The organism is Streptacidiphilus melanogenes, assembly GCF_000787835.1.
Taxonomy (GTDB): Bacteria; Actinomycetota; Actinomycetes; order Streptomycetales; family Streptomycetaceae; genus Streptacidiphilus; species Streptacidiphilus melanogenes.
Genome location: NZ_BBPP01000004.1, coordinates 209,486 through 257,931 on the forward strand (window position 1 = coordinate 209,486; position 48,446 = coordinate 257,931).

Here is a 48,446-nt window from a genome sequence, read left to right on the forward strand (position 1 = left end):
GCCCGGCCGTGGCCTCGCTCACCCCGGCCTCGCCGTTGACGACGCGGGAGACGGTTTTCAGGCCGACGCCCGCCGCTGCCGCGACGTCCTTCATGGTGGGCCTGATCGGGACTCCGGGACGATCCGTGCCGGCCGGCATCTGCTTGCCACCGTCCCTTCCGGGGAACGCCTTCGGGTGCACCCGACTGCGGCACAGCATAGACAACGTTGCCGATTTCGTGGAGAGAAGCGGCAGTCTTGCAGGGGGCATTGACGTGCCGTCAGCTTGCCTGTTCAATCCTGAGCCACGACGACAACGTTGTCCTCGACGCATCGCGGGGAGGTGTGCCGTGGCGGAGCCGTTGCTGGAAGCACGCGGCGTGGTCAAGCGGTTCGGGCATGTGCAGGCGCTGCAGGGAGCCGACTTCGCGGCCTACGCCGGCGAGGTGGTGGCCCTGATCGGCGACAACGGCGCGGGCAAGTCGACACTGGTCGGCGTCCTCTCGGGCGTCCTCGCCCCGGACGGCGGCGAGATCCTGCTCGACGGAGCGCCGGTGCGCTTCGGCGGACCGCAGGACGCGCGCCGCGCCGGGGTGGAGACGGTCTATCAGGACCTTTCGCTGGCCCAGGACCTGGACGCGCCGGCCAACCTCTACCTCGGCCGTGAGCTGCTGCGCAAAGGCGTGCTCGGCAGGCTCGGCGTGCTGGACCGCCCGGCGATGCGCCGCGACGCGGTGCGCGCCTTCGCCGAACTCGGCGTCACGCTCAAGGACCCGACGGCCCCGGTGGCGGCGCTCTCCGGCGGGCAGCGCCAGTCCGTGGCCGTGGCCCGCGCGGTGGCCTTCGCCAACCGGGTCGTCTTCCTCGACGAACCCACCGCCGCGCTCGGCGTGGTGCAGCGCGCACGCGTGCTGGAGACGGTGCGCAGGGTGGCGGACCGTGGCATCGGCGTCGTGCTGATCAGCCACAACATGCCCGAAGTGCTGTCGGTCGCGGACCGGGTGGAGGTGCTGCGGCTGGGACGCCGGGTCGCCTCGCTGCGTGCGGCGGACACCTCGATCGAGGAGCTGGTCGGCGCGATGACCGGCTCCCTGGACCGTGCCGACGGGTCCGCCGCGGCGCCCGAACCGTCGCTTCAGGCGTCCGGGCGGCAACCGGAACTGGAGCCGGAACAGCAGCCGGAGCCGGACGAGGTACCGGAGCAGCAGCCGTCCGACGAGGAGGTCCGATGACGACGACCGAGACCCGGCCGCGACCGCACGCGCAGACGCTCGTCGCCCGGACGCCGCCGCTGCTGCGCCGCGCCGCCGGCATCGGTGAGCTGTGGACCTTCCTGATCCTCGCCGCGCTCGTCGTGTTCTTCACGATCGCAGCCCCCGGCAAGTTCTTCACCGCCTACGACCTCACCCAGATCGCCGTCAACGCGGCCATCTACCTGGTGCTCGGCGTCGGCATGACCTACGTGGTCATCACCGCCGGCATCGACCTGTCCATCGGCTCGGTGCTCGTCCTGGCCGCGGTCGCGGCGGGGGAGTGGAACATCCACCACGGCGGCGCCGCAGCGGGCTGGGGAACGGTCGCGATCTGCGTCGCCATCGCGCTCGCGGTCGGCGCGGCCTGGGGAGCGCTCCAGGGAGCCGTCGTCGCCACGGAGAAGGTGCCACCGCTCATCGTCACCCTCGGCGGGCTCGGGGCCGCGCTCGGCATCGCCGAACTCGCCACCGGCGGCCAGGATCCGGCCGAAGCCGCGGCGAACAACCTGCAGAACACCCTCGGCTTCGGCAAGCTGCTCGGCATCCCGTGGCTGGTGATCCTCGCGGCCGGCGTCACCCTGGTCTTCGGTCTGGTGCTGGGCCTGACCCGGTTCGGCACCCACACCTTCGCCATCGGCTCCAACCCGGCCGCGAGCCGCCGTGCGGGCATCCGGGTCGGGGCGCACCTGGTCAAGGTCTACGCCCTGATGGGCCTGCTCGCCGGGCTCGGCGCGGTGATGTGGCTGGCCTCCTACGGCACCACCTCGATCGCCGGGCACTCGACCGACAACCTCAAGGTCATCACGGCGGTGGTCCTGGGCGGCACCAGCCTCTTCGGCGGGCGCGGCTCGGTGCTCGGGACCGTCATCGGCGTCTTCATCCCGGCCGTGCTGAACACCGGACTGATCGTCATCGGCGTCCAGCAGTACTGGCAGGACGTGGCGGTGGGCGTGGTCCTGGTCGCCGCCGTCTACATCGACCAGATGCGCCGCCGTACGCGCGAGCGCAGCTGAAGCGGAGCCCGCAGCGGAGCCCACAGCCGCAAGAGAGGACACCACCATGTCGAGCACCACATCGCCGACTTCTCGCAAGCGCGCACTTCTCGCGGCCACCACGGCCGTCCTCGCCCTGGCCGCCACGGCGTCCTGCAGTTCCTCGGGCAGCCCGGGCCCGGCGGCGGGAGCCGGAGGCAAGAAGATCGCCATGATCACCGGCGTGAAGAGCGACCCCTTCTACATCACCATGACCTGCGCCGCCCAGGCCGAGGCCAAGGCCAAGGGCATCGGCTTCACCGCCGACGGCTCGGCCCAGTGGGACGTCTCCGTGCAGCGCCCGCTGATCGACTCCGTCGGCGCCGCGCACCCGGACGGCCTGATGATCTCGCCGGTGGACACTGCGGCGCTGACCCCGTCGCTGAAGCAGATCCAGGCCTCGGGGACGAAGATCGCGCTGGTGGACACGTCCGTCACCGACACCTCCGTGGGGATCACCCGGATCTCCTCCGACAACGAGAAGGGCGGCCAGGTCGCCGCCGACGCGCTGGCGAAGCAGATGGGCGAGAAGGGCTCCGTCATCGTCATCAGCGTGAAGCCCGGCATCTCCACCACGGACGCCCGGATCAAGGGATTCAGCGAGGAGATGGCCAAGTATCCGGGCATCAAGGTGCTGCCGACCCTCTACGACAACGACCTGCCGGCCACGGCGGCCTCGCAGATCCAGTCCACCCTGGCCGCCCACCCCGACCTCGGCGGGGTCTTCGCGGGGAACACCAACACCGGGCAGGGCGTGGCCACCGGCCTGGCGCAGGCGGGCAAGCAGGGCGTCGTCAAGGTGGCCGCGTTCGACGCGGAGCCGGACGAGATCACCGCGCTCAAGAACGGCACCCTGCAGGTGCTCGTCGCCCAGGACCCGGCGGCGATCGGCGTCCAGGCGGTGGACGAGCTGGCCGCGGCGTTCGCGGGCAAGCCGGTGCAGGCGTCGATCGGGACGACCATGGTGGCCATCACCAAGGACAACCTGAACGATCCGCAGATCGCCAAGTACGTGTACAAGGCGGCCTGCTGAGCGCTCCGGCGTGCGGACACGGCGCGGCGCCCCGGCTCGTGGAGAGCCGGGGCGCCACGGCGCGTCGGGCCGCGGTCAGCCGAACATGCCGGGCTGGTAGTCGCCCGCGGGCTGACGGTTGATCACGTTGATGCGGTTGTAGGCGTTGATGATCGCGATGAGACCGATCAACGCGGCCAACTGCTCGTCGTCGTAGTGCTTCGCTGCGTTCCGCCACACCTCGTCGCTCACGCCGCCGGCCGCGTCCGCGATCCGGGTGCCCTCTTCCGCGAGCTCCAGCGCGGCGCGCTCGGCCTCGGTGAAGACCGTGGCCTCACGCCAGGTCGCCACCAGGTTGAGGCGCTGGGCCGTCTCCCCGGCGGCGGTGGCGTCCTTGGTGTGCATGTCGGTGCAGAAGCCGCAGCCGTTGATCTGGCTGGCTCGGATCTTGACCAGCTCCTGTGTGGCATGGGGCAGGGACGAGTCCGAGACGACCTTGCCGGCGGAGTTCACGTACTTGAACAGGGCGGGGCCGATGCCGCTGCCGAAGAGGTTCAGACGGGCTTCCATGACGATCTCCTCACCGCTTTCGATGCTTTCACACCTATGACAAGCGGCGGCCCGCACGTGTGACAGCCCGGCCCCGGAATCCTCCGGAGACTTCCGGAGTCCGCCGTTCAGCCGCGCGCGAGCTGCTCGGACAGCACCGACGGCAGGCCGGTCCAGTCGGAGGAGACGAAGGACGCGTGGGCGGCGGCCAGCTGGGCGACCCGGGCGTCGGCGTCGGCCTGGGAGGGGGCGGTGTCGGAGATGGCGGGGTCGACGTTCTGCGCGTCGGTCATCACCAGCAGGTAGTGGTTGGTGTCGTACCAGGAGGTGTCGATGCCGCCGTCCACGAAGGCGTGGGCGTCGCCGTCGAAGACCACGAACCAGGGGCGCAGGGTCGCGTCGGAGTAGCGGGTGCGCGGGTCGCCGGAGGCGGCGCCGAGCACGGAGGGGAAGATCTGGGCCTGGCCCAGGGTGCCCGCGGCCTGGAGGGCGGCGAGGTGCTGGGCGTACTCGGTGTCGGTCCACAGGTGGTCGAAGGGGTTGTCCTGCTCGAAGGTGCCCGGGATGGCCTCGAGGATCACCTTGCCCGCGAGCGCGGAGCGCTTGGGCCAGGCGTTCGCGCGGGCCGCGGCGTCCAGGGACGGGTAGCCGGCCATCAGGTCGGCGGGCCGGTAGACGTCGGTGCCGAGGTGGGCCTGGACCAGGGAGTCCAGCTGCGTGGGGCCGAGCCCGACGGTGGCGTCGAAGCCGGCCTTCATCTCCAGCTTGATCATGATCGGCGGGTGGCCGGGGTGCGCCGCCAGCCAGATCCGGATGTCGTCCAGACAGCTGCCCAGGTCCTTGTTGGCGCCGCCCCGGTAGAGGTCCGCGGCGCTGCTCGCGTCGACGCAGTTGTTGGAGTTGCCCAGCGGGTTGGCGTGGCTGACCTTCCACTCCTTGGTGAACGGGTCCACCCAGGTGTCGAGTTCGACCAGCGAGGTGCCCGCGTCCAGCGCCTGTGCGAGGAAGGGGAAGGCGGACGTGTCGTTGTAGGTGTTGTGCAGCCCGACCGAGGTGCCCGCGGCCAGGGACAGGCCACCGGTGTCCTGCGCGGCGGCGGAGCCGCCCGGCAGGACGAACGGGATCACGCAGGCGGCTGCGGTCAGCAGGCATGAGACGAGACGACGCTGGGCGGGGCGACGCGAGGCGACCATCGGTCCTCCGGGACGGCGGAAGGGGGCCGACGGCACGCGTCGGCCGCGTGCCCACTCTTGGCATGCACGCGGCGCGATGGTAACCCTGATGGGTGGCCCGCAGGTGACACTTCGTCAAAGATCTGGATCGGCGCCGTGCGCAGGACTCTCGAAGGGCCTGGCGACGTCAGGGATCGACCTGGACGTGATCCACGCGTGGTGGTCGTTGCGAAGCCTGCTGGCGGTTCGCTGGCTGATCGAGCACGGCTTCGACCCGTTCGCACCGGGCTGTGAGGTCGACGTGCTGATATCCCGGATGTGAGGCGGCGCGGGCGCGGCCGGGGGCTCGGCTCGGCGGCCGGACGGCGGGCCGCCCGGCCCAGGACCGCGGTTCGACCGGGCCGGGCGAGGGTGCCGGAGCACGGGGCCGTCGTCAGGGGAGGGCACGGGTGAGCCAGACCAGGTCGCCGATCTCCTCCGTGGAGACGTGGTCGCGCTCGAAGCCGAGCTTCTCCAGGACCCGGAAGGAGGGGGCGTTGTCCGGGCGGACCGTGGACCACAGCCGTGCCCGGCCCGTCGCCGCCGCGGCGTCGAGCACGGCACGTGCCGCCTCGGTGGCGTAGCCGAAGCCGTGGGCGCGCTGCAGCAGCTCGTAGGCGATCTCCGGTTCCTCGACGGTTGCGCGGCCGACCAGGAGGCCGCAGTAGCCGATGAAGTCGCCTCCGTCGAGGCGCGTGACGCGCATCAGGGCCAGGCCGGTCGTCGCCGCGGTCACGCGGCCTTCAGCAAGGATCTCGCGAGCGCGCTCCACGCGAGGGGTCACGGAGGCGCCGCGTTCGGCGGCCAGGCGGCACAGGTCCTCGGCGTCGGCGTCGGTCCAGGGCTGGAGCCGCAGCCTCTCGGTCGCGAGGTGGGTCGGCATCGGTGCGTACGCGGTCGACATGCGGACACTCTGCACCACCGCACGACGCTGCCGGAAGGGCGTCCTCAGATCGTGACCGGGCCCTTGGGAGTGGCGAACTCGACGGAGACCAGGCCGGGTTCCTCGTCCTCGACCCAGGTGACGTCGATCTGGTCCAGCGGATGGTCCGCCGGTTCGCCGAGGAACTCGGAGATGGCGGCGGGATCGCCCGCGATGGAGACGCCCTGGATCCGGGACGAGGTGCGCGGATCCGCGCTCGGGCGCTCCCCGGCGGGGACCAACCACTGGAGGAAGTAGGGGAGTTGCGGATCCTCCAGCAGCTCCAGCAGGCCGATCTGCTTCCACCGCAGGTCGAAGCCGTCCGGGCGGACCCGGTGTCCCTCTGCGGAGGTGCGCCCGAGCCGCTCCTCGACCGGGGCGATGTCGTCGACCGAGACCACCCAGCCGAGCCAACCGCCGCCCTCCGCCGCCCTGCGGGCCACCGCCTGCCCGAAGGGCGCGCGGTCGGCGGCGGGGTGGTCGAGGGTGGTGACCACCTCGACGTAGGTGCCGCCGGCCAGCGGGAGGACGAAGTTGCGGGTCCCGAAGCGCGGGTGCACGCCGCCGTCCACGAACCCGGCCCCGAGGGCCGAGCCGATCCGCTGAACCGTCGAGACGAAGCTGTCGCGGGCCACCGCGTAGGAAACGTGATCAAGTCGCACCGCGCCATCATGACCCGGCGGACCGGCGCGGACGCCCACGCCACGCCCGCCGGGGCGGCCGCGTCAGCCGCGGAGCGGATCGATCATCGTCATTCCGGCGGGGGAGGCGCGGTCGAAGACCGGCAGCAGCGCGGCCGCCTCGTCCAGCCCCACGACCCGCTCGATCAGCTGCTGCGGACGCAGGGCGCCGCTCGCGATCAGGGCGAGCATCGCCGGGTAGTCGGCGGCCGCCATGCCGTGGCTGCCGAGCAGGTCCAGCTCCCAGCCGATGACCCGGGCCATCGGCACCCGGGGGTGGCCGCCGACCGGCGGCAGCAGGCCGACCTGGACGTGGCGGCCGCGACGCCGCAGGCTCAGCACCGAGTCCGCGCAGGTCTGCTCGCTGCCCACGGCGTCCACGGCGACCTGGCTGCCGCCGCCCGTCAGCTCGTGCACCCGGGCCGGGACGTCGGAGCCCGGCAGACCGTCCGGGAGCACGCCGTCGGTGGTCGGGCCGGTCGCGAGCAGGACGTGGTCCGCGCCGAGCGCGCTCGCCGCGTCGAGCGCGACCTGGTGGCGGTCGACGGCGACGACGCGCGCGCCCAGCGCCTTCGCGATCATCACCGCGCTGAGCCCCACCCCGCCCGTGCCGACCACGGTCAGCCACTCGCCGGCCTCCAGCCGGGCCCGGGCGGTCAGCGCGCGGAACGCGGTCGCGAACCGGCAGCCCAGGCTCGCGGCGGCCGCGAAGGAGACCCCCTCCGGCACCGCCACCAGGTTCGTGTCGGCGGCGTGGAGGGCGACCAGCTCGGCGAAGGAGCCCCAGTGTGTGAAGCCCGGCTGCTCCTGCTGCGGGCAGACCTGTGCGTTCCCCGAGCGGCAGTGCTCGCAGCGCCCGCACCCGCAGACGAACGGCACGGTCACCCGGTCCCCGACAGCCCAACGTTCGACGCCCGCGCCGACCTCGACGACCACCCCGGCCAGCTCGTGCCCCGGCACGTGTGGCAGCGCGACGTCGTCGTGCCCGGCCCAGGCGTGCCAGTCGCTCCGGCAGAGCCCCGTCGCGTGCACCCGCACCACGACCCCGCCCGCGGGCGGGGTCGGATCCGGCACCTCCCGCACGACGACCGGTTCCCCGATCCGGTCCATCACCACTGCGCGCAACCCGCTGCTCCCCTCGACCTCGGCCGTCCCACCCCCGTGGCCGCCCAACCTACTGCCCCTGGTTCGGTGCGGTCTTTTCCCGCCCCGCGCGCGTGAGAATGGACCCAGGACCGGTGAGTCCGTCCGGCGGCGGGCGGGAGTTCGCAGACCGGGAGTTCGCAGACGGAGAACCGAACGTCGTGTCCCCCGCCAGGGGCGTTCGCGATGGGTACAGTGCAGACACGGGGGACGCAGGTCCGCCGCCTTCCCCGGCGCGCCTGAGTGCCCTCGCTTCTTCCGCCAGCCAGACTTCGGACTTGCCCGACCAGCCCGGAAGGATTGCCATGTCCGAGAACATTGACGTCAATCTCGAAGCGAGTGAGGGGGGAGCGGGTGGTTGCCCGGTCGCGCACGGGCGCGCGCCGCACCCGACGCAGGGCGGGGGGAACCGCCAGTGGTGGCCGGAGCAGCTCAACCTGCGCATCCTGGCGAAGAACCCGGCCGTGGCGAACCCGCTGGGTGAGGACTTCGACTACGCGGCCGCGTTCTCGGCGCTGGACCTGGCGGAGGTCAAGCGCGACATCGGCACGGTGCTGACCACCTCGAAGGACTGGTGGCCGGCGGACTTCGGCAACTACGGGCCGTTCATCATCCGCATGGCCTGGCACAGCGCCGGCACCTACCGTATCCGCGACGGGCGCGGCGGTGGCGGCACCGGCCAGCAGCGCTTCGCGCCGCTCAACTCCTGGCCCGACAACGCCAGCCTGGACAAGGCGCGGCGGCTGCTGTGGCCGGTGAAGAAGAAGTACGGCAAGTCGCTGTCCTGGGCCGACCTGATCATCCTCGCGGGCAACGTGGCGCTGGAGGACATGGGCTTCGCGACCTTCGGCTTCGGCGGCGGCCGCGTCGACGCCTGGGAGCCGGACGAGGACGTGTACTGGGGGCCGGAGACCACCTGGCTCGGCGACGAGCGCTACACCGGCGACCGCCAGCTGGAGAACCCGCTCGGCGCGGTCCAGATGGGCCTGATCTACGTCAACCCCGAGGGCCCCAACGGCAACCCGGACCCGATCGCCGCCGCCCGCGACATCCGCGAGACGTTCTACCGGATGGCGATGAACGACGAGGAGACCGTCGCGCTCATCGCCGGCGGCCACACCTTCGGCAAGACCCACGGCGCGGGCCCGGCCGACAACGTGGGCCCGGACCCGGAGGACGCGCCGATCGAGCAGCAGGGCCTCGGTTGGAGGTCCACCTTCGGCACCGGCAAGGGCGCGGACGCGATCACCTCGGGCCTGGAGGGGATCTGGACGGACACCCCGACCACCTGGAACAACAGCTTCTTCGAGATCCTCTTCGGCTACGAGTGGGAGCTGTTCAAGTCCCCGGCGGGCGCCAACCAGTGGCGTCCGAAGGACGGCGGCGGCGCGGGCACCGTCCCGGACCCGTTCGACCCGGCCAAGAAGCACCAGCCGACCATGCTCACCACGGACCTGTCGCTGCGCTACGACCCGATCTACGAGCCGATCTCGCGCCGCTTCCTGGCCGACCCGGCCGCGTTCGCGGACGCCTTCGCCCGGGCCTGGTTCAAGCTGACCCACCGCGACATGGGCCCGATCGCCCGCTACCTCGGCCCCGAGGTCCCGGCCGAGCAGCTGCTGTGGCAGGACCCGGTTCCCGCCGAGTCCCGCTCGCAGCTCGACGCCTCGGACGTCACCAAGCTCAAGGCGAAGATCGCCGGGGCGGGCCTGTCCGTCGCGCAGCTGGTGTCGACGGCGTGGGCCTCCGCGGCCTCCTTCCGCGGCAGCGACAAGCGCGGCGGCGCCAACGGCGCCCGCGTGCGGCTGGAGCCGCAGGCCGGCTGGGAGGTCAACGACCCCGACCGGCTGGCCGTCGCGCTGCGCGCCCTGGAAGGCGTGCAGCAGGCGTTCAACGCCGGGCTGTCGGGCGGCAAGCAGGTCTCGCTCGCCGACGTGATCGTCCTCGCGGGCGGCGTGGGCGTCGAGCAGGCCGCGAAGGACGCAGGGGTGACGGTCGAGGTGCCGTTCACGCCGGGCCGCGGCGACGCGACCCAGGACCTGACCGACGTCGAGTCCTTCTCCGCGATGGAGCCGATCGCGGACGGCTTCCGCAACTACCTCGGCAAGGGCAACACCCTCGGTGCGGAGTACCTGCTGCTGGACAAGGCCAACCTGCTGACGCTGTCGGCACCGGAGATGACGGTCCTGGTCGGCGGCCTGCGCGTGCTGGGCGCCAACCACCAGGGTTCCTCGCTCGGGGTGTTCACCGACCGGCCGGGCACGCTGACGAACGACTTCTTCGTCCACCTGCTCGACCTGGACACCACCTGGACCCCGGTCGCCGAGGACGCGAGCGCCTTCGAGGGCCGTGACGCCTCCGGCCGGGTCCGCTGGACGGGCAGCCGCGCCGACCTGGTCTTCGGCTCCAACTCCGAGCTGCGGGCCGTGGCCGAGGTCTACGCGGGTGACGACGCGCACGAGAAGTTCGTGGCGGACTTCGTCGCCGCCTGGGCCAAGGTCATGGACCTGGACCGCTACGACGTGCGCTGACGCCGAAGCGTCGCTGTCAGCCCACTCCCGTCAGCCCGCGACGTCCGGGCCGGCCGCCTTCTCGGCCGGTCCGGACGCCGTCGCGTGGAGCTCCTTGACCGCGCTGACGGCCCGGTCAGTCCTGCCTGCGGTGAGGTGCGTCAACAGCTGTTCGCGGCAACGGTTCCGGCGCAGGACCGCGTCCGCGTCCGGTAGCGGCCGCAGCAGGCTGAGCCGGCCGAGCAGGTCCGCGGCGACCTCGCGCACCGCCGGGCCGCCGAGGGTCTCGGCCAGGTCCAGGTGGAAGCGGGTGTCCAGCTCCAGCAGCCGGTCCGGGTCCGGGCCGACCTCGCGCGTGCGGGCGGCCAGATCCCGCAGGCCCTTCAGCTGCTCGGCGGCCACCTCGCCGGAGGCGTGGGCGACCAGCCCGCACTCCAGCAGCAGCAGGAACGCGTCAACGGAGGCCGCTGCGGCCGGGTCGTGGCAGGCGGGCACGACGGCGTGCCAGTCGCCGGAGACGAAGGTGCCGCCGGTGCGGCCGCGCCGCCGGTCCAGCAGCCCGTCCTGGCACATTCCTTCCAGCGCGCGGCGTACCGTCATCTCGCCGATGCCGAGCTGCTCGGCGAGACGGCCGGTGTCCGGCAGGCGGTCCCCGGGCCGCAACGCGGAGAGCCGGACGAGCAGCGCGATGCGCGAACGGACCAGGTCGGCGCCGCTCTGCGGTCCGGCCCCGGGGAAGGCGGGGAACGGAGCCGCCTGGTTGTAGGGGCCGAACTTGCCCGCGGTGCTCACCACGCGGTCACCCTAACCCTCGCCCGCCCTCGGTCGGCCCGCTCAGCCCGCTCAGCCCGCTCAGCCCGCGTGACTGTCCGCGACGATCGAGCCGACGCGGTCGCCCAGCGTCGGGTCCCGCCGGACCAGCACCGCGGCGTAGCCGACCGCGGCGAGCAGGATGCCGAGCGCCAGGTAGGGGAACCAGTCGTACGGGCTCGGCTGTCCCGGCTTGACCAGGTAGTACAGCGGCACCAGGATCGCCGCCGCGCCGAGGCCCGGCAGCAGCGCGTGCCGCGTCCAGCGGAACTCGCTGGGCCGGTAGCGCCGGTAGTAGAACGGCAGCGCGATGTTGGACGCGAGGTACACCAGCAGCACCAGGATCGTGCCCATGGTGGACGACTCGGCGAAGAAGACCATCGGGTCCATCGCGCCCGATGAGGCGTGCCCGCCGAGCAGGTGGCCGAGGCCCCAACCGCCGATGATGAGCAGCGAGATGGTGACGAAGGTGAGGATGGCCCGGGTGGGCGTGCGCCGGGTGGGGTGCACCGCGCCGACCGCGCTCGGCAGCAGGCCCTCGCGTCCGGCGTTGAAGACCAGCCGCGCCTGGGAGTTGGTGCCCGCGATCAGCGCGCCGAGCGTCGAGGTGAGCCCGGCGAGGTAGGCGAAGAACGCCAGTACGCCCAGGGTCCCCTGGGCGACGTCGATGAACGGGACGGCGGACGCGCCGACCTTGGTGACGTCGTAGCCGAACCCGGTGAGGGTGGCGTAGGAGAAGAGCACGTAGCTGACCGACATGACGCCGATGGAGAGGAAGACCGCCCGGCCGACGTTGCGCCGCGGGTCCTGCGTCTCCTCGGCGAGCGCGGCGGAGTTCTCCCAGCCGATGAACAGGTAGACCGCCAGCGGGAAGCCCTCGGCGAGCCCCTGGAAGCCGCCGCTGATCCGGCCCGGTTCGAACGGGGCGAGCGAGAGGTGCCCGGCGTGGTCGACGATCGCCGCGACCGAGACGACGACCAGCACCAGCATCTCGACGCCGAAGAACAGCCCGGCCAGCTTGGTGGAGACGGCGATACCGCGGACCATCAGCACGACGGCGACGCCGGTCAGGATCAGCGTCCAGATGATCCAGGGGACGTTCCACGTGAGGTAGTGGTGGAGCGTCGTCTCCAGGAACCCGCCGGAGACGGCGATCACCGACGCCATGGCGATGATGTAGCCGAGGCCGGCCAGCAGCGCGGTCGTGACGGCGCTGGTCGGGCCGAAGGTCCTGCCGACGAAGGTGATGAAGCTGCCGGCCGAGGGGTGCGCCCGGGAGAACTGCGCGAGCGTGTTGCCCAGCAGCGCCACGGCGATGCCCGCGGCGATGACGGTGAGCGGGGAGGCGACCCCGGCGGTGGTGGCCAGGAAGCCGAAGCCGAAGAAGAAGCTCATCGCCGGGCCGATGTTGGCCATGGTGGCCGCGGCGATGTCGACCATGCCCAGCACACCGCCGTTCAGGCGCTGGGTTCTGACGGTGGGGGAGGCGACGGTCTGCTCGGACACGGGCATGCTCCTTCGCGCGGGGTGCGGGTGCGGGGCGCAGGTGGGTGGCGTGCCGAGAAAATAGTTCAACCCGATCAGTTGAACAAGGGTTCGCGCAGCGGAGCGGCGGAGCAGCCGATACGTCCCGCGATCCCGGGTGGGCCGGGGCATGATGGAGATCGAGATCGTCCGTAGCCGGAAGAACCGTGAGGAGCCGAAGATGCGTGCCGACATCGTGCCGGGTGGGGTCTTCCCCGACTACGAGCTGACCGACCACACCAAGGCCCGCCGCAAGCTCAGCGAACTGCAGGGCGGCGACCCGATGGTGCTGATCCTCTCCCGCGGCCACTTCTGCCCCAAGGACCACCAGCAGCACCTCCAACTCGCCGCCCACTGGGCTGAGATCGCCGTCGCGTACACCCAGGTCGTGACGATCGCGACGGACAACCTCTTCGAGCTGAACGAGTTCCGCGCCGCCGTCGGCGCACAGTGGACCTTCCTGTCCGACGTGGGCCGCAAGGTGCAGCAGGACCTGGACATCCAGGAGTACACCGACACCACCCACGACCCGATGATCCCGCACACGCTCGTGCTCAAGCCGGGCCTGGTCATCCACAGCGTCTACAACGGCTACTGGTACTGGGGCCGCCCCTCGATCGAGGACCTCCGCCGCGACCTGCGCGAGGTCACCCGCGACGTCCGCCCGGACTGGGACCCGACCGCCCCCGGCCTCCGCGCCGCCTGGGACGCGGGCGACCACTCCCAGCACTACCCGTACCGGTAGACCCCGCCCGGCACGCTCGGGTTCACTCCTCCGGTGAGGGCCCTGCGGGCCGCGGCGGCCAGGGGAACCCGTGGGCCTCCGCCGACGCCCGGCTGCCGCCCGTAAGCGGGGCCCAGCCGGTCGGGCTGCCGCTCGCGCAGCCACTCCCGTGACTCCGGTCCTGGCTGTGCACACAGGGCCTCGATCACGCTGCTCCGGTGCCCTTCGGGCGCCGGGTCGGCCAGCCAGGCCAGCTGGGCCGCGGCGTCCCCCAAGCCGGACAGCACCGCGGCGGCTCGTCTCGTGAAGCACGGGAGTAGGCCCAACAGGCGTACTGCTTCCGCGTCCTGGGGTTCGGCGCGGCCTTTTGGGAGCGCCAGTCCGGTGGCCGCGGCGGGGACGTCGGCGCCGTTGTGGAGCAGGTGGCGGCCGGTTTCGCCGGCGTGCTCCGGCAGTCGTGCGGTCTCGGGGTCCTCGAAGTGGGCCGCAAGGACGGCCCCGACGTCCTCGTCGCGGGAGCGCGCCGCCCTGGCCGGGCGAGCAAGAGCGTCCTTGGGCAGCGGGTCGTCAGGGGTCAGCTGGTGAAGGCGTTCTGCCAGCGCGAGCAGGGTCGGCCTGGGTTCGAGCGCCTTGCGCTCGTCCTGGACGCTCACCGGGCGGGGAAGGGCTCGATTCTCTTCGTCATGCGCCGGATGGTGGCAGGGCCGCGACGGTCCGGACAACCACTTTTCGCCGCCAGGTGGCCCCAGGGCGCAGCCGGTTCAGTCGTCCAGGCCCCAGCTGATGACGTGCTCCGGATGGACCCGGATCACCTCCGGGCTGAAGTGCGGGCCCAACTCATGGGGGCCGGTGAGCAGTTCGGCGGTGCCGCGGATCTCGACGCCGCGGACCCGCCAGGGGCGGATGCTCACCAGGTCGTCGACGACGAGCGAGATCCTGGGGTTGGCCTGCAGGTTGCGCCACTTCTTGGTGGCGCCCATCCGCAGCCCGCCGATCAGGATCGTGCCGTCGTCCTGCGCAAAGAACCCGACGGGATTGGCCTGCGGCTGCCCGGAGGGGTCGACCGTGGCCATCCGGCCGAGCCGTTGGCCGTCCAGGTACGCGCGCTGCGCGGCGGTGAAGGCGGTGAAGGCGGTCATGAGGGGTTCACGGCTTCAGCGCGGTGTCGCTGCTTGAGTGCGGCGTCGCAGGTGTGGCAGAGCCACGGCGTCAGGTTCGGCGGGTACCAGTGCGAGCCGGGCGCCGTCGGGTGGTAGCTGTGCTTCTCCATCGGCGCGGTGTCCAGGCCGCACAGGGTCCGCTCGGCCGGGTCGTCCGGCGTCCCGGCGTCGGACGGCGCGGCGTGGACGGCCTTCAGGCCGCCGACCACCCAGCTCTTGCCGTCGAGGTTCGGGGTGTGCCCCGCCTGCGGTTCGATCAGCACGATGATGCCCACCCCTCCACGATCCCGCGCCGCCCGGGCGCACGCATCACGACCGTGCAGGATCGGCGGACCGTCCACAGGCTGAAGCTCCGGGGTGAAAGTTTTCATTCATGCCCTTGACACCTGCCTGACTCTATACACGAAGATGTGGCCCACCCCACACCTCGCCTCACCAAAGGTGGCCTCATGGAGCAACGCGCCCTCGAGTTCGTGCCGGCCGACGAGAGATACGGCAAGGCGCGGTCGTTGTTCACCGTCTGGTTCGCGGCGAACATGCAGATCACCACCATCGTCACCGGCGCCCTGGGCGTGGTCCTCGGCCTGCCGCTGCCCTGGGCGGTCCTCGCCCTGGTGGTGGGCAACCTGTTCGGCGGCGTCTTCATGGCGCTGCACTCCGCGCAGGGGCCCAAGCTCGGCATACCCCAGATGATCCAGAGCCGGGCCCAGTTCGGCGTGCTCGGCGCGGTGCTGCCGCTGCTCCTGGTCATCCTCATGTACATCGGCTTCTTTGCCAGCAGCTCCGTCCTCGGCGGCTCCGCGCTGGCCGCCTGGACCGGCCTGCCGCGCACCGCGTGCGTCATCGCCGTCTCCGCCGTCTGCGCCGTGCTGGCGCTCTACGGCTACCGGCTGATCCACCAGGTGGAGCGCTGGATCAGCCTGGTCAGCGCCGTCGGCTTCGTCTACCTGAGCTATCGGCTGCTTACGGCCCCGCAGCCGGCCGGCCTGTGGCACGCGGGCTCCCTCGACGTCGGCACCTTCCTGCTCGTCGTCTCCATCGCGGCCACCTGGCAGATCACCTATGCGCCCTACGTCGCCGACTACTCGCGCTACCTGCCCGAGAACACCAGCAGCGCGGCCGCCTTCGGCTGGACCTACGCGGGCTCGGTCGGCGCCAGCATCTGGATGATGGCCTTCGGCTGCGTCGCCGCCGCGGTCGCGCCCAAGGCGTTCGGCGCCGACTCGGTCGCCTACGTCGTGGGCCTTGCGCCCGGCTCGGTCTCCGGCGTGTTCTTCCTGGTCGTCGTGCTGGGCGTGCTCGCGGTCAACGTGCTCAACCTCTACGGCGCCTTCATGTCGACCACGACCACGCTCGGCGCGGTCCTGCGCTTCCGCGTCGGCCAGGGACTGCGCGCCGCCTTCATCCTCGGCGCGGCGGCCGTCGGCACCGGCCTGGCCCTGCTGGCGCAGGGCGACTTCCTCGGCACCTTCGAGAACTTCATCCTGTTGCTGACGTACTTCCTGGTGCCGTGGACCGCGGTCAACCTGGTCGACTTCTACCTGATCCGCCACGAGCAGTACGACATCCCGGCGCTCTTCGACCCGGCCGGCCGCTACGGCCGCGTCAACTGGCGCACCATGGCCGCCTACCTGATCGGCGTCGCAGTCGAGGTGCCCTTCGTCAGCACCAGCTACTACACCGGGCCGATGGTCGCCCACCTCGGCGGCGCGGACATCTCCTGGCTCCTCGGCCTGATCGTCTCCGCGGCCCTCTACTACGTCCTCATGCGCCCCTTCGCGATCCCGCGCACCCCCGCCCAGGCGGCTCCGACCGAGGAGCAGCTCGCGCCCCGCGCCTGAGCCGCCCTCGGACACGAATGGCCGTCGCCGCATATCGCGGCGACGGCCCCTGCCTTGATCACGCCCGAGCGGCGGCCTTTCCGTAGCGGCGCTCGAAGCGCTCGACGCGGCCGGCGCTGTCCAGAACGCGGGCGTTGCCGGTGTAGAAGGGATGGCTGGCGGATGAGATCTCCACGTCCACGACGGGGTAGCTCCGGCCGTCGGACCATTCGACGGTCCTGTCGCTGGTCAGCGTGGACCGCGTGAGGAAGGCGACGTCGGCCGCGCGGTCGCGGAAGACGACGGGCTGGTAAGTGGTGTTCATCGCGGGATGCCTCTCGGGTCGTGGGCGTGTGGTGCGGAACGGTTGCGCGGGTCAGCGCTCCTCGCGGAACTCGACGTGCCGACCGGCCGCGGGGTCGTACTTGCGCAGCACGAGGCGGTCCGGGTCGTTGCGGCGGCTCTTGCGGGTCACGTACGTGTAGCCGGTTCCGGCGGTGGAGCGGAGCTTGACGATCGGGCGCAGTTCGCTGCGGGCCATGGGTCCTCCTGTCCAGAGCGACCGCCACTCCACTCAGTGAAATGGAAGTCGTTTTCAAGCCTTCTGGCCCTCACAACGCACACCCGTCGGCACCTATTCCCCCTCGCCTCGCGGCCGCGTCGATATACTTTGGTATATGAGCGAGGAGAGCACGCGGGAGATTTGGGACATCACCAGTCGCGACGGCCGCCCGGCCTACCGCAACCGTCTCGCCTCCAGCTTCGGCGAGAAGGTCAGCGTGCGTGACTGGGTCATCGACACCGGCAAACTCTGGCGGTACAGCGCATGACGCCCGACGATCCGCTGGCCCCGTTCGCTCGAACGCTGGGTGAACACCTCGCACGCCTGCGCAAGTCGCGCGGCCTCACCCAGGCCCAGCTCGCCGACCTGGCCGGTATCACCCAGGCTGCGCTTTCCCGCGCGGAGACCGGCCGAACCCTCCCGCAGCTGCGCACCCTCATGACGATCGGACAGGTGCTCGGGCAGAACGTCGGCATCCACCTCGACGGGCAGCTGATCACCGGCCCGCAGCCTTCGGACCGTCAGTGACGGTGCCGTTCACGGCTTCGTGGGGCCTCACCACACCTCGCCGTCGCGCCAGTCGCAGGTGAGCTCGCCGGTGAGGTCGAGGCGGTACCCGTCGCGGCGGACGAAGATGTAGCCGTCCTCGTCGGGGGTCCGGATGATGCCGGAGGTGGGTGTGAGGGCGGATGTCGGCCCCTGCCAGGGGCGCCAGCCGCGGGCGGCGTAGAAGGCGAGGCCCTCCTCGGAGGCGCCGAGTGCGCCGAAGTCGTAGGCGCGGTCGATGACCCGCTCCAGCGGGGCCATCACGGCACTGCCGTAGCCGCGCCGGCGCAGGGTCGCCTCCACGGCGACGCCCTCGACGTAACCGACGCGCCAGGCCCGCCCGCTGTGCAGCAGCCGCCGTTGGACGACCGCGCCGTGCGCGACGACGAGGCCGCTGGGCTGCCGCAGCAAGGCGTGGACCCCGCCGAGGCAGTGTTCCCAGTCGTCCTCCGACATGTCGTCGAAGGTCCGGTAGAGCAGTGCTCGCGCGGCGGTGAGTTCGTCCGGCTCCAGATCCGCTGTGTGGGCGACGCGGAGGGCCGGCTGGTCTTCGCTCATGGCACAAGGATGCGCGAGTCGCAGCCCCGTCCACGGAATCTGACGGATCGACACCCGGATGGCCGACAGCGACGGCTGTCCGCCGCTCCGGGCCGACGGTGTGGAAGGCCGCGGTGCGGTCCTCGCTGCGCGGGTCGGCGGGCGGGGGAAGGTCCGGGATCGCGGCGCGGGACCGGCGCCGCCAGGGGCGTGTGTGGTCCGCGGCGGCCTCGCAGCCGCCGTCGAGGTCCACGACCACGACCGCGGGCGCACCGTCCGCGTGGCACATGCGCACCCCGAGTCCGGCGACGCCCGGTTGCGCGGCGGACAGGTCCATGAGGGCGCGAGTCCGTCAGTCCTCGACCGCCTCGCGGACGCGCCGGGAGGGCTGGAAGGCGTACAGGTCGAGGACGCCGGGCGGTTCGGCGAGGCCGGGGCCGCCCGCGCCCGTCCAGGTCGCGATGTCCGCGGTGGCGTCGCGGTCGTTGACCAGTCCGAGCCATACCGGTCGGCCGCCCGCCCGCCGACCGTCCGGCGACGGCTGCACGACGATGACATTGGCCCGCTCGCACACGTCCAGGCAGTCCACCGCCCGCACGTGCGCGCTGTCCGCCAACGCGGCGCGCAGCTCGCGCAGTTGCGCGGCATGGTCGAGGCGGGGGACCTTGGGCGTGCCGCAGCAGCAGCCACGGCAGACGGTCACCGTGGGACGGGCCGCCCGGTCGGACACGGCCCCGGCCGGGCGGTCGCGGCGGCTCTCCGGATGACGACCGGGAACAGTTGATCGTTTCTTCACCTGTCCTCGATAGCATGGACGCATGGGCCGTGCAACGAGGGCCCGTGCCACCGTGCGCGAACGCCCCGACGCCGTCGGCCTGGAGCGTTCCGCCTGCTCGCACCAGCTGCGGGCTGCCCCGTAACCTCGGGCACCTTCGTGCCCCGGTGGCCCCCGCCGCCCGGCCGTCGCATACCGTCGAGGACGACGGAGCCCGAGCCGAGCCGGAAGCACCCCACTGACGTGACGACAGCCGAAGAGCAGGACCCGGCCCTGCCGACGCCGGTGTCGCTGGCCACCATCGCCCGGGAGTGGGGCCGGATCGGCTGCATCGGTTTCGGCGGACCGCCGGCCCACATCGCGCTGCTGCGACAGCTCTGCGTCGAGCAGCGCGGCTGGATCGCCGCCTCCGAGTTCGAGGACGGCATCGCCGCCACCAACCTGCTGCCCGGCCCGGCCTCGACGCAGCTGGCGATCTACACGGCATGGCGCCTGCGCGGCGTGGCCGGGGCGATCCTTGGCGGGCTCTGTTTCATCGTTCCGGGGCTGGTCCTGATCCTGGCGCTCGCCGCACTCTTCCTCGCCTCCGGCACGCCCGGGTGGGTGCGCGGCGCAGCCGCCGGAGCGGGAGGGGCGGTCGCGGCCGTGGCCGTCCACGCGGCCTGGGGCCTGGTGCCCGGCAGTTGGAAGCGGGCCGGCTCCGCCCGCACGGCCCGTGCGCGCTGGATCGGCTACGCCCTCGCCGGAGCTGCCGCGGCGGCGACCGTCGGGCCGTGGCTCGTCCTCCTCCTCGTCGCCACGGGACTCCTCGAAGTCGCCGTCCGCGCCAGGCCGGGGGCGACGGGCGCATGGCCGCTGCCGCTCGCGGTCGCCGCTCCGGCGGCGGGCGGTCTGCTCTCCCTCGCGTGGGTCGCCTTCAAGGTCGGCGCCCTCTCCTACGGCGGCGGCTTCGTCATCATCCCGCTCATGCAGGCCGACGCGGTCCACCACTATCACTGGATGACGGCGGCTCAGTTCCTCAACGCCGTGGCCCTCGGCCAGATCACCCCGGGCCCGGTCGTCCAGACCGTCGCCGTCGTCGGCTACGCCGCCGCCGGAGTGGGCGGAGGACTGCTCGCCGCGGCCGTCGCCTTCACGCCCTCGTTCCTCTTCGTCATCCTCGGTGGCCGCCACTTCGACGCGCTCCGCGCCAACCGCCACGTCCAGGCGTTCCTCACCGGAGCGGGGCCGGCCGTCATCGGCGCCATCGCCGGCTCCGCCGTCCCCCTGGCCCTGGCTCTCACCCACGCCTGGCAGTACGCGGTCCTCGCCGCGGCCGCGGTGTGGCTCCTGGCGCTGCGACGAGGCGTCGTCAGCGCCCTCCTGGGCGCGGGCGTCCTCGGCGTCCTCGCCGCCCTGGTCGGGCTGCCCACGGGCTGAGCGTGTCGAGACCGTCGGCGCTTGAGTGGTTCTCGACCCGGTGGGGGAGCGGTGATTGAACGGCCGGTGTGGGGGCAGACACCGGTTGGATCATCCCCTGATCGAAGAGGTGACGACATGGCTGGCACGAGGGTGACCAAGCGGCCCACCCCGCCGCGCCCGCAGCCCCCGCTCGATCTGCGGACGCCTTCGGGCCGCCCGCTGCCGTACTGAAGCCGACCTGACATCGGCGGAATGCGACCGTGTCGTCAGGGCGCGTCCGTGCCCTCCCCGTTGGGGAGGCGACACGGCGCCCGACGCGAACCGTCCACCCATTCTCTGCCCTTTCTCTGCCCTATCTCCGCGCTGACCTGCGCCGTTGCCGGTGTCACGGTCCCTGCCGCCTCGGTCTCCTTTCGGGGTGCGGGGTGCGCGACGGGCGCGCACGCTGGTGGGACGGGTGTGTTCATCGACGGAATCGGGGTCGTGCGATGTACCGGGAGGCGCGTGTCTGCTTCGTCCGGACGGTTCGTGTCGACGAGGTGACCCTCGAGGGCGAGATGGACCTGTCGGTCGAGCTCGAGCACGGCTGGCTGACGCTGGAGCTCGACGGGGGCGAAGCCCCGCGGCGGGTGTCGCTGCCGTCGGAGGGCGTGGCGTGGATCCTGTGGAAAGGGTTGGAGAGATACGGCCCCACGGTCTCGCGCGGAGGAATCTGACCCGCGCGGACTTGGCCGGGCAGACGCACCGGCGTCCCGAACGGGCCCGCCCGGGACACCGCCGACTACGGTCTGACCTTGGCCGCTGACCCCGCGTAACGCAGGGCCTCAGGACGCAGGACCCTCAGGGCGCATCCCTCGAACCCAGCGTCCGGCTCGCCGCGGCGCTCGCATAGGCGACCGAGGCCGCGGCCACGTCCAGCGCCGCGTGGCCCGTCGACTTGAAGACGGTCAGCTCCGCCGCGTCGCGACGGCCCGGGTGGGAGCCCGACAGGACGGAGCCCAGCAGGGTGACCCGCGCCGCGGGCACGCCCTGCAACTCGTGGGCCCCGGCGGGTGGAGCCGCCGCTGCTGCCCCGGGCCACTCGACGAACAGCGAGGCGTCGCGGATCGTCGCGTCGTCCAGCTCCGGCCCGTCCGAACCGCCGACGGAACCGACGTGGGCGCCCGGCGCCAGCCACTCCCGGCGTATCACGGGGGAGCCCGCACCCGTGCAGCACAGCACCGCGTCCGCGCCGCGAACCGCCTGCTCGACGGAGGCGGCGGCCACGACCCCGAAGCGCCGTGCCGTCGCCGCCGTGTGTGCCGGCGTCCGCCCGGCCACCACGACCTCGACGTCGAGGTCGTGGTGCGCGCCCGCGCGCCGCGGCCGGGTGAGCAGGGCCAGCTGCGCGGCCGCCTGGGTGCCGGTGCCGATCACCGCGACGCGCCTGGCGTCGGGGCGGGCGAGGGCGCGCAGCGCCAGCGTCGCGGTGGCGGCGGTGCGCACGGCCGTCAGCGGCTCCGCGTCCAGGATCGCGAGCAGGCGGCCGTCGCGTTCGTCGAAGTGGGCGACCAGCCCGCGATGCGTGCTGCGGCCGGGGCGGCCGGGATCGGGGAAGACCGTGATCAGCTTCGCGGCCAGGCCGAGCCCCGGCACATGGCCCGGCATCGCGCCGAGCAGCCCCGCGGGCGTGCGGGCCGCGATCCGGGGCGGCGTCGACGCCTCTCCCCGCGCCACCGCGACCAGAGCGCCGGTGAGCGCCGCAGCCAGCGCATCGGCGTCGGCGAGCGCGGCCTGCGTACGCGCGTGGTCCAGGACCAGGAACGGCTCGGTGGTCACGGCTCCCCCTCCTCGCGGTCGTGCCGGTCGGTGTCAGTCACGGTGTCGGTGCCGGCGCCGGTGGCAGTCGTGCCGGTGCCGGTGCCGGTGCCGGTGCCGGTGGCGCGGCGGGCGGCGCCCGGCGCGGTCAGGCGCAGCAGTTCGTCGCCCAGGCGGTCCGTGGCGGCGCGCAGCCGCTGTTCCAGCGCGGTCAGCTGCTCGTCGTCGAACTCGCCGACCGGCCCGACGAGGGTGAGCGCGCAGAGCGGCGGGGCGTCCGGCGTCGGCGTGACCGCGCGGCTCAGCGAGCCGATAAGCCGCTCGGCGCGCCCGCGTTGGACGGCGAATCCGGTCTGCGCCGCCCGGTCGAGAGCGCCCAGGAGACCGTCGGGCCCCTCCATGACGTGGCCGTCCGCCTCGGCCGGGGCCAGGTACGGGGCCCTGTCCGGCGGCGGCAGCGCGGCCACCAGCGCCAGCGGACCGGCGAACCGGTGCACCGGCAACAGCTCGTCGCGCAGATCGCTGATCATCTCCAGCCGGTCCGGCCGCACCACGTCGACGACGCGCGCCCGATCGCCGGCCAGGACCTGGAGGTTCACCATCATCCCGGTCCCCTCGGCGAGCTCCTCCAGAACGGGCCGGGAGACGCCCGCCAGCGAGGTGGCGGCGGCCGACCGGGAGAGCCGCAGCACGGCCGTACCGGGCAGGTAGTGGTCGCCCACGCGCATCACCCAGCCGCGCCGGACCAGGTCCACCAGGACCCGGTAGGCCGTGCCGCGGTGCAGACCGACCCGCTCGGCGACCTCGGCGAGCCGCAGCGGCCGATCGGAGCCGGCGACGGTCTCGATCAGGTCGAGCGCCTTGTCGACGGCTGAGCTCGATGAGGCGGGCACGAGGGCTCCCTTCGGGGGTGTGCGTCGGGCTGTCGGGTTGTCGGTGGGGTCGGCTAGGGTGTGGCTCACGCTGGTGTTGCAAGTATTGAAGCAGATGTTTCACCTGTTGCAACACCATTCCCGAGAATCGGGGACAGCCCGGGAAGGCCGGGAGAGGACCGGAAAGGGGAGGGCACATGGAGCACGCGTACCGCGGTGCCACACTGCTGGACGGCACGGGCGCGCCTGCGCGCACGGGCGTGACGATCCTCGTCACGGACGGCACGATCCGGCGCGTCGCGCCGGACGCGGACGTCCCCGCCGCCGAGCTGGCCGGCATCGACGTTCTCGACCTCGGCGGCCGCCACGTCATCCCCGGCCTGATCGACTCCCATCAGCACATCGCCACCCCGCCCGACCGCCCGCTGGCCGAGGCGACGCTCCGGCGGGACTTCTACGGCGGCGTCACCGCCACCCGCGACATGGCCGACGACCTGCGCCAGGTCGCGGATCTCGCCCGGGCTGCCCTGGTCGGCGAGCTGGCGGCGCCCGACATCCACTACGCGGCGCTCATGGCGGGGCCCGGCTTCTTCGACGACCCGCGCACCTGGCAGGTCTCCCAGGGGGCGACCCCGGGCGAGGTTCCCTGGATGCAGGCGGTCACCGCCGGAACGGATCTCCCGCTCGCGGTGGCCATGGCCCGCGGCACCTTCGCCACCGCCGTCAAGATCTACGCCGACCTCCCCGGCGAGCTCGTCGCCGCGATCACCACCGAGGCGCACCGCCAGGGCCTCGCCGTCTGGGCGCACGCCGCCGTCTTCCCGGCCACGCCGGGCCAGGTCGTCGCGGCCGGGGTCGACTCGGTCTCGCACGCGCACCTGCTCGTCCACGAGGCGGCCGAGCGGCCGCTCACCACGTACCGGGACAAGCCCCCGGTCGACTTCGCCCGCTTCGCGGCGGGTGACGACGCCGAGCTCGGTGCCCTCTTCGCGGAGATGCGCAGCCGGGGCACGGTCCTGGACGCGACGGCGAGCCTGTGGGCGACGCTCGCCCGCGAGGCCGCCCGGGCCGGGGACCAGGAGGGCCACGCCCGCGCCCTCGCCCACGACGGGCTGAGTGCGGCGCTCACCGGCCAGGCCCTGCGTGCCGGCGTGACGGTCAGCGCCGGCACCGACCGCGATCCCGACCTCGGCGAGCCCTGGCCGCCGCTCTTCGACGAGCTCGACTACCTCGTCGACCGCTGCGGCCTCAGCCCCGCCGAGGCGCTGCGCTGCGCCTCCCACGGCGGCGCGCTCAGCCTCGGCGCCGAGCACCGCCTCGGCACCGTCGAGGCGGGCAAACAGGCGGACTTCGTGGTCCTGGAGGAGGATCCGGTGCGGTCGCTCGCCGCCCTGCGCAGCGTCGTCCACGTGGTCAAGCGCGGTCGACGCCACGACCGCGCCGAGTTCGAGGCCGAGTGCCTCGCCCCGACCGGGAGGACCGGCGGGATCGGGAGGACCGGTAGGGCCGAGACGACCGAGAACGCCGACCGGACCGGCGCGACCGGGAACGGCGAGAACGGAGCCGACCAGGCATGAGCACCACCACCAGCCCCCACCGTCCCGGCTTCCCGATCGTCAACGCCCTGGGCGCCCTCGACAACCCGAACGCCGCGCCCGAGGCCGCCGCACAGCTGCAGCAGACCAGCGCGGAGCTCGTCATTGACGCGCGCGCCCTCGCCGAGGCCAAGGCCTCGGGCCTGTCCGCCGTCAACATCACCCTCGGCTACACCCTCGGCGACCTCCCGCCCTACCGGCACACCCTGCGCGAGCTGGACGTCTGGGACGAGATCATCGCGGCGCGTCCCGAGAGCCTGCTGAAGGTGCTGCGTGCGGACGACATCAGGCGCGCGCACGCCGAGGGACGCGTAGGCGTCGTCTACGGCTTCCAGAACGCCGTCGCGGTCGGCGAGAACCACGCCGGGATCGGCGAGCGGGTCGAGCTCTTCGCCCGCCGCGGGGTCCGCGTCGTCCAGTTGACCTACAACCAGGCCAACCACCTCGGCGACGGCTCGATGGCCCCGGAGAACCGCGGCCTCACCGAGCTGGGCCGGGAGACCGTGTCCGCGCTCAACGACCACCGCCTCATGGTCGACCTCTCCCACAGCGGCGAGCGCACCTGCCTGGAGGCCGCACGCGTCTCGCGCCAGCCGGTCTCGATCAACCACACCGGCTGCCGCGCGCTGGCCGACCTCCCGCGCAACAAGACCGACGAGGAGCTGCGCCTGGTCGCGGACCGTGGGGGTTTCGTGGGCGTCTACTTCATGCCCTTCCTCACGCTGTCCGGCCACGCCCGCGCCGCCGACGTGGTCGAGCACATCGTGCACGCCGTCGACGTCTGCGGCGAGGACGCCGTGGGCATCGGCACGGACGGCCCGGTCACGGCCGTGGACGACCTCGACGCCTACCGCGCCCGTCTCGCCGACCACGTCGCCGAGCGCGCCCGCGCCGGGGTCGGCGCGGCGGGTGAGCGCAGCGACACCCTGCCGTTCGTCGAGGACCTGCGCGGCGTCGACCAGTTCCGCACCCTGATACGCATGCTGGAGGAGCGGGGCTACGGCGAGGAGCGGATCGCCAAGATCATGGGAGGCAACTTCCTCGCCTACGCGGACCGCGTCTGGGCAGGTTGACGGCCGGGCCGCCTGACGGCTGAGCCGTTGCGGCCGGGACGACCGAGGTCTGGCCTGCTGCGACGTCCGGGCCGGCCGACGGCTCGGGAGCCCGGGGTCAGTCCTTGAGCAGGTTCCGGACGACCCGCTCGGCGGCCTCGTCCTCCGCCGCGACGGGGGACACCTCGTCGAGGGTGTCGAGGTCGGTGTCCTCGGTGAGCTCCGTCTCCCAGGCGTCGGCCAGCTGCTGCTGCCGCTCGCGGGGCTGCGCGCGGACCTTCTCGCGGCTGGCGGGGCTGAGCGCGGCGAGGAAGCGGGTGAGTTCGTCTGGCACGGGAGTCTCCGGGAGAGGTGGGGGACGGGGCCCGCTCAGTCCTGCCGTTCGGCCGCGGCCTGGAGCTGTTCCACCAGCGGCCGGGCGAGACGGTGGAGCGCGGGCGGTTCGGCGCGGACGTGCCACCACTGGCAGCGGCCGGGCCAGGACAGCGCGCCGTCCGCCGGCACGGTGACGTCGAAGGCGATCTGGAGGACCTCGTTGTCGTCCGACGTCCGGTAGGTGGCGGTGGTGGCGAAGGCCGCGCGCCAGGAGGCCAGGCCCAGGTGGCGGGCGCAGAGCCAGTCGAGCGTGAGCGCGACGGTCTCGGTGGGGCGGACCCAGGCGACGGGGAGCGCCCAGACGTCGGCGTCTGCGCTCTGGTCGACGAGAAGCACGTAGTCGTGGGCGTCGCGGGGTCGGACCAGGGCCAGGATCTGGAACTGGGTGATGCCCGCGCGGCGGGCGTCGTCGATGAGGCGCTGGGTGTCGCGCGGGACATCCAGCTCGATGGGCTGAGTGCGCTGCTGGGCCATGGTCACCCCTCAAGGATGACGCCCCACGGTTGGGAGGCACCGACTGGGCTGGGCCGAACGCGGCACCCCGCCCTCCGGTGCGGGAGCCGGGGCCCGAACGGGCGAATCGGGTCGGCTGCGGGGCGGGCCCGGTGGCGACGGGATGCGGGCGGTTCGTGTGCGTTGGGTGACCGCGCTCGGCGGGCAGCGTGTGGCGGCCGTTCCTAGGGTGGGACCGCGGCTACCGGACCGGACGATTCGACCGCAGCCGAGCGGCCGAGCGGCTTCGCGAGCCGTCGTTGGGAGGTCGACGATGACCAGGGCACGTGACGTGATGCATGCGGGGGCGTTCTGCATCGGCGAGGACGATTCGCTGATGGACGCGGCGCGGATGATGCGCGACCACGGCGTGGGCGCACTGCCGATCTGCGGGCAGGACCAGAAGCTGAAGGGCATCATCACGGACCGCGACATCGTTCTGCGCTGTCTGGCCGAGGGCAAGGACCCGGCCATGATGAAGGCGCGGGAACTGGCCGGGCACCTGCACTGCGTGCGGGCCGACGACGACATCGAGACCGTGCTGCGCAGGATGGAGCGGCACCAGATCCGCCGCATCCCGGTGATCGACGGCGACCGGCTCGTCGGCGTCATCAGCGAGGTCGACCTGGCCACCGGGCACCGCGAGGGCCAGCGTCTGACGGATCAGCAGATCCTTGAGTTCATGGACAAGATGTACATGAAGGCCTGAACTTCCAGGCGGCCGATCCACGGTCCGGCCGGTGGCGGGAGACCTCCACCGGTCGGACCGAACCATGTTCGAGGCCGACCGGAGCAGGCCGAACGGCGTCCGCTCCGGGAATGTCTGTTTGAGCACACAGGACCGCTTCTCCCTTCCGCGGAATGCCTCGTTCCTGATAGGCACGTCCACGAGGACCCCACAGGACGACGCGGAGAGGCAGCGGTGTGACCATGACGTGTGACCAGGCAGGATGCGAGCACGGTGGCGAGCACGGGCTCATATCCTTCGACGTCGACCTGACGCTGGAGGAGGGTCGCCGACGCGCGCTGGTGCTGGCCGCGCTCGGGCCGGACTGGGACCCGGTGGCCGTGCTGCGCGACGAGGACGCCGCCCACGCGCTGCTGTATTCCGGGCTCGACGCCGAGCAGCAGCGCATCCATGACGAGCTGGTCGCCGCGGGCGTCCTGCCCCCCGCATCGGAGCACGGCCGTGCTGCCGATTGACCCGCAGGCGGACATCGGCCGCCGCGCGTGGGTGGACTGCCCCTCGTGCGACGACTCCGACGGCTGCTTCACCTGCGAGTCGAACCGCACCTGCGCGGACCACTGGCGCTACCTGCTGTCGCACACCGGCAGCCGGATCCACCTGCAGTGCCCGTCCTGCACGCACGTGTGGGCCCACGAGACGCGGTTCGGCGCGGGCTCCGGCCCAGGAGCCTGCTGAACGACGAGAGCGGCCCGGCCGACAGCCGGCGGGTAATGCGTGTGACCGGCCACAGCGAGCGCGTTACCCTCTGATGCATGGACGTCACAGGTCGAACCATGATCACGGCCGCGCGAGCGACGAGCTCGCCGGTCGCCCCCGCCTGACGTCTTCCCTCTTCCACGCCGGCGACCGGACACGGTCCGCCGGTCGTGCCATGGCTTCCTCCTGGTCGCGTTGATCGCGTGGACTCGTGGTCCGGCGCCTTCCGCCCGTTCGCGAAGGAGCCACCCATGCACAGCGACCAGATCGTCCGCACGTTCGTCGAGTACTTCGAGGAGCGCGGCCACCGACGGATCACCGGCTCGACCCTGCTGCCGCCGCCGGGCGACCGGGTCCTCTTCACCACCTCCGGCATGCACCCGCTCACCCCCTACCTCGAGGGACGCCCCCATCCGCTCGGCAGCCGGCTGGTCAACCTGCAGCGCTGTCTGCGCACGACGGACCTCGACGAGGTCGGCGACGACACCCACCTGACCGTCTTCGAGATGCTCGGCACCTGGTCGCTCGGCGACTACGACGGGCGGCAGAGCCTCGACTGGGGCTACGGACTGCTCACCGAGGGATTCGGCATCGATCCGGGCCTGCTCCACGCCACGGTCTTCGGCGGCGACGGCCTCACCGGCCCGGACGTCTCCTCCCTGGAGCTGTGGCAGGAACGCGGCGTGCCGGTGGAGCTGACCGTGGAGGACAACTGGTGGTCCAACGGGCCGACCGGCCCGTGCGGCCCCGACTCGGAGATCTTCCTGTGGACCGGCGAAACCGACACCCCGCCGCAGTCGACCCCGACGACCGACGACCGCTGGGTGGAGGTGTGGAACCACGTGATGATGCGTCACCGGCGGCTCGAAGACGGCACGCTGGTGCCGCTGGGCCGCCGCAACGTCGACACCGGCCTCGGCCTGGAACGGCTCGCCTGCCTGTTGCAGGGGCGGTCGTCGGTGTTCGAGTGCGACCTCTTCGAGCCCTGGCGCCGCATCCTGCCGGGCCCGTGGCCGCTGGACGAACGTTCGCTGCGGCTGGTCTGCGACCACCTGCGCTCGGCCGTGGTGGTGATCGGCGACGGCGTCCGGCCGTCCAACACGGGCCGCGGCTACGTGCTGCGGCGACTGGTCCGACGGGTGCTCACCGTCCTGCGCGGGGACGATCCTTCGCGCGGTCTCGTCGACCTGCCGGACGAGCTGGTCCGGCACACCCTGGACCGCTTCCGTCAGCAGGAGGACCCGGAAACAGTGCGGCGGGTGCTGCTCGACGAGGAGCGGCGCTTCGACCGGCTCCTGGAGCGCGGCCGTCAGGTGCTGTCCCGCCCCCGGTTCCGGGGCCCGCTCGGTGAGGAGGACCTGCACTACCTGCACGAGACCCACGGCCTGCCGCGCGAGCTGGTCCTGAGCCTGCGGGCCGGGTGACGCGTCGGCACACCTCTTCTCCTCCGGCTTCCGGCTCTTCCGTCTTCCGGCCCATCGGCCGTGATCGGCGCAGCCCGGCGGGGTAGGGATGCGGGCCATGACAGACGTGTCGACGGCTTCGAGCGTCTCGCGCCGCGTCCTGCTCTCGCTGGGCGGGCTGACGCTGATCTCCGCGTTCGCGCCTCCCGCCGCCGCGGCGGCCTCACCCGGTGCGGCGAAGGCCCCCGCGGCGGCACGGCCGCCGTCCCCGATGAGGCCGGGGGAGATGAGGCCGGGGCAGGTGCTCGGGGACTCCCACCCCGTCGGGGTGACGACGCCTCACGAAACGGGCCTGAACCGTCACCGCCCCCAGTACTACGTGCACAAGGGCTCGCACGCGATCGCGCTCACCATCGACGACGGGCCCCATCCCCGCTACACGCCGCAGGTCCTCGCGCTGCTGCAGCGCTACGGCATCACCGCCACGTTCTGCCAGATCGGCGATGAGATCGGGCGCCACCCCGCACTGGTGCGCGAGGTCGCCGACCAGGGACACCTGATCGCCAACCACACCTGGACCCACCCCGACCTCGTACGCGAGACCCGGACCGCGGTCCGCGAGGAGATCGTGCGCACCAGCGAGATCCTCGAGCGGACGACCGGCCGGACGCCGGATCTCTTCCGCGCCCCCTACGGCGCCTGGTCCAGCCGCGTCCTGGCCGAATGCCGGACCCAGGGCCTGCGGCCGCTCGACTGGTCCGTCGACCCGAGGGACTGGTCCCGGCCGGGCGTGTCCAGCATCGTCCGCACCATCCTGCGCACCACGCGCACCGGCTCGATCATCCTCGAGCACGACGGCGGCGGCGACCGCTCCCAGACCGTCGCCGCACTGCGCACCGTCCTGCCGCGACTCCTCGACGAGGGCTACCACTTCGTCACGCCCTGACGGGGCGGGCCCGGGCGGCGTCGCGGTCGGACGGGTCCGGGCCGAGGTCCGGGCCGAGGTCCGGGGCAGCGTCCGGGTCGGGATCCAGCCTGGGGTCGGGGCCGGGCCGGGACCCGTCCGACCGGCGCGCAGGACCGAATGAGCGGTGTGAGCAGATTCCGCACCGCGGTCAGAGGAGCGGCGAGCGGCCTGGGGGCCGCCGCTGCGGCCCTCGCGGCCGGTGACCTCGCCGCCGCCTTCACCGGGCCCGGGAGCGCGCCGGTGCTCGCGGTCGGATCGGCCGCGATCGACCTGACGCCGACCCCGCTCAAGGACTGGGCGGTCCGGCACTTCGGCACGCAGGACAAGACCGTGCTGCTGGCCGGGATCTACGCGACCATGGTCGTCCTCGCCGTGCTCGCCGGGCTGCTCGCGCTGCGCAGTCTCCGCGCCGGGGTCGCGGTCTTCGCGCTGTTCGCCGGGCTGGGGCTGTGGGCCGCGTCCTCTCGCGACGCGGCGCTGCTGCCCTCGGTCGTGGCCGGTCTCGCCGGTGCGGCGCTGCTGACCGTCCTGATCCGGGCGGGACGGCCCTCGGCCCCCGACGGCGCAACAACGACGGTTCCCGGGACGGGGCATGGCATGGGCGACCGCACGGGTCCCGGCGCGGGCGAGAGCGGAGGGGAGAGCGCGGGGCACGGCGCGGATCCGGGCCCGGAGCGCGGCGCGCGCCGCGACCTGGGCCGCCGCGGGTTCCTGGTGGCCCTGGCCGCCACCGCGGTGGGCGTCGCGGTGGTCGAGACGGCGGCGCGGGCCCTCACCGCCGCGCGCTACGACGTCGCCAGGGCCCGCGCCGCACTGCGGCTTCCGGCCCCCGTCCGCCCGCTGCCGCCGGTGCCCGCCTCGGCGCATCCGGTCGTGCCGGGACTGGCCCCGTTCGTGACCCCCGACTCCGCCTTCTATCGCGTCGACACCGCCCTGACGCTGCCCCAGGTGCAGCCGTCCAGCTGGACCCTGCGCATCCACGGCCTGGTGGACCACCCCGTCGAGCTCTCCTTCGACGAGCTGCTGCGGCGGCCGCTGCGCGAGGTCGACTACACGCTCTCCTGCGTCTCCAACGAGGTCGGCGGACCGTATGTCGGCACCGCTCGCTGGCTCGGCGTTTCCCTGGCCGACCTGCTGCGCGAGACGGGGGTGCGACGCGGAGCGGAGCAGCTGATCGGCCGGTCGGCCGACGGGATGACGATCGGCACCCCGGTCGAACTCGTCCTGGACGGTCGCGACGCACTGCTGGCGGTGGGGATGAACGGCGAGCCGCTGCCGGTCGCGCACGGCTTCCCCTGCCGGTCCCTGGTGCCGGGCCTGTTCGGCTACACCTCGGCGACCAAGTGGCTGGTCGACCTCGAACTGACCACGTTCGCGGGCCTCGACCCCTACTGGGTGCGCCGAGGCTGGGACCGTACGGGCCTGGTCAGGACGGCCTCACGCATCGAGGTCCCCGCGCCGTTCGCCCGCGTCGCGCCCGGGCGGGTGACGGTCGCCGGAACGGCCTGGGCGACACACCGGGGTGTTGCGGCGGTCGAGGTCCGCGTCGACGACGGCCCGTGGCACGAGGCCCGCCTTGCGACGGCGGTGAGCCCCGACGTCTGGCGCCAGTGGACCTGGAACTGGAACGCCGTCGGCTCCGGCCCGCACACCCTCGAAGTCCGCGCCACCGACGGCACCGGAACCGTGCAGCCGCAGACGCGCCACCCGCCCTTCCCGTCCGGGGCGACCGGCTGGCACAGCACGGTCGTCACGGTGACCTGACCCGCTTTCAGCACCCGGCCCCGCTCCATCACACACGGAAGTACAAGGCAAGGAAGTGATCCCGATGGCTGTCATCCTCCGTCCCACCTCCCGGCACGCGGCGCTGGGCGCCGCCGCGGCGGCGGGTCTTCTCGCGGTGACCCTGTCCGCCTGCAGCAGTGGCGGCTCCACCGGCAACGCCATGGCCAGTCCCGCCGCGGCCGGCAGCGCGTCCGCGGCCGCGTCCGATCCGGGCATGGCCGCCTCGACCGTGCCGTTCGGCTCCGCCTGCGCGGCCGTGCCCACGAGCGGCGCGGGCAGCTTCTCCGGCATGGCGCAGGACCCGGTGGCCACCGCCGCCTCGCACAACCCCGCGCTGTCCACCCTGGTCACCGCCGTGGAGAAGGCAGGGCTGACCGACACCCTCAACTCCGCCAAGGACATCACCGTGTTCGCGCCGACGAACGACGCGTTCGCGAAGATCCCGAAGGCCACCCTGGACTCCGTGCTGAACGACAAGGCGGAGCTCACCAAGATCCTCACCTACCACGTGGCTCCCGGCCGGCTCAGCCCGAGCGCGCTCGCCGGCACCCACAGGACCCTGGAGGGCAGCGACCTGACAGTCACCGGCTTCGGCGAGAAGTTCACCGTCAACGGCACCTCGACGGTCGTCTGCGGAGACGTGCGCACCGCGAACGCGACCGTGTACATCGTCGACACGGTGCTGATGCCGAAGTCCTGACCGGACCGCGGGCGGGCCCGCGGTGCGGGCCGGCGCGCTCAGCCCAGCAGCGCGGCCAGAACGCGACCGAAGACGAGCCGCGCCACGCCCGCCACCACGGGATCGAAGGCCGCCGGAAGGCCCCTGACGCGGATCTCCTCCACCCAGAGCGCCTCGGCGCGCCCGTCGTCGGCGGTCGCGGGGCGGACCCTGAACTCGGCCCAGCCGCGGACGACGCGGCCCCGCTTCTCCAGACGGCACAGACCCGCCCGGCCCGCGCCGGGCGGGTCGAACCTGACGATCTCCATCGGGTCGTCGAAACCGAACGGGCCGACGACGGTGCGCGCGAGGATCACGTCGCCCGCCGCCCGCCCGGAGCCGCGCGTCGCGGACACCCGGGTGAACGGCACCCGGTCCCCGTGACGGGACCAGTCGGTGAGCCGTTCGAAGCACTCGTCGGCGGTGAGCGGCGCGGTGCGCCGCAACAGGAAGGTCGCCACGGGCTCAGTCCAGACCGCGACGGGAGCGGAACCGGGCGAGGGCGGCGTCGAGCGCCACCAGCGGTTCGGGGTAGCCCAGTTCGGCGCGGAGCCCGGCGGGGAGTTTCCACGGCTCGTGGATCGCGGGGGCGCCGACGCGGGCCAGCTCTGGCACCCAGCGGCGCACGTAGGCGCCGTCGGGGTCGTAGCGCTTGGCCTGCGTGACGGGGTTGAGGACCCGGTTGGGCCGGGTGTCGGTGCCGGTGCCCGCGACCCACTGCCAGTTCAGCTGATTGTTCGCGACGTCGCCGTCGACGAGCAGGGAGAGGAAGTGCCGCGCGCCCGCGCGCCAGTCGAGGCCGAGGGTCTTGCAGAGGAAGCTCGCGGTGATCATGCGGGCCCGGTTGTGCATCCAGCCCTCGGCGCGCAGTTGCCGCATGCCCGCGTCCACCAGCGGGTAGCCGGTGCGGCCCTGCTCCCAGGCCTCCAGCTCGCCGGGCGCGTGCCGCCAGCGGTCGTGGCGGGAGCGGTAGTCGGACCGTGCGGCGTCCGGGCGGGCCGCCAGCACCTGGTGGTGGAAGTCGCGCCAGGCGAGCTGGCGCTCGAAGGCGGCTGCGCCCGCCGTCCCCGCCTTCCGCGCGCGGTGGACGAGCTCGGTCGCGGAGAGGCAGCCGAAGTGCAGGGCGGGGGAGAGGCGCGAGGTGAGGTCGTCGGCCAGGGCGTCGTGTTCGTCGTCGTAGGCGTCCACGTGCCGGTCGAACCAGCGCTTGCCGCGGCGGCGCGCCTCGGTCTCCCCGCCCGGCGTGAGCTCGGGCGAGAGTGCGTCCTGGTCCGGCCGCGGCGGCAGCGGGTCCGAGGCGGGCCGGTCCGGGGTGCTCAGCTGCCGCGGCGCCGGCAGCGGTCGTCGCAGCGGGGCGTCGGACCAGCGGCGCAGATAGGGCGTGAAGACGGCGTAGTGGTCCGATCCCGAGGGCACGACGGAGCCGGGCGCGACGGCGGTGACCACCGCCTCGTGCGTCACCAGCGCGACCCCGGCGTCGCCCAGCGCCGCCCGCAGCCGCTCCTCGCGGGCGCGGGCGAAGGCGCTGTGGTCGGCCGCGACGTGGACCTCCGCCGCCCCGGCGTCCGCCGCCAGGCGCGCGACCTCCTGTGCGACGGGTCCGTGCCGCACCACCAGCCGGCTGCCGAGACCGTGCAGGCCCCGGTCGAGATCGGCCAGGCAGTCGTGCAGGTAGGCGAGCCGGTTGGGTGCGGCGAACCCGGCGGCCTGGACCCCGGGGTCGTGCACGAAGACCGGAAGGACCTGGTCCCGCCCCGCCGCTGACGCCGCGTACAGGACCGGATTGTCCGTCAGCCGCAGGTCGCGGGTGAACAGACAGATGCGTACCGTCATGCCGTCGCTCTCGATGTGTCGGTGTGTCGATGGGTCGATGTCGGATGCCCGCCGGTCAGCGCCCGGCCCGCCCTCGATCATCCCGGTGCCGGGAGGTCGCGAGGCCGGTCAGTGCACCCTCTCCCGGGTATTCGTGGCCGCGGGGCCCGCGGACGGGTGCGGGGCGGAAAAATCCAGCGGCGAGCGCGGCACGAGCCGCCGCCCGAGACGCTGCGCGGGAAGCTCGACCCACCGGTGGGTCAGCGAGGCGAGGGCCACCAGCACGACCAGGAACGCGCCGCAGCAGAGCACCTGCTCGCGCAGGCCCTCGGGCCGGAGGCGGACGACGGCGAACAGCCACAGCAGGGAGTTCAGCAACGGGACGTGGAGGAGGTAGACGCTGTAGCTGATCGTGCCGAGCCCGCGCAGGGGCCGTGGCATCGGGCGGCCCCGGAGCAACCAGCCCAGCAGGAACACGGCCCAGGCCCCGGCGAAGCCGGCACACCAGCTCCCGGCGGAGGCGGTCCAGAGCAGGTTCAGACTGCGGCCGCCCTGCTCTTCGCCGGCCACGAGGCAGCCCACGAAGGCCAGGCCGCAGCAGAGCACCGCCTGTCGGCGGCCGATCTGCGCGTGTTCCGCCCGGTGGACGGTGGCGCCGGCGAACATCGTGGCGAGGATGGACATGGACTCGAACCCGGCGGTGCGGCCGTTGAGGACGACCAGGGTCAGCGCCAGTGCGCCGAGTACGGCCGCCCCGGTCCGGGTGGCCACCCGGCTGCCGGTGAGGATGCAGGCCAGCGCGAGGACCGCCGCCAGCGCCGTGGCGGCGACGACCGGCGCCTCGCCGACGGCACCGCCCGACAGCAGCCTGTGCGGCAGAGCGCTCCCCGCGAAGACCCCGACGGCGGCCAGCCCGAGCGCGACCGGCCCGCTGGAGCGGTGCCGGCCGAACGCGAACAGCGCCGTGACCAGGTAGTAGAACACCATCTCGTAGGAGAGCGTCCAGGCGACCCGCAGCGCGCCGTCGACGCCCAGCAGGTCGGACAGCATCAGCGCGTTGCCCACGCCGGTCGGCCACTGCCGGTACACGTGGGCGGCGACGGCCGCGTGTGCGGCGGGAAGCAGCGCTCCGAGGAAGGTGACCACCACGAACGGCGGATGGAGCCGGAACAGCCGACCCACCCAGAACGCCCGGAGGTCGCCCCGGCGCTCCAGGGAGGCCGGCACGATGTAACCGCTGATCAGGAAGAAGAGGAAGACGCCGAACATCCCGAGGTCCAGCCGCTGGTGTTCGACCCGGAAGGGCCCGGGCAGCAGCCACGGCCCGACGTGCTGGAAGACCACGCAGAGGGCGGCCGCGCCGCGGAGGGCGTCGAGCCAGCCCAGCCTGGGGGCGGCCGCTGGGGAGGGCGCGGGAACGGGGTGTGTCCGCACCGCTGCCGCGGATGCGGCGCGGCCGAGCCGGACCCCGTCGGTCACGGGCCGCCCACGGCCGTGGCGGCGGCCTTGGCCACCGCCTGGGCGAGGGTGATGCCGGCGGTCTCGGACACGTCCTTGTCGGACAGGACCGCGATCAGCAGCAGCCGGCCGTGACGGACGACGCCGCCGATGCTGTTGATGGTCCAGGTGCCGTCGTTGCGGGGCAGCCATCCGTTCTTGAGGGCGAAGCTCCCGTCGGCGGCCGCGCTGACGCCCCAGTTCTGGTCGGCCTCGACCTGCCCCATCAGCCGTTGGATGTAGGCGCGGGAGGAGGCGGAGAGGACCGACCGGGGGGTGAAGACCTGTTGCAGAAGCCGCAGTTGGTCGGAGGCCGTGGTAGTGGTCAGCCCCCAGTGCGGGTCGTGCACGTGGGTGTGCGTCAGGCCGAACCTGCGGTTCGCCCGGCTCAGCCCCTGGGCTCCGCCCGCCTGCCGGAAGAGCTGGTTGGCGCACCCGTTGTCGCTGGCCTCGATCATGCGCGTGGCCAGGGCCCGCTGGGCGGAGGTCAACCCCGAGGCCCCCGCGTCCTGGCGCTCGAGCAGCAGCGTCGACAGGATGTCGACCTTGGCGATGCTGGCGGTGACGAAGGCGTGCGAACCGTCGTCGCGGACCAGGGTCCGTCCGTTGCCCGGATCCAGGACGGCGACCGCCGCGTGCAGCGGCGCCTGCCCGAGGATCCGGTCCAGGGTCGCGGCGGAGTCGGCGTCGGAGGACACGGCCTGACGCGATCGCGGAGCCGCCGGACGGGTCGGGGTCGGTGCGGGGACCGCGGGCCGGGTCGGGGACGCCGCCGGGAGGGTGCGCCAGGACATCCAGGCGTCACTGTGCGGGGCGGGCCTCGGCTGCGCCTGGCAGCCCGCGAGCAGTGCGCACGCCAGCGCGGCCCCCGCCCAGCCGCGGGTCGGCCGTCGCGGGGGGCGCTCGCCCTCCCGAGCGACCGCCGCCCGGGTCGCCACCCGGGCACCAGCATGCCGGTCCATGGCGACCTTCCTGTTGACCTGCCGACGCTTCCGGCATCCCTGGTTACCGGCACGGCCGGGCGGCGTCGCCGCGACCCGCCGGTCGTTCACCGGGAAGGGTGTACACCCTCAGTCGGACGGCGCAGGGTCGTGGGCGGCCTCGGCTGACAGCCGGTCAGCGTGCGGGCGGCGGGCGGTTCGGGCCGCGCGCACCGTGCGTGCGGGACACGCCGTCGGGCGCCCCGAGGCGGTCCGCAGCTGCGTTCCGGACCTGCGCTGATGTTCGCGCGGGCGGCAATTCACCCGGCCGCTCCATTGCATCATGCACGTCTTGGAGGAAGATGTGAGGAATCTGTCCCTCCAGTCCGCCACGGGCCGGTCCGGCGGGACGTCACACCGGCATCGACCCCCAGGAGCCTCATGTCCACCTTCTCGCGTCGGGGTGTCGTCGCCGCGGTCGCCGCAGCCACCACCGCCGCGGTCACCGGCTGCGGCGGTCGCACCGTGTCGAACGGCTCGGCCCCCCATCGGAATTCGGCCGCCGACGCGGAGAAGCCCAAGGTTGCGCAGCCGCTTCGCCTGATCGGCGACGGCTCGATGGCCGACACCGGGCCGCAGCCGTTCCAGCCGGGCGTCGAGCGGATGGAGCCCGGCCGGCGTCCGCCGCAGTTCGTCGTCTTCTCGTGGGACGGGGCCGGCGAGGACAAGAAGCAGCTGTTCTCGCACTTCCGCGCCGTCGCCAAGGAGACCAACGCGACGATGTCGTTCTTCCTGTCCGGCATCTACGTGCTGCCCGAGGGCAAGAAGGACCTCTACCTGCCGCCCGGCCACCGGCCCGGCGCCTCCGACATCGGCTACCTCGCCGACGACCACGTGAAGGCGACGCTGGAGCAGGTCCGGCTGGCGTGGCTGGAGGGTCACGAGATCGGCACGCACTTCAACGGCCACTTCTGCAGCCCCACCTCCGGCGTGGGCACCTGGTCGCCCGCGCAGTGGCGCAGCGAGCTGGAGCAGGCCGTCGGCTTCGTGGCGAACTGGAAGACCAACACCGGCTACCACGACATGGACCCGCTGCCGTTCGACTACGCCAGGGAGCTGATCGGCGGCCGCACGCCGTGTCTGCTCGGCCAGAAGCAGCTGCTGCCGACGGCCGCCGCGATGGGCTGGAAGTACGACGCGAGCTCGCCCGGCGGCCTGCAGATGTGGCCGTCGAAGAAGCTGGGGCTGTGGGACTTCCCGCTGCAGTCGATCCCCTTCCCCGGGCACAGCTTCCAGGTGCTGTCGATGGACTACAACATGCTGGCCAACCAGACCGGCGGCACGCCCAACGGCGACCCGGCCATGCGGCCCTACTGGCAGCAGCAGTCGTACCTGTCGTACATGGCCGGCTTCAACCGCGCCTACAGCACCAACCGCGCGCCGTTCTTCGTCGGCAACCACTTCGAGTCGTGGAACGGCGGCATCTACATGAAGTCCGTCGAGCGGGCGCTGCGTGACATCTCGGCGCACCCGGACGTCCGCCTGGTCTCCTTCCGTCAGCTGGTGCAGTGGCTGGAGGCCCAGGATCCGGCGGTGCTGGACCGGCTGCGCACGCTCGCGCCGGGGCAGGCGCCCGGGGACTGGCGTGACTACACGGACGTGCCGGCGGCGCGCCGCCCGGTGGCGGTGCAGGGCGGCCGAGCGGTCGCCCGGACCTGAGGACCGCCCCGCGACACACCTGCCGTGCCCCTGTTTCGGCGCGAGCTCGACGACGAGCTCGCGCCGATTCTGCGTTTCTCCGAGGCCGCACCCCCGTTCGGTGAGAGTTTCTCATCTTCCGACTGTCGTGGCGGTGGTCCGGTCGACGGTCTCCTGGCTGCTGCGATTTGTGTACGTCTTATGTGCATTGGTCCATCCGTGTGAGCGGCGTGGTCACGCGTTCGGCGCAATTCCATGAGCGCCGCACAAGAACTGACGACGCGTAATCTCATGTGTCTCTCAGCGTCAGATGACCGTGTGCGGGCGTGAGTTTTGTCACGATCGTCCTGTTCCTCCAGCGAGGTGCTGGAAGCAGGAACGTAAGGAATTCCGAAAAAGGAGAAATCAGATGAGCTTCCGTTTCCCGGGAACCCGCGGCCGTGACCACGACTGGCGGGACCGCGACCGTCACGACCGTCGGCACCACTGCCGTGGCCGCCGCGGCCGCCGTCACGGCTGGTGACGATCGCTGAAGCGGTAAACGGCGACACGTAGTTCGGGGCGGGTCCGCAGCACGGGGCAGCGGACCCGCCCCTCGCTTTGGGTTCATTGGGACGAGAGGAACGCGACAGATGGGACCGACCATGCCGACGGACGCGCCGGCGCCGGCCGACGTCGAGCTGCTGCCCGGGGAGCCGGTACCGGCCGCCCCAGCGCTCGTCGAGGCCGCGCAGGAGGAGCCGGCCGGCGGCCCCGGAGGGGGGCGGCTGAACGCACTGGTCCGGTTCTGGCCGCTGACCCGGGGGGACAGGCGCTGGCTGGCCCTGGTCAGCGTGTCGATGGTGGCGACCGGTCTGGCGGAGACCGTGGCCGTGCTGTTGTTCGGGCACCTCACCGACAGCGCCCTGCAGACGGGCTCGCTGCACGCCTACTGGGGACCGGCCGGGGTCTGGCTGGCCGTCAGCGCCGCCGCCGCGCTGATCGGGTTCGGCGGCAACTGCCTGGGCGCGTGGGTCGGTGAGCGCTTCATCCTGCGCCTGCGCGCCCGCGTCTTCGCCCACCTGCAGCGACTCCCCGTCCAGTTCTTCCAGCGGCACCGGGCCGGCGACCTCGTGGAGCGGCTCACCGGGGACGTCACGGCGGTCGAGGAGCTGGCCGTGACCGGCTCGATCGGCATCGCCTCCGCGCTGGTCAACGTGGTCCTGTTCGGTGCCGCGCTGGTGTGGCTGCGCTGGGACATGGCCCTGGCCGTCCTCGCCGCCTCGCCCGTGTTCTGGCTGGCCGCACGCCGGATGACCGACCGGGTCGACGTCGCGGCCCACGCCCAGCGGGCCGCCGACGGCGCGGTGAGCGCGGTGATCGAGGAGTCCCTGCGGGGTGTGGCACTGCGGCGGATGTTCGGCCGGGCGGGGGAGGAGGAGCGGCGTCTCGACATCGAGGCGGGGCGCTGGCTGCGCGCCACGATGTCGGCGGTGCGCCTGGAGGAGTGCTACCACCAGGTGGTGGTCGTGCTGGAGTCGCTGTGCGTGCTCGGAGTCGTCGGACTGGGCACCTGGGAGGTCGGGCACCACCGGATGACGGTCGGTCAACTCCTGTCCTTCGCCGCCTTCCTCGGCTGCCTGTATCCGCCGTTGCAGTCTCTCGGCCGTACCACGCTGCTCGTCACGTCCGCCGCCGCGGCGGCCGAGCGGGTCGCGGAGATCTGGGACGCCCCCGTCGCCGAGGACGTCCTCGCTGCCGTGGACGTCCTCGCCGAACAGGACGCCGCCGACGCGGGCGAACCGCTCGACGGGCTGTGCCCGGCCCTGGAGTTCAGCGGTGTCACCCTCCGCCTCCCCGGTGCGGGGCATGCGCTGCTGCGCGACGTGACCCTCGCCCTCGGCGCCGGGCGGACCGCGGTGGTCTCCGGGCCGAGCGGCGCCGGAAAGTCCACCCTGGCGCGGCTCGCCCTCCGCCTCGTCGAGCCGACGCACGGGCAGGTGCGGTTGAACGGCCGTCGGCTGGACCGGATCCCGCCGGAGCGCCTGCACGACGGGATCACCTTCGTGCCGCAGCACACCGACCTGCTCCCCGCCTCCGCCGCCGACAACATCGGCGTGGCCAGGCCCGGAGCGACCCGCGCCGAGATCACCGCGGCGGCGCAGGAGGCGGGCCTCCACGACGCGCTGAACGACCTGCCGCAGGGTTACGACACCGTCTTCGACCCCGAGCACCCCGGGCTCTCCGGCGGGGAGTTGCGCCGCCTCGCCCTCGCCCGCGCCTGCCTGCGCGCGGCCCCGGTCTGGATCGTGGACGAGCCCGTCTCCGGCCTGGACCCGCAGGCCGCCGCCGCGACCCTGGCCGTCCTACGCCGACGTGCGGCGGACCACGCGATGCTGATCATCAGCCACGACCCGGGCGTGTACCCGTGGGCGGACTCGCATCTGGTCCTGCGCGAGGGACGCCTGTCCGGCTGAAGTCCCCTGCTGATGCCGGACACGGCCCCGTCGGCGGGCGTAGGGTCGGCCACGCGGGGACCATGAAGACGTGGTGTCGCACGGAAGGTGAGCCGGCGGATGAAGACGCGGATGGAGACGCTGTCCTTCGACAGCGACAGCCTGGAGGACACGGAGGCCTTCCTGTCGTCCGCCTACACGCCCATGCGCATCGGCGGGCCCACCGAGGACACGCGTGCGCGGATCGAGCGGCGGGCCGTCGGCACGCTGACGGTGGACCGCCTGTCGTTCGGGTACGACATGGGCTACGACGCCGGCAGCCTGGGCCGGGTGTGCCTGCTGAGCGTGCACAGCGGAACCCTGGTCGACCGCACGTCCGGGCGGGAGGAGGTCTTCGGCCCCGGGGAGACGTTCCTGCTCGCGCCCCCGGACCAGCCCTATCGGGGGGAGGTCCGCTCCGCCCGCTACACCATCGCCATGTTCGACCTCGCCGTGCTGGAGAAGGTCGCGGGCAACCCGCCCGACGCGGGACCGGTCCGCCTCACCGGCGCCCGCCCGGTGACGCCGGCCGCGGACCGGCAGCTGGCCGACGTGGTCGCCTACCTGCGCGACGGCCTGCTGGACAACCCGGCCGCCTGGCAGTCGCCGCTGGTGGTGGCAAGCGCCGTGCAGCATCTGGCCGCCGCCACCCTGGCCGCGCTGCCCAACAGCACGCAGACGCCGCCGACCCGTCGGGACAGCCGTGACGGGGGGAACGACACGCTGCGCCGGGCCACCGTCTTCGTCGACGAACACGCCCACGAGGACATCGGTCTGGACGACATCGCCCGCGCCGCGGGGGTGACCCCGCGCGCACTGCAGTACGCCTTCCGTCGACACGCCGGGACCACCCCCATGGCACACCTGCGCACGGTCCGCCTCGACCTGGCCCACAAGGACCTGCTCGCCGCCGACCCGGCGACCGCCACCGTCACCGGGATCGCCGCGCGCTGGGGCTTCTGGCACCCCGGGCACTTCGCCGACCACTACCGCCGCGCCTACGGACAGGGCCCCGGCCGCACCCTGCGCGGGTAAGGACGGGCCCCGGCACAGGTCGGGGCGGCTCTGTTTCGTTTTCGGGACGGCCGAAGGTTTCGCAGCGAAGGTAGTGACAGGCGACCGTTCGCCGGGACCCTGGAGTTGCCCTGTCCCACGAGCCGAGCCCCGACGAGGCGGTGACGTCCATGCACCCCGCGCAGCCCAGGTCCGCTGCCTCGTTCTCCTGTCACCGCCGTCCGGACGGCACCGTCGTCTGCCGGGTGCGCGGCCACGTCGACGTCGACAGCCGTACCGCCGTGCGTGACGCGTTCCGGTTCGCCCTCGACCTCGTCCCGAGCCACTGCACGCTCGTCGTCGACCTGGCCGACCTGGCTTTCTGCGACTCGACGGGGCTCAACGCCCTGCTCCGGCTGCGCCACGACGCGCAGCAGAAGCACACGCACATGGTCCTGTCCGGACCGGGGCGCCAGTTCCGGCGGCTGCTCGAGGTCACCGGCGCGGACGCGCTGTGGACCGTCCACCCGAACATCGACGCGGCGGTCCGTGCCGCCGCGTCGGCGCCTCGGCCGGGCCTGCCGCCCCACGAGCCGGAGGCCCGATGACCGTCGACCACACCGGGACGGCGGCGGCGGACGCGGCCGCGCGGTTCGACGCCGCACACGCTGCCCTTGCCCGGGCCGAGCGTGAACTCGCCCAGGACGGACGGCCGCTGACGGCGCGGGACGAAGTGGTCACCCGCCACGTCCTGGAGCCTCTCGACGCCCTCGCCGCGCTCGACCGGTCTGCCCAGGGCAGAGGCCCGGCACGGCGCAGCGATCCGGACGACGAGGCGGCGCTGCAGCGTGAGGCGCTCGCCGCCGTCGCGGTCGCCGTCCTGCACACCGAGGGCGGCCTGCGCCTGCTGTTCGCCGCCACCTGCGCGGCCCTGGAACCCCTCCTCCACCCCAGTGCCCCCGAGCCCGGCGGGCTCTTCCGGGCCCCGGGCGACGCGGACCCCCACGGCGCGGATCACCGCGCGGAGGCGGCACAGGTCCTGCGCCGCCTGCGCGACGTGCTCCACACCGCTCTCGCCGCCCACCGTCCCGACCCGGCGGCCCCGCCGGGTTAGGGCCTGTTCGAGGGTCCGGAGGATTCCGGCCGTCGGTCGGTGCGCGTGCCTCCGCGCGGCGTGTCGCGGACCCTCGTGCAGGTGTGTCACGCCGGGGACACCTCCGGCCGGGCGGGAGCTGCACCGTCCCCGGGCACCCGTCCCGCCCGGCAGGGATGGGCGGGACGGGCCGGGGCAGGCGCGGAGCATGGAGCGGAGGCCGGTCACAGGCAGCGGGGAGGGCGCCGGGGCGTCGGGCCCGTGCGCGTTCGTGCTGGCGGGGGCGGGGCGGGGGTTGGGCGCGGCCCTCGACGCCGGGCGGGTGATCCAGCGCCGAGCGCGGGTCGTCTCAGCCCTGGCCGGCGTCGGCGCCGTCGTCCGCGAAGGGGCCTTCGTCGACGAAGCGCCGCAGGCAGCGGGCGAAGACCTCGGCGTCCGTCCCGGGCCAGGCGTCGAGTGAGCGCTCGATGCGGGCGGCCAGGCGCTGCCGGGTGACCTGGATCAGCTCGCGCCCCTCGTCCGTGACGGCCAGCAGGGTGGCGCGGCCGTCGGCGGGATCGGGTTCGCGTCGCAGCAGCCCCGCACGTTCCAGGCGGTCGGCGCGGCGCGTCACGGTGGTGCGGTCCAGCTCGACGGCCCGCCCGAGGTCGGCCGCGCTGCACGGGCCGGTCCTGGTCAGGCCGCTGAGCACGGGATAGGTGAGCTCGTCCAGCGCCTCGCCGAGGCCCTCGGTGAGGTGGGCGTAGAGGCGGGCGCGCGTGGTGCGGCGCAGGAGCGTTCCGAGGGCGTCGGCGATCTCCTGGCCCGTCGTGGTCGTCACGCCCTCAGTTTAGCGTGCGCGACGCACGCTTTTGCTGGTACGGTTCAGATGCGTGCTTGAAGCACGCATCTTGCTCCGACAAACCGAGGGACTCCCATGCCCAACACCGACATCCGCAGCGCCATGACCGACCTGCTCTTCACCCCGGGCCTCTCCCTGGACGAGGCCGCGGACCGGCACTTCGCCCCCGACTACCGCCAGCGGACCGACGGCGAGTGGGCCGACCGCACGCAGTTCCTCGCCCACATCGCCCATCTGCGCGACGTCGTCGCCGGTGGCTCGGTCCGGGTGGACGACGAGCTCGTCCAGGGTGACCGGTACGCCGACCGGCACACGGTGGACGTCACCAAGAAGGACGGGTCCACCGTCCAAATGGAGGTCTACGTCTTCGCCGAGTTCGCCCCCGACGGCCGGTTCCGCCGCATCGAGGAGACCACCCTCCTGCTCCAGGGCGGCGCGGACGACCGCAACCTCGGCAGCGCCCGCTGAGCCGAGCTCCCGCAGGGGATCTGGTGCACCGTCAACAGCCGTCCGGTCCGGGCAGCGTGGGGTGGGTCGGAAGCGGCGGCACGCCGCCGTTCCCGACCTGCCCGACCGCAGCCAAGAGGCGACATATCGTCATCAAGCGGTCATTCCACCGGTGAACACCACGATCCCCTCCTGGAGGCACCACCATGCGCACAGGCCCCCGACGTCTCGGCACGGCCGTCGCCACCGCCCTGGCCACCCTCACGGCGCTCGTCGCCACCGCCCCCGCGACCTCCGCCGCGACCGGCGCCGGCGTCGCCAAGGACGCCGGCGGCTCCCACGCCGTCTTCGTCCAGACCAACGACCCTGCGGGCAACCAGATCGTCGCCTACCACCGCGAGGGGAACGGCCGGCTCATCCGGACCGGCACCTTCGACACCGGCGGCAAGGGCGGCCAGCTGCAGGGCTCGGTCGCGGACCACCTGGCCTCGCAGGGCGCGCTGACCTACGACTCCGCCCACGGCCTGCTGTTCGCCGTCAACGCGGGAAGCAACACGGTGTCGGTCTTCTCCGTGCGCGGCGACCGTCTGGAGCTGCGTCAGGTCATCCGTTCCGGCGGCCGGTTCCCCGTCAGCGTCGCGGTCCACTGCGACACCGTCTACGTGCTCAACGCCCTGGACGGCGGATCGATCCAGGGCTACACCCTCGACGGCGACCACCTGCGCAGGCACGCCGACTGGCGTCGCCGCCTGGGTCTCGACCCGCACGCCACCCCGCAGTTCACCAACACCCCCGGCCAGGTCGGCTTCACCGGTGACGGCTCCCACCTCGTCGTGACCACCAAGGCCAACGGGAACAACCTCGAGGTCTTCGGCGTGGCGCCCTCCGGCGCGCCGTCCGACCACCCCCGGACGACCAACTTCCCCGACGCGGTCCCCTTCGGCTTCGTCCCCAACGGCCCGCACGGCATCTTCCTGACGGAGGCCGGACCGAACGCGCTGACCACCGTCGACATCCACCGCGACGGCGCCGCCGAGCAGGTCGCCTTCGCGGCGACCGGCCAGCAGGCCACCTGCTGGGTCGTCGCCATCCGCGACCTGCTGTACACCTCGAACGCCGGCAGCAACTCCGTCAGCGGCTTCCGGGCCACCGACCGCGGCCGGCACCTCACCGCCCTCGGCCAGGCGAGCACCGACCCCGGCACCATCGACGCCGCCGCGTCCGAGGGCGGCCGGTTCCTCTACGTGCTCACCGGGGTCAACGGCGTCGTGGACGAGTTCTCCGTCGCGCACGACGGCACCCTGACGCAGATCGGCTCCGCCGTCGTACCGCACGGCGCGGGCAGCGAGGGCATCGTCGCGTTCTGACCCTGACGCGCGCGCAGGGCCTGCCGACGGGCGCCGACGCCCGTCGGCAGGCCGTACCGCGTCCGGGCCAGCAGACTGGAAGGGCTGTTCCGGAACCACGCGACAGTCCTGGGTGGTGAGCCATGGCAGAGGCCGCCGACACGGTGCGGACCGTGATCATGACCGTGGACGACGATCCCGCGGTGTCCCGCGCGGTCGCCCGTGACCTGCGCCGACGCTACGGCGGCGAGTACCGGGTGGTGCGCGCCGAGTCCGGTGGGGACGCGCTGGACGCGCTGCGCGAGCTGAAGCTGCGCGGCGCCCCCGTCGCGGTGATCCTCGCCGACTACCGGATGCCGCAGATGAACGGGATCGAGCTGCTGGAGGAGGCGCTCGACCTGTTCCCCACCGCCCGACGGGTGCTGCTGACCGCCTACGCCGACACCAGCGCCGCGATCGACGCCATCAACGTCGTCGACCTCGACCACTACCTGCTCAAGCCGTGGGAGCCGCCGGAGGAGAAGCTGTACCCGGTGGTCGACGACCTGCTGGAGTCGTGGCGGGCCACCGACGGCCGGGACGTCAACATCACCAAGGTCGTCGGCCACCGGTGGTCCGCCCGGTCCTCACAGATCCGCGAGTTCCTCGCACGCAACCAGGTGCCCTACCGGTGGTACTCCGTCGAGGAGCCGGAGGGTGCGCGGCTGCTCGCCGCCGCGGGCCGGGACAAGCTGCGGCTGCCCTTGGTGGTGACCCCGGACGGCGGCACGCTCGTCGAGCCCGAGGAGCGCGAGCTGGCCGCCGCCGTCGGGCTGTCCACCACGCCCGCGGCCGACTTCTACGACCTGGTCATCGTCGGCGGCGGCCCCGCCGGTCTCGGCGCCGCCGTCTACGGCGCCTCCGAGGGACTGCGCACCGTCCTCGTCGAGCGCGAGGCGACCGGCGGCCAGGCGGGGCAGAGCTCCCGCATCGAGAACTACCTCGGCTTCCCCGACGGCGTCTCCGGCGCGCAGCTCACCGACCGGGCCCGCCGCCAGGCCACCAAGTTCGGCGCGGAACTTCTCACCGCGTCCAAGGTCACCGGCCTCGAGGTGCACGGGGCCGCCCGCACGCTGCGCTTCGCCGACGGAACGAGCATCTCCTCACACGCCGTGATCCTCGCGACCGGCGTGTCGTACCGGCAGCTCGACGCCCCCGGGGTGGTGGAGCTGACCGGGAGCGGCGTCTACTACGGCTCGGCGCTGACCGAGGCGGCGGCCTGCGCGGGCCAGGACGTGTACATCGTGGGCGGGGCGAACTCGGCCGGCCAGGCCGCGATGTTCCTCTCCCGCCGCGCCCGCAGCGTCACCCTGCTGGTCCGGGCGTCGCGGCTGGCCGCGTCCATGTCCTACTACCTGCTCCAGCGGGTCGAGGACGCCCCCACCATCTCCGTGCGCACGGACACCGTCGTGGAGGCCGTCCACGGCAAGGAGCACCTGGAGGGGATGACCCTGCGCAACCGGGTCACCGGGCAGACCGAGAGCGTCGACGCGCAGTGGCTGTACGTCTTCATCGGCGCCGCGCCGCTGACCGACTGGCTGGACGGCACAGTGCTCAGGGACCCGCGCGGCTTCGTGCTGACCGGCCCGGACCTGACCGCCGACGGGCGCCCGCCCGCCGGCTGGGCGCTCGACCGGCCCCCCTACCACCTGGAGACCAACGTGCCGGGGGTTTTCGCGGCCGGGGACGTGCGCGCGGAGTCCGCCAAGCGGGTCGCCTCCGCCGTCGGCGAGGGCGCCATGGCCGTCATGCTCGCCCACCGGTACCTGGAGCAGTCATGACCGCGGGCCCGGTGCGGTGCGACCCGGGAGAGCTGCGCTCGCTGTTCCTGTTCGAGAAGCTGTCGTCCGAACAGCTCGCCGAGCTGTGCCGGGACGGCCGCGTCGAGTGGCACGACCCCGGCCCGGTGTACCGGGAGGGCGAGCCGGCGACGAGCTTCTACGTGCTGTTCCACGGGACCGTGGTGCTCTCGCGCCGGGTCGGCGACCAGGAGGTGGACGTCACCCGCACCTCCGCGCCCGGCGTGTACGCCGGGGCCTTCCAGGCGTACCTCGGCGACCAGGTGCCGCAGGTGTACAACAACTCCCTGCGGGTGACCGAGCGGTCGCGGTTCTTCGTGCTGCCCGCCGAGGCCTTCGCGCAGATCATGCGCGCCTGGTTCCCGATGGCGGTCCACCTGCTGGAGGGCCTGTTCTTCGGGATCAAGAACGCCCAGGAGGCGATCGGCCAACGCGAGCGGCTGCTGGCCCTCGGCTCGGTGACGGCCGGGCTGACCCACGAGCTCAACAACCCGGCCGCCGCCGCGGTGCGCGCCGCCGCGGCGCTGCGCGAGCGCGCCGCGCGGGTGCGCCGCGCGTACGGTGCGCTCGCCGCCGAGCCGCACCCGGCCGAGGAGCTGGCCCGCCTGAACGACCTCCAGGACCTGACGCTCGCCGAGATCGGGCAGGCGCCGGCGCTCGGCCCCCTCCAGGCGGCGGACCGGGAGGACGAGATCGGCGACTGGCTGGAGGAGCACGACATCGCCGACGACGGGCAGCTGGCGCCCGTCCTGGTCCAGGCGGGTCTGGACACCGACTGGCTGGACCGGATCGCGGACTCGGTGCCCGGTGACGCGCTCGGCGGCACGCTGGACTGGCT

At 73.0% G+C, this 48,446-nt stretch carries 52 protein-coding genes and 1 pseudogene; 29 read left to right on the forward strand and 24 right to left on the reverse strand.

Annotated elements, in window-relative coordinates:
* On the reverse strand, positions 1-313 hold a 313-nt coding region (locus TR49_RS46985), incomplete at its 3' end, for a LacI family DNA-binding transcriptional regulator (RefSeq protein ID WP_439654087.1).
* Positions 314-329: 16 nt separating this feature from the next.
* On the opposite strand from TR49_RS46985, the gene TR49_RS06620 reads away from it, so the two are divergent.
* Genes TR49_RS06620 through TR49_RS06630 form a run of 3 tightly spaced genes read left to right on the forward strand, consistent with a single transcriptional unit; the run spans position 330 to position 3,296 of the window.
* Positions 330-1,211 carry an ATP-binding cassette domain-containing protein gene (locus tag TR49_RS06620; RefSeq protein WP_084724621.1) on the forward strand — a complete coding sequence of 294 codons (882 nt, stop codon included), beginning with the start codon at positions 330-332 and terminating at the stop codon, positions 1,209-1,211.
* Entirely contained in the window at positions 1,208-2,245 is a 1,038-nt protein-coding gene (locus TR49_RS06625) for an ABC transporter permease (protein WP_042378218.1), read from the forward strand. Before TR49_RS06620 ends, TR49_RS06625 begins: the two co-directional genes overlap by 4 nt.
* Positions 2,246-2,291: 46 nt before the next feature.
* Positions 2,292-3,296, forward strand: coding sequence for an ABC transporter substrate-binding protein (locus tag TR49_RS06630; protein ID WP_042378219.1), 1,005 nt, complete (start codon positions 2,292-2,294; stop codon positions 3,294-3,296).
* A 75-nt stretch (positions 3,297-3,371) separates the two neighbouring features.
* Here TR49_RS06630 and TR49_RS06635 read toward each other — a convergent pair whose 3' ends face one another.
* Together TR49_RS06635 and TR49_RS06640 are read right to left on the reverse strand one after the other, a co-directional pair.
* Positions 3,372-3,845, reverse strand: coding sequence for a carboxymuconolactone decarboxylase family protein (locus TR49_RS06635; protein WP_042378220.1), 474 nt, complete (start codon positions 3,843-3,845; stop codon positions 3,372-3,374).
* Between the two features lie 107 nt (positions 3,846-3,952).
* Positions 3,953-5,017 (reverse strand): phosphatidylinositol-specific phospholipase C domain-containing protein, encoded by a 1,065-nt coding sequence (locus tag TR49_RS06640; protein WP_042378221.1) that lies wholly within the window; start codon positions 5,015-5,017, stop codon positions 3,953-3,955.
* Positions 5,018-5,189: 172 nt separating this feature from the next.
* On the opposite strand from TR49_RS06640, the pseudogene TR49_RS41180 reads away from it, so the two are divergent.
* Positions 5,190-5,318: pseudogene (locus TR49_RS41180) on the forward strand (aminoglycoside phosphotransferase family protein); the annotation flags it as partial.
* Between the two features lie 111 nt (positions 5,319-5,429).
* Here the strand turns inward: TR49_RS41180 and TR49_RS06645 are convergent.
* The 3 genes from TR49_RS06645 to TR49_RS06655 all read right to left on the reverse strand — a co-directional run bounded on the left by TR49_RS06645 (position 5,430) and on the right by TR49_RS06655 (position 7,762).
* Positions 5,430-5,939 (reverse strand): GNAT family N-acetyltransferase, encoded by a 510-nt coding sequence (locus tag TR49_RS06645; protein ID WP_042378474.1) that lies wholly within the window; start codon positions 5,937-5,939, stop codon positions 5,430-5,432.
* Between the two features lie 44 nt (positions 5,940-5,983).
* Positions 5,984-6,619: a VOC family protein gene (locus tag TR49_RS06650; RefSeq protein ID WP_042378223.1), complete on the reverse strand. Its 636-nt coding sequence runs from the start codon at positions 6,617-6,619 to the stop codon at positions 5,984-5,986.
* Between the two features lie 63 nt (positions 6,620-6,682).
* Positions 6,683-7,762 (reverse strand): zinc-dependent alcohol dehydrogenase family protein, encoded by a 1,080-nt coding sequence (locus TR49_RS06655; protein WP_042378224.1) that lies wholly within the window; start codon positions 7,760-7,762, stop codon positions 6,683-6,685.
* Positions 7,763-8,085: 323 nt separating this feature from the next.
* On the opposite strand from TR49_RS06655, the gene katG reads away from it, so the two are divergent.
* Positions 8,086-10,311 (forward strand): catalase/peroxidase HPI, encoded by a 2,226-nt coding sequence (katG, locus tag TR49_RS06660; RefSeq protein WP_042378226.1) that lies wholly within the window; start codon positions 8,086-8,088, stop codon positions 10,309-10,311.
* A 30-nt stretch (positions 10,312-10,341) separates the two neighbouring features.
* Here the strand turns inward: katG and TR49_RS06665 are convergent, their stop codons facing one another.
* Entirely contained in the window at positions 10,342-11,085 is a 744-nt protein-coding gene (locus TR49_RS06665; protein ID WP_042378228.1) for a FadR/GntR family transcriptional regulator, read from the reverse strand.
* Between the two features lie 57 nt (positions 11,086-11,142).
* Positions 11,143-12,612, reverse strand: a complete 1,470-nt coding sequence (locus TR49_RS06670) for an APC family permease (RefSeq protein WP_042378229.1) — start codon at positions 12,610-12,612, stop codon at positions 11,143-11,145.
* A 193-nt stretch (positions 12,613-12,805) separates the two neighbouring features.
* On the opposite strand from TR49_RS06670, the gene TR49_RS06675 reads away from it, so the two are divergent.
* On the forward strand, positions 12,806-13,369 hold the full coding sequence (locus TR49_RS06675) for a peroxiredoxin family protein (protein ID WP_052434083.1): 564 nt from the start codon (positions 12,806-12,808) through the stop codon (positions 13,367-13,369).
* Here TR49_RS06675 and TR49_RS06680 read toward each other — a convergent pair.
* From TR49_RS06680 to TR49_RS06690, 3 genes are all read right to left on the reverse strand, one after another.
* Positions 13,354-14,001 (reverse strand): hypothetical protein, encoded by a 648-nt coding sequence (locus TR49_RS06680; RefSeq protein WP_042378230.1) that lies wholly within the window; start codon positions 13,999-14,001, stop codon positions 13,354-13,356. The genes TR49_RS06675 and TR49_RS06680 overlap by 16 nt on opposite strands.
* 108 nt (positions 14,002-14,109) lie before the next feature.
* Positions 14,110-14,487, reverse strand: coding sequence for a PPOX class F420-dependent oxidoreductase (locus TR49_RS06685; protein WP_042378231.1), 378 nt, complete (start codon positions 14,485-14,487; stop codon positions 14,110-14,112).
* Positions 14,484-14,783 (reverse strand): hypothetical protein, encoded by a 300-nt coding sequence (locus TR49_RS06690; RefSeq protein ID WP_052434061.1) that lies wholly within the window; start codon positions 14,781-14,783, stop codon positions 14,484-14,486. Before TR49_RS06690 ends, TR49_RS06685 begins: the two co-directional genes overlap by 4 nt.
* Positions 14,784-14,957: 174 nt before the next feature.
* Here TR49_RS06690 and TR49_RS06695 point away from each other — a divergent pair, with 174 nt between their 5' ends.
* Positions 14,958-16,349, forward strand: a complete 1,392-nt coding sequence (locus TR49_RS06695) for a purine-cytosine permease family protein (protein WP_042378232.1) — start codon at positions 14,958-14,960, stop codon at positions 16,347-16,349.
* A 58-nt stretch (positions 16,350-16,407) separates the two neighbouring features.
* Here the strand turns inward: TR49_RS06695 and TR49_RS06700 are convergent, their stop codons facing one another.
* The gene (locus tag TR49_RS06700) at positions 16,408-16,653 is read right to left on the reverse strand and encodes a type B 50S ribosomal protein L31 (RefSeq protein ID WP_042378234.1); all 246 of its coding nucleotides are present in this window, start codon (positions 16,651-16,653) and stop codon (positions 16,408-16,410) included.
* Positions 16,654-16,704: 51 nt separating this feature from the next.
* Positions 16,705-16,869, reverse strand: coding sequence for a 50S ribosomal protein L33 (gene rpmG / locus TR49_RS06705; RefSeq protein WP_042364137.1), 165 nt, complete (start codon positions 16,867-16,869; stop codon positions 16,705-16,707).
* 136 nt (positions 16,870-17,005) lie between these two features.
* On the opposite strand from rpmG, the gene TR49_RS43595 reads away from it, so the two are divergent.
* On the forward strand, positions 17,006-17,158 hold the full coding sequence (locus tag TR49_RS43595; protein ID WP_160311548.1) for a hypothetical protein: 153 nt from the start codon (positions 17,006-17,008) through the stop codon (positions 17,156-17,158).
* Positions 17,155-17,418: a helix-turn-helix transcriptional regulator gene (locus TR49_RS06710; RefSeq protein ID WP_052434062.1), complete on the forward strand. Its 264-nt coding sequence runs from the start codon at positions 17,155-17,157 to the stop codon at positions 17,416-17,418. Before TR49_RS43595 ends, TR49_RS06710 begins: the two co-directional genes overlap by 4 nt.
* Before the next feature lie 27 nt (positions 17,419-17,445).
* On the opposite strand, the gene TR49_RS06715 is transcribed toward TR49_RS06710, so the two are convergent.
* Positions 17,446-17,994: a GNAT family N-acetyltransferase gene (locus TR49_RS06715; protein ID WP_042378235.1), complete on the reverse strand. Its 549-nt coding sequence runs from the start codon at positions 17,992-17,994 to the stop codon at positions 17,446-17,448.
* A gap of 331 nt (positions 17,995-18,325) precedes the next feature.
* On the reverse strand, positions 18,326-18,769 hold the full coding sequence (locus tag TR49_RS06720) for a (2Fe-2S) ferredoxin domain-containing protein (RefSeq protein ID WP_439654082.1): 444 nt from the start codon (positions 18,767-18,769) through the stop codon (positions 18,326-18,328).
* A gap of 222 nt (positions 18,770-18,991) precedes the next feature.
* Here TR49_RS06720 and chrA point away from each other — a divergent pair, with 222 nt between their 5' ends.
* Positions 18,992-20,167, forward strand: a complete 1,176-nt coding sequence (gene chrA, locus TR49_RS06725; protein ID WP_042378237.1) for a chromate efflux transporter — start codon at positions 18,992-18,994, stop codon at positions 20,165-20,167.
* Between the two features lie 470 nt (positions 20,168-20,637).
* Positions 20,638-20,865 (forward strand): hypothetical protein, encoded by a 228-nt coding sequence (locus TR49_RS06730; protein ID WP_042378239.1) that lies wholly within the window; start codon positions 20,638-20,640, stop codon positions 20,863-20,865.
* A gap of 124 nt (positions 20,866-20,989) precedes the next feature.
* On the opposite strand, the gene TR49_RS06735 is transcribed toward TR49_RS06730, so the two are convergent.
* Together TR49_RS06735 and TR49_RS46315 are read right to left on the reverse strand one after the other, a co-directional pair.
* Positions 20,990-21,967: an NAD(P)-binding domain-containing protein gene (locus TR49_RS06735; protein ID WP_236653246.1), complete on the reverse strand. Its 978-nt coding sequence runs from the start codon at positions 21,965-21,967 to the stop codon at positions 20,990-20,992.
* Positions 21,964-22,839: an IclR family transcriptional regulator gene (locus TR49_RS46315; protein ID WP_063770035.1), complete on the reverse strand. Its 876-nt coding sequence runs from the start codon at positions 22,837-22,839 to the stop codon at positions 21,964-21,966. The genes TR49_RS06735 and TR49_RS46315 overlap by 4 nt, the downstream gene beginning before the upstream one ends.
* A gap of 176 nt (positions 22,840-23,015) precedes the next feature.
* Between TR49_RS46315 and TR49_RS06745 the strand changes: the two genes are divergently transcribed.
* Positions 23,016-24,395 (forward strand): amidohydrolase family protein, encoded by a 1,380-nt coding sequence (locus TR49_RS06745; protein ID WP_063770036.1) that lies wholly within the window; start codon positions 23,016-23,018, stop codon positions 24,393-24,395.
* Positions 24,392-25,486, forward strand: coding sequence for a dipeptidase (locus tag TR49_RS06750; protein WP_042378240.1), 1,095 nt, complete (start codon positions 24,392-24,394; stop codon positions 25,484-25,486). The genes TR49_RS06745 and TR49_RS06750 overlap by 4 nt, the downstream gene beginning before the upstream one ends.
* Positions 25,487-25,583: 97 nt before the next feature.
* Here TR49_RS06750 and TR49_RS06755 read toward each other — a convergent pair whose 3' ends face one another.
* Both TR49_RS06755 and TR49_RS06760 read right to left on the reverse strand, forming a co-directional pair.
* Positions 25,584-25,799: a hypothetical protein gene (locus TR49_RS06755; protein WP_042378241.1), complete on the reverse strand. Its 216-nt coding sequence runs from the start codon at positions 25,797-25,799 to the stop codon at positions 25,584-25,586.
* Positions 25,800-25,834: 35 nt separating this feature from the next.
* The gene (locus tag TR49_RS06760) at positions 25,835-26,320 is read right to left on the reverse strand and encodes a hypothetical protein (protein WP_152627102.1); all 486 of its coding nucleotides are present in this window, start codon (positions 26,318-26,320) and stop codon (positions 25,835-25,837) included.
* A 286-nt stretch (positions 26,321-26,606) separates the two neighbouring features.
* On the opposite strand from TR49_RS06760, the gene TR49_RS06765 reads away from it, so the two are divergent.
* From TR49_RS06765 to TR49_RS06795, 7 genes are all read left to right on the forward strand, one after another.
* A complete protein-coding gene (locus TR49_RS06765) occupies positions 26,607-27,041 on the forward strand; it encodes a CBS domain-containing protein (RefSeq protein ID WP_042378244.1) in 435 nt (144 codons plus the stop codon).
* 221 nt (positions 27,042-27,262) lie between these two features.
* Positions 27,263-27,535, forward strand: coding sequence for a DUF6400 family protein (locus TR49_RS06770; RefSeq protein ID WP_042378487.1), 273 nt, complete (start codon positions 27,263-27,265; stop codon positions 27,533-27,535).
* Positions 27,522-27,755 carry a hypothetical protein gene (locus tag TR49_RS06775; protein ID WP_042378246.1) on the forward strand — a complete coding sequence of 78 codons (234 nt, stop codon included), beginning with the start codon at positions 27,522-27,524 and terminating at the stop codon, positions 27,753-27,755. The genes TR49_RS06770 and TR49_RS06775 overlap by 14 nt, the downstream gene beginning before the upstream one ends.
* A gap of 272 nt (positions 27,756-28,027) precedes the next feature.
* A complete protein-coding gene (locus tag TR49_RS06780; protein WP_042378247.1) occupies positions 28,028-29,200 on the forward strand; it encodes an alanine--tRNA ligase-related protein in 1,173 nt (390 codons plus the stop codon).
* Positions 29,201-29,297: 97 nt separating this feature from the next.
* A complete protein-coding gene (locus TR49_RS06785) occupies positions 29,298-30,125 on the forward strand; it encodes a polysaccharide deacetylase family protein (protein WP_052434063.1) in 828 nt (275 codons plus the stop codon).
* Positions 30,126-30,272: 147 nt separating this feature from the next.
* Positions 30,273-31,910 (forward strand): molybdopterin-dependent oxidoreductase, encoded by a 1,638-nt coding sequence (locus tag TR49_RS06790; RefSeq protein WP_439654083.1) that lies wholly within the window; start codon positions 30,273-30,275, stop codon positions 31,908-31,910.
* Between the two features lie 64 nt (positions 31,911-31,974).
* Entirely contained in the window at positions 31,975-32,631 is a 657-nt protein-coding gene (locus tag TR49_RS06795; protein ID WP_042378251.1) for a fasciclin domain-containing protein, read from the forward strand.
* 38 nt (positions 32,632-32,669) lie between these two features.
* Here the strand turns inward: TR49_RS06795 and TR49_RS06800 are convergent, their stop codons facing one another.
* The 4 genes from TR49_RS06800 to TR49_RS06815 form a co-directional block, all read right to left on the reverse strand.
* On the reverse strand, positions 32,670-33,110 hold the full coding sequence (locus TR49_RS06800) for a hypothetical protein (protein WP_042378253.1): 441 nt from the start codon (positions 33,108-33,110) through the stop codon (positions 32,670-32,672).
* A 4-nt stretch (positions 33,111-33,114) separates the two neighbouring features.
* Positions 33,115-34,482, reverse strand: a complete 1,368-nt coding sequence (locus tag TR49_RS06805) for a cryptochrome/photolyase family protein (RefSeq protein WP_042378254.1) — start codon at positions 34,480-34,482, stop codon at positions 33,115-33,117.
* A 108-nt stretch (positions 34,483-34,590) separates the two neighbouring features.
* The gene (locus tag TR49_RS06810) at positions 34,591-35,940 is read right to left on the reverse strand and encodes an acyltransferase family protein (protein ID WP_052434064.1); all 1,350 of its coding nucleotides are present in this window, start codon (positions 35,938-35,940) and stop codon (positions 34,591-34,593) included.
* Positions 35,937-36,656, reverse strand: coding sequence for a serine hydrolase (locus TR49_RS06815; protein WP_052434084.1), 720 nt, complete (start codon positions 36,654-36,656; stop codon positions 35,937-35,939). The genes TR49_RS06810 and TR49_RS06815 overlap by 4 nt, the downstream gene beginning before the upstream one ends.
* A gap of 663 nt (positions 36,657-37,319) precedes the next feature.
* Between TR49_RS06815 and TR49_RS06820 the strand changes: the two genes are divergently transcribed.
* The 5 genes from TR49_RS06820 (at position 37,320) to TR49_RS06840 (ending at position 43,157) form a co-directional block, all read left to right on the forward strand.
* Entirely contained in the window at positions 37,320-38,597 is a 1,278-nt protein-coding gene (locus TR49_RS06820; protein ID WP_063770037.1) for a polysaccharide deacetylase family protein, read from the forward strand.
* Between the two features lie 611 nt (positions 38,598-39,208).
* Entirely contained in the window at positions 39,209-41,032 is a 1,824-nt protein-coding gene (locus TR49_RS06825; RefSeq protein WP_052434065.1) for an ABC transporter ATP-binding protein, read from the forward strand.
* A 99-nt stretch (positions 41,033-41,131) separates the two neighbouring features.
* Positions 41,132-42,085, forward strand: a complete 954-nt coding sequence (locus tag TR49_RS06830) for an AraC family transcriptional regulator (RefSeq protein WP_236653247.1) — start codon at positions 41,132-41,134, stop codon at positions 42,083-42,085.
* Positions 42,086-42,234: 149 nt separating this feature from the next.
* The gene (locus TR49_RS06835) at positions 42,235-42,651 is read left to right on the forward strand and encodes an STAS domain-containing protein (RefSeq protein ID WP_052434066.1); all 417 of its coding nucleotides are present in this window, start codon (positions 42,235-42,237) and stop codon (positions 42,649-42,651) included.
* Positions 42,648-43,157: a hypothetical protein gene (locus TR49_RS06840; protein ID WP_042378256.1), complete on the forward strand. Its 510-nt coding sequence runs from the start codon at positions 42,648-42,650 to the stop codon at positions 43,155-43,157. The genes TR49_RS06835 and TR49_RS06840 overlap by 4 nt, the downstream gene beginning before the upstream one ends.
* Before the next feature lie 328 nt (positions 43,158-43,485).
* On the opposite strand, the gene TR49_RS06845 is transcribed toward TR49_RS06840, so the two are convergent.
* Entirely contained in the window at positions 43,486-43,956 is a 471-nt protein-coding gene (locus tag TR49_RS06845) for a MarR family winged helix-turn-helix transcriptional regulator (RefSeq protein ID WP_042378257.1), read from the reverse strand.
* Positions 43,957-44,052: 96 nt separating this feature from the next.
* On the opposite strand from TR49_RS06845, the gene TR49_RS06850 reads away from it, so the two are divergent.
* The 4 genes from TR49_RS06850 to TR49_RS43600 form a co-directional block, all read left to right on the forward strand.
* Positions 44,053-44,445, forward strand: coding sequence for a nuclear transport factor 2 family protein (locus TR49_RS06850; RefSeq protein WP_042378258.1), 393 nt, complete (start codon positions 44,053-44,055; stop codon positions 44,443-44,445).
* 185 nt (positions 44,446-44,630) lie between these two features.
* Complete coding sequence (locus TR49_RS06855) at positions 44,631-45,791, forward strand: lactonase family protein (RefSeq protein ID WP_042378259.1); 1,161 nt, start codon at positions 44,631-44,633, stop codon at positions 45,789-45,791.
* Positions 45,792-45,913: 122 nt separating this feature from the next.
* A complete protein-coding gene (locus TR49_RS06860; protein ID WP_042378262.1) occupies positions 45,914-47,590 on the forward strand; it encodes an NAD(P)/FAD-dependent oxidoreductase in 1,677 nt (558 codons plus the stop codon).
* Positions 47,587-48,446, forward strand: an 860-nt coding sequence (locus TR49_RS43600) for a cyclic nucleotide-binding domain-containing protein (protein ID WP_042378499.1), incomplete at its 3' end; no start/stop codon positions are given. The genes TR49_RS06860 and TR49_RS43600, both read left to right, overlap by 4 nt.

Coding starts and splice junctions, on each gene's coding strand:
- TR49_RS06805 (WP_042378254.1), bottom strand. CDS start 34,482: ATGACGGTACGCATCTGTCTGTTCACCCGCGACCTGCGGCTGACGGAC.
- TR49_RS06700 (WP_042378234.1), bottom strand. CDS start 16,653: ATGAACACCACTTACCAGCCCGTCGTCTTCCGCGACCGCGCGGCCGAC.
- TR49_RS06785 (WP_052434063.1), top strand. CDS start 29,298: ATGACAGACGTGTCGACGGCTTCGAGCGTCTCGCGCCGCGTCCTGCTC.
- TR49_RS06745 (WP_063770036.1), top strand. CDS start 23,016: ATGGAGCACGCGTACCGCGGTGCCACACTGCTGGACGGCACGGGCGCG.
- katG (WP_042378226.1), top strand. CDS start 8,086: ATGTCCGAGAACATTGACGTCAATCTCGAAGCGAGTGAGGGGGGAGCG.
- TR49_RS06635 (WP_042378220.1), bottom strand. CDS start 3,845: ATGGAAGCCCGTCTGAACCTCTTCGGCAGCGGCATCGGCCCCGCCCTG.
- TR49_RS06840 (WP_042378256.1), top strand. CDS start 42,648: ATGACCGTCGACCACACCGGGACGGCGGCGGCGGACGCGGCCGCGCGG.
- TR49_RS06780 (WP_042378247.1), top strand. CDS start 28,028: ATGCACAGCGACCAGATCGTCCGCACGTTCGTCGAGTACTTCGAGGAG.
- TR49_RS06640 (WP_042378221.1), bottom strand. CDS start 5,017: ATGGTCGCCTCGCGTCGCCCCGCCCAGCGTCGTCTCGTCTCATGCCTG.
- TR49_RS06835 (WP_052434066.1), top strand. CDS start 42,235: ATGCACCCCGCGCAGCCCAGGTCCGCTGCCTCGTTCTCCTGTCACCGC.
- TR49_RS06645 (WP_042378474.1), bottom strand. CDS start 5,939: ATGTCGACCGCGTACGCACCGATGCCGACCCACCTCGCGACCGAGAGG.
- TR49_RS06750 (WP_042378240.1), top strand. CDS start 24,392: ATGAGCACCACCACCAGCCCCCACCGTCCCGGCTTCCCGATCGTCAAC.
- TR49_RS06855 (WP_042378259.1), top strand. CDS start 44,631: ATGCGCACAGGCCCCCGACGTCTCGGCACGGCCGTCGCCACCGCCCTG.
- TR49_RS43595 (WP_160311548.1), top strand. CDS start 17,006: ATGAGCGAGGAGAGCACGCGGGAGATTTGGGACATCACCAGTCGCGAC.
- TR49_RS06675 (WP_052434083.1), top strand. CDS start 12,806: ATGCGTGCCGACATCGTGCCGGGTGGGGTCTTCCCCGACTACGAGCTG.
- TR49_RS06730 (WP_042378239.1), top strand. CDS start 20,638: ATGTACCGGGAGGCGCGTGTCTGCTTCGTCCGGACGGTTCGTGTCGAC.
- TR49_RS06850 (WP_042378258.1), top strand. CDS start 44,053: ATGCCCAACACCGACATCCGCAGCGCCATGACCGACCTGCTCTTCACC.
- TR49_RS06765 (WP_042378244.1), top strand. CDS start 26,607: ATGACCAGGGCACGTGACGTGATGCATGCGGGGGCGTTCTGCATCGGC.
- TR49_RS06630 (WP_042378219.1), top strand. CDS start 2,292: ATGTCGAGCACCACATCGCCGACTTCTCGCAAGCGCGCACTTCTCGCG.
- TR49_RS06795 (WP_042378251.1), top strand. CDS start 31,975: ATGGCTGTCATCCTCCGTCCCACCTCCCGGCACGCGGCGCTGGGCGCC.
- TR49_RS06685 (WP_042378231.1), bottom strand. CDS start 14,487: ATGACCGCCTTCACCGCCTTCACCGCCGCGCAGCGCGCGTACCTGGAC.
- rpmG (WP_042364137.1), bottom strand. CDS start 16,869: ATGGCCCGCAGCGAACTGCGCCCGATCGTCAAGCTCCGCTCCACCGCC.
- TR49_RS06710 (WP_052434062.1), top strand. CDS start 17,155: ATGACGCCCGACGATCCGCTGGCCCCGTTCGCTCGAACGCTGGGTGAA.
- TR49_RS06825 (WP_052434065.1), top strand. CDS start 39,209: ATGGGACCGACCATGCCGACGGACGCGCCGGCGCCGGCCGACGTCGAG.
- TR49_RS06830 (WP_236653247.1), top strand. CDS start 41,132: ATGAAGACGCGGATGGAGACGCTGTCCTTCGACAGCGACAGCCTGGAG.
- TR49_RS06820 (WP_063770037.1), top strand. CDS start 37,320: ATGTCCACCTTCTCGCGTCGGGGTGTCGTCGCCGCGGTCGCCGCAGCC.
- TR49_RS06770 (WP_042378487.1), top strand. CDS start 27,263: ATGACGTGTGACCAGGCAGGATGCGAGCACGGTGGCGAGCACGGGCTC.
- TR49_RS06670 (WP_042378229.1), bottom strand. CDS start 12,612: ATGCCCGTGTCCGAGCAGACCGTCGCCTCCCCCACCGTCAGAACCCAG.
- TR49_RS06625 (WP_042378218.1), top strand. CDS start 1,208: ATGACGACGACCGAGACCCGGCCGCGACCGCACGCGCAGACGCTCGTC.
- TR49_RS06715 (WP_042378235.1), bottom strand. CDS start 17,994: ATGAGCGAAGACCAGCCGGCCCTCCGCGTCGCCCACACAGCGGATCTG.
- TR49_RS06695 (WP_042378232.1), top strand. CDS start 14,958: ATGGAGCAACGCGCCCTCGAGTTCGTGCCGGCCGACGAGAGATACGGC.
- TR49_RS06860 (WP_042378262.1), top strand. CDS start 45,914: ATGGCAGAGGCCGCCGACACGGTGCGGACCGTGATCATGACCGTGGAC.